The following is a 57,671-nucleotide window of genomic DNA, read 5'->3' as shown; positions in this document are numbered from 1 at the left end:
TAACAATTGAATTCCAATAGTTTCACATAACCAATTGAAATCATCATCACCTATCGGTAGAAATGTAACAATCCCCTTACTATCGACTTAATCCCAACCTTCATTTACAAAGTGCTGAATTAAATTGGGTACTGATAAAATTGCACGACTACGCTCGCTTAAACAAATACGAATCGACGCTGACGTTGACATAATCGCCCTTCTTTGTTAGCCATCCTAGTATCCACAATCTGTACCACATCACCATGACCATTGTATAAGTAATAGTAATCTTTATTGGCCGTCTTGTCCTTTTCACGAGTACTCGATCTCCGCGCACAAACGCGGATTGTTGGATGATACTGTTGCCACTCAGCTTGTCTTCAGTCAGAACCTCGGCGTTATAATTATAGTTCACCTGGGTATGGTTGCTACGAGTGCTCTTTAGATAGATCAGCCCGTCTGGACTAGTGTCCCAAGAAAATAATCGAACATTACAAAATCCCTGCTATTGCCGACATCCTAAACCTATGTATAAGTTGACATGATATCAATCTGTTTCCATTTGACTAATTCCCCTAAAAAATATAAAAAACCTCCAACCCCGTATATGCGGCTTCGGAAGTTATTCATTGACGCTGCATTTCGCAGTTACTCTAAGTACAGAATCCCAAAATCACAGCTTCTATGAAAATCTGGTTTGTTCGAATGAACTTTGCTCCATGTTCCAAAATGCGGATAGGTCGTATCGTCGCCGCACTTGTAAAAGTTACCTCTTATCCTTTTTCCCGGTACTGCCCGAAAATCCGAAAAATAAGATTGTACCCAAGCCCATGAGATCGAAAAGCTTAATTCCCAATACACTTCTCCTTTATCATTGATTTGATCCGTGGTGCATAGGACGTGGAAAAGTGTCGGATTGATAGTGATTGGGAAGCGATCATACCGATCCGTTCCTATCTGCAAGAGAATTGCGCCATTCGCATTAAATTCGAAATTCATATAGCGCTGGTCCGAATCAGGAGTAGGCTGAAAAAAGAACTCGATGCAGCTATCCTTATACACGGGATCATTCATGTTTCTATATGTTCGTATTGGATTCTTTTCGTAAACCTTAAACTGAAGCTTCAGATCCTCCTGACTGTAATTTAATCTTGCTGTAACGACCGGGTTATACCCTTTAAGCCATTGATACTGCTTGATGATCTGGACTTCTTCTGTATCTGAACCATCCGTCTGATTTGCCAGGCGGGAAATTACTAAGGTTTCTAATTTTCTTTCCATGGTTCATTCCCTTCTGTTCGGAATCCCACTGGGGCTAACACAGCAAAACAACCCCATTAATTAACTTGATTATTTAAACCCGCGATTCCCCGGTTTTCCAATACGCAGTTTCGATCCCCGAGATTTCGCACGGCCGTCTGCCGTTACATGTATTGGCGGATGAAGGAGACCGCCCGCTCTATATCCCTCTCGGGCGCATCCCCCCGTATCCGCTCTCCTGCAAGGCGGCGAAGGAGGCGTCAAAATCTACCTTCCCCTCGCCCAACGGAACCTCCTGGAATATGACTCCGGAGCTTACAAGCTCTGCTATCCGTTGATGATCCAGCGGCTGGTATCCGACAGCACCGTACACATCCCTCGGATCGACCGGCTAATGTCGGATGCTGTCCTTCACATGGATGTGGACGATATAGTCCTTCAGCAGGTGTATACCATACACCGGGTCATCCCCTGTTACCATCACCATGTTGGTCCACTCTTATTTCGCGCAAGGTAACGTAATTCCTTCATGGATTGCCCGGTCGGCCAGGAGAGCGATATCCATCGCCCGGCATGCATCCTCCATTGTCGGTATAGCGGGCAAGTTGTTCTCCAGCATGGACAGGAAATAGTCCAGTTGGGCACCCGTAGGCTTCACGGAGAAGTCCATATTGATCTGCCGAACCGTTCCTTTCCGGTGGTCTTCGACCTCAACCAGATTTCCCAGATGCTGATCCTCTCGCGGTCGATCGTTCTTGTAGATGATGCGGATCCGGCCTGCCGGTCCGATGAATTCCTTCCGGTTATCAGTCGGAAGCCCCTTACCCCACCCCGTCTCAAAGTAACCGATGGAGCCGTCCGACAGACGGAGGGTCATGAGTCCGTAATTGTAAGTGTACGGCGGGACTTCTTCATAGAGACGCTGCCCTATCCCGTTGACGCTTACCACTTCCGCCCCTGTAGCCCAACGCATCACATCGATATAATGGACGCCGCAATCCACGATCGGCGAGACGTCCCGGAGCAGGGACAATTGGGAAGCCCAATTTTTGGAGGGCTTCAATTGGGATAACCGGATGACCAAGGGGAAGCCGATAGCGCCCTCCCGGATCATCTTCATAACCGCCTGGTACGTGGTGTTATGGCGAAGGATGTGACCGATCAGGACCTTGGTTTTGGCTCCACGGGCCAGCTTCATGAATTCCTGTGTTTCCCGTGCATTACCGGCCATCGGCTTCTCGCATAGGATATGCTTCCCTGCAGCGAGACAATCTTTTGCGATCTCCAGATGGGATGACGGGTACGTGGCGATAATGACCAGATCCACATCGTCACGCTCGATCAAGACCCGGTAATCCGTGCTCCAACACTCGGCTCCGTATTGGCTTGCCACTAAGGAGGCCCTGTCCCGGTTCCAATCCGCCACGCCGATCAACCGGACCCGCTCCTGTCGTAATATCGCGTCCAAGTGGAGAGAGCCCATATAACCGCAGCCTATCACGACCGCCCCGTACCTTTTCATGATGCATCCATCCTATCCTTCTCACTCGCGGAGGTTATTTTATGTTAATCCAAGCTCCTTGTTGGGAGAATCCGAAGTCTCCCTACTGCGTCTAGTCTTCTTGGGCATTGATGACTTACCATTCTTCATGCATATCCTTCTCTTACATTTGTATTATACCGGATTACTACAGAATAACTTTTATCTAGTTATGATACCTTGTTACCTTTATTATATAAGAATGATGGAGAGTTTTATTTAGCTAAGAAAGTTACTTTTTGCACGATTCCGTTATTCCGTCTAATACTATGTAAGGGAGCTGTCCCGCTATGCCCCCCTCTCCAACACTGGTCCGCAAGCCAGTCCCCTTCCAGGAATGAACTCCCTCCATCCATTACGCGCATTTCCAGAGGGTCGCACCTCGCTTGTTCCCGAGAAGGAGGCTGTACGATTTCGAGCTGCTCTATGTATGCCATTGCGATGGAGGAGCGAACCTACACAGTGTTACCTGGGCAGCCTATCGTTCTGCTTTCCGGCGTCTACCACCGGAAGGCAAAGGAGGCTGATCCGACCACCAAACTGATCGGGATCACGGTGAATTGCAGTAGGTAGAAGCGCAGAACTTAAAATCTTGCGGTACGTGAGTACCGTACGGGTTCGCCCCCCCGCCCTCAGCAGTTACAAACTTAATTATCTGAATATGCTTTTTTTATTTTCAATTAGCCCAACTACTTAAATTAACAAAAAAGCAACTCCCTTGTTGGCAAGTCGCTTTTAAAACACTCTATAGTGAATCTTTAGTTATTATTTAAGATCCTAGCGCTTAGCCTTATAAAACTCATGATACAGCTTCATGAGTGCCCGCTTCTCTATCCGCGAAATTCCCAGCTCCTTCGCAATCTCCCTCTGTGTCCTCTCTTCCCCGCCTGTATCCAATCCAAACCGACCAACGACAACTTCTTTTTCCCTGTCATCCAATATATCGAGGTTTCGATATATCTTGCTCTTCTCGATCTTCAAATCCACTTCTTTAATAACATCATCCGCTTCCGAACCGAGGATATCAATGAGTGTAATTTCATTACCTTCTTTGTCAGTCCCAATAGGGTCGTGCAGAGATACATCTTTACGAGTTTTCTTCAAGGATCTTAGGTGCATCAGAATTTCGTTTTCGATACATCGTGCAGCAAAAGTGGCCAGCTTTGTGCCTTTGTTCGGGCGATAGCTCTCAATAGCTTTGATCAAGCCAATGGTGCCGATGGAGATCAGATCCTCCATGTCTTCTCCGGTGTTATCAAATTTCTTGAGGTTATGGACACGATACGATGTAAAAAACATACCAAATACGATCGTTCCCAATTTTCCAGGAACACAAACATCGGTGCAATTGTCTCATTCATACGTTAAGTTCCTATTCGTTTTTTCTCAATTTCATCTGTGCTATATTCTTGGACAATTTGTCCTTCAGCTTAGCAATATCCTGCGTAAGATTCATCATTTATATAAACGCTTCTTTTTATCTTATAGCTTAGTAAAGAACAGCAAAGTGCAATTTGTGTTCACTCAAGTCTGGATGCATTATTTAATATATATTTCCATAATTAACTTGTTAAATGACCAGCACAGTGTTATTTATGTTCGGTGAAAATAAAGTATTAGACTGCCGCTGTTGTCGTTCAACTAACGTTCCCCGTTAGTTGAATATATTCAATGAATTATTCATCCTTTTTTGTGAGGAAAAAGGACTTTCTAACAAAAAACGTATAAATCAATACAATTACTGACCAACTGACATTCCCTATGAATGGTTGTTGATTATGCGATGATAATAGATTATAACTTATTAAACCGAATCCAAATGAGTAAATAATCATTAACCAAAATCCCCATTTTTTTAAACCCATATAACCATAGATGAGGATAAGGGAAGCAACAGCCAATATAACCCTAAATATTTGTTCTGGAAAGTTTGGTAAACCAAACCTATAGGCTATGCCAAATCCATCTGCATCTGCATTAAAGAATATTGCTGTGAAAATTAATACTAATGCACCAATTATGTAAAAACAACTAATTAAAGTCACTCCTAAAGGTCTTTTCACTTTTTTACCTCCTCTATTCAGATTTCATTTAAGCCCTTGTTCCGCAATCCTGCCCGTTAGTTGAATAAAGGTAGCCGATCGTGTTTGAGCTAACGTTCCTCGTTAGCTTCACAATCCATCCACGTGTTCCTCAGCCGCCGAATGAATATCTCAGGTTCATTTGGGTCAAACACCTCAATCCCGTCGTCTTTTATAAGCTGTCTTTTAATCAAATCGTCAATGAGCAGATCGGTTACATCGTGATAATCGTCCAATACATTTTCCTCTTCAATAAAACTAATTTGATCGCCTATATTACTCAAAAGGTACCAGGTCGTCATAGCTGCTGTTACGGGATTTCCGGTTAATTCCTTTGCTTTACTTGCTGGGAGATGGGCAAAGCTTATTATTTCTCCTTTGCTTTTATTGACTAAAATATATCCTTGTCCCATTTAAAATATCTCCTCATTTTCTTAGTTCACTGAACTAACGTGTCCCGTTAGCTTAACCAAACGACGAACCTTAATCATCGCTTGTTTCTATACAAGAGTCCCAAACAAATAAACTGCAAACACAGTAATACTAAGAACCAACATAACTCCTCCCACCCTATAACAGAAAGTAGTTCCAAAATTAATTGGATATTTTTTCGAAATTATCACTGCTGGTAACCAAAATACGATAGCAGCCATAAATGGAATGTGATACCCCTCGGTTTCATTCGTATATATATTCCAATTGAATAACTTAAAAAGATAATGGCTCAACATGAAGTCGTTTTGAAATTTAAAATTAAATAAAAAACCTAAAATAAGAACAACTATTGCAAATGACCCAGTACCAAATGATCTTTTTATTGTCACTTCATTTCGCTCCCCTGCAAATTGTTGCCCCTTGGCTACAATTCTCATAGAGTTGGTTTTCCAATTATATCCTATACGTAGGAACAGTAAATTTGTTGCGTTATCCTGCCCGTTAGCTGAACAAAGGCAGCCGATCCACTGATCGATTGCCTTTGTTTCGTTATTGAGCTATCGTGTCCCGTTAGTTCAAGAAGAACCGTAAACATTTCACTATTCCTTTACTTCGGTTAATTTCAATAAAACGCCCTTTTAACTAACCTGCCCATTAGCTTAAAGCCATTACCGCAAAGGTACCATCGACAGCAATATTACTACTCCTGTTTAATTTTTGATAATATATAATAAAAAAGACTATCGAATGGACTTGTCGACAGTCTTTTTTGGGCTATTATTTGAATGGACGCATTGTTGCAGCTATTCCTTTAGGGCATCCACATATTGCTTCGCTTCTAATAGTGACAAACCAAGCACTTCTCTCGCTTTTTTAACAGCTGCTACTTCCTTGCCGTTACGTACGAGCTGGAGAACCTCATTTTGAACAAGATGTGGGGGCAGACCTTCAGACTTGGCAATTTGGTCAACGTTTACCTGCATTGTTTTGATACGAGCTTCCATGGCACTTACTTTGTTATATACAGTTAAACATACAACTAAGGACACAAGTGATATCGTAATTGATAGGTATTCCATTTGCGACACTCCCTTCTATCTCTTCTTTTATTCTAAATGAAGATGTCTGGTTAAACAATTTATGTCGTGTCCTATTGAACTAACCTGCCCGTTAGCTGAACAAAGGCAGCCGATCCACTGATCGATTGCCTTTGTGTCGTTATTGAGCTATCGTGTCCCGTTAGCGTGATGATGACCTAGCCTGAGAATACTTTATCAAACACATCTTGAAGGAATATCGCTTAAACGGTCTAAATGTACCTAAAAAACAGTCTAGATAAGAGAATAAACTGTTTTTTTGATGAAGAGGCATCGGCGTATGCCCATTATGTTCGCAGGAAATTGTTATCCCAACACTAACTCAAAACGAGCAAAAATATCTTCTTCATACCACATCGTGAAATTAGTTCCCCATGTTGTGTTCAATAGTGTAAACGTAAATTTATTGTTGTCTTGATGGTATTTATTGTTATAACTTAGATTGTTATTTGTTCCGATTCCCAAAAGAGGGGCATCAATAGGTTTAATATTGATTTTTTTATCGCTGCCATCGTAAATTAACTCTTCAATCATGTGTTGCAACTTATTTCCGTGACCTACCACTTCAAAAGGTGAAATAACGGTATCAATTTTACGAATCTTAGTTAAGTACGGCGAATTCAAACGTGGTGTAATGTCAAAAGAATAAATTTCTGGATAACGAATTGCATCTTTATCCTTTAATAATAGTGCAATTTCAACTTTATCTCCAAATTGATATTTAACCTTTACAACTCTTGGAGCACCATACTCCTCCACAGCTCTTTGGCTATACTTTAAAGTTGCAATAATCGAATCATTTTCCATAACTAATTTCACAACATGTGGTGTGAAATTTTCATTCAATTGAATTCGTTTTTGAATTTCCATTCCTGGCTTTAAGAAGTCAATTGCCCACCAATTATGTTGTAATTCACGCAAATAGTTGTAACGTAGGTTATCATAGTCATTTTGCCCAGCAATTGTATAGTTCAGAACCCCGAGTTTGTTGTCCTGATCAAAGTAAAGTGTTCCATCCTTTTCTAAGTGGTTAATTGAACCATCGCTAGCAAACATAACTTGATACCCGTTTACCGAAATCAATTCTTCCAAACCACATTCAATACCTTGGTTTTCAAAGATATGATATGGAACTTCGATAAGTTTTTTAATGTTATTTTGATCTTTAGGCTCCAAACAAGCTATTGCACGATCAACGTTCTTGCGTTGTTCTTTCCATGAAGACTCATAAAATTTGTACGAACGATCAGTCCACTCATTATAAGTGAATTGCATTTCGCCAACAGTTGCATCTTTAACAATTCCATAAGCGTAGGTTAAATCAAGATCCGTAATTTGGTCTAAACTACGCGCTCGTTGGAAGTCTTTCTTTTCATAATTCATATAGTCACTGAAATAGCGTTTGATATCCATTCCCCAAGTATGCTCTGGAACTAACATCGCATAGAAATTAGCATCATCATTTTCTATTTTGTTATCAAACATGTAATTAGTTAAAATCCGATAATCACGAATGATTTTCGGATCAGACATCATTCCATGAATCCATGTGTCCCCAATCTCCTCTGTAATAACTGGCAGTTGGTCACGTACTTCCCAAATTTCATTTGCAAACTGATCCATTGAAGTCAATTCAAGCTCATAGTCTGGATACTCATTCGCCATTTTTGACAAAAAGACGTTAATTTTCTCTTTTGTTCCTGGACCACTATTATCATGAGTATGCATAAACGCCAGCTTGTTATCTATGCAATCAATTCCGATTACGCCACCATAGTCGTCTGAATAAGAGACAATTATCTCACTTTCGCCATTCTTCCATAGAAATGTATCTGGAACTTCTGGAATTGAGCTCGAGCCATTTACACCAATGTGTAGGAATTTAATTCCTTGACGATATAACTCATCAACAATCCCGATAGTATGTCCTGGGACGTCAGTCATCTTTGCGCTTGTTGTTTTGTATCCATAACGAGCATCTAACTTCTTTGAGATTGAAGTCATGTAATGTAAAGTTTGAGGTGTCATAGTTTCAGATTCAAACGTACACGGGATTGCGTGCCAGCGAATGTAACCTTTCTTTATGGCGTCGTCTAGCTTTTTACAAGCTTCTTCATCCATGTTTTTGAAGTAATATTCAATAATAAAGCTACCTGTTGTCCAAACAAAGTCTTTGCCCTCTTTTCTTAAGTCTTCAGCTAAAGTGATTGCGTTTTGAATGTAATCATGGCAATACTTGTGCAAGACATTTTCTGCTAAATCGGTAAAACCAATGTCAAAATGAGTTTTGTTTACCACATAGATTTTTTTCATTTCTATAATCACGCCTTTCTTAGTCATAATACGTCGTGAAATAATTGCTTTCAGGCTTTTACTCCACTTTTGTTTCTACAAGGTTCGGCCATTCCAATTCGGACTCAGAATCATGATCTCTCATAAAAAACCTCTTAATAATCCCAGGCTGTCGAGACTTTCTCGACAGCCTGAGGACATCATTGAATGATGTCCTCTTCGACGTGGGTTATGAGCTATCAAATATGTGGATTAAAATCAAATGCGACCCAAACGTATGCAACCCTGCAATAATACCAAGGGTAAGCTTATGTTTCTTCTCGAAATGCTCTTTCTTTAATAATTCGAACAGCGTTTTCTTTAGCTTTATTCGAAAATTCAGCTATGTTCTAACATAGGCCTTGATTGTCCCCATTTCTTTTCCTACGCTATTACCATGGGGGCGTATCGAATAGCTGCCAACCATTGCAGGAATGATAAATGTTTCAGCATAATGAACTATAAATGGCTCAAAGGCATTTGTAGGGCTTTCGACTATAGCTTCCTCCCCCTCTATTAGATTGAGAACATTGACACCGCCATCAGTGTTATGGATGACTGGTCCTGAGAACCAATGTCTTCTAGTTTCAATAAACTGCCTGTCGTGTAAGCCTGTCTTTTCTTCGATCCATCCATCGCCTTCACCCATTTGTTCTAGACAATTGATTATATTTTCACTGACCCACTTCTCGTCTCTTTCCCATTGAATAGAATTGATTCCGTGTTCAAGATGGACAGGTCTTGGTATCCCATCCATCCCCAACCGTCCCCAGTCCCATAATTTAAACGTGAAGTAATTGGGTGTTGCACTTATTTCTAATACCAAGGAATCTTTACCCTGCGAATGAATAGTACCTGCTGGTATTAAAAAATGGTCATGCTTTTTAGCTGGAAATTGATTAATATACTTTTGGTCGTCAAATTTACTGCCTTCATCATATGATTGTTTTAAATCTTGAATCATTTCATTGGAATTTATATCATCCTTGACACCCAAATATACGATAGCATCTTCTTTTGCATCAACGATGTAATAGCTTTCATCTTGCGTATAATGCACCCCAAACGTTTGTTGCGCATAATCAACCAATGGATGAACCTGTAAACTAAGATTTCCGCCCCCAAAAGTATCTAAAAAGTTAAATCGAATCGGGAACTCCGCGCCAAAACGTCCATATACCTTTTCACCCAAAAGATCAACTGGATGTCTAAAAACAGCATTAATAGCTGGGACTTCAATTTTTACATCCCCGTATCTTAAAAAAAGACTATTTTCTTCTGGTACACCATTAAAGCTCCAAGCATAGTTTTCAACTGACGGATCAAGACCAAGCTTTTCTTTCATCCATTGCCCTCCCCATACTCCAGGGGCAAAGTAAGGAATCACTCTAAAAGGCTGGCTGACTGTTTGCTTTAATCCAGCTAAGTAGGTTGCCCCCTCTACCAGCTTTGGTTCATTGCTGCAGTTCGTATCTAATAGATAATCTATTTTTTCAAACAACTTCCTTTTATGTCTGTCCGCAACTGGCCATTCAAAGAAATAGCCTCTTTTAATCTTTCTAACCGCATCCTCATTATGGTTGTCTGCTCTCCAATTTGAAATTTCATTATTACTATATCTTTTTTGGATTTCCCACCTTGCCAAATCAGCATATATGAGAATATCAGGATCACATACAAGAGTAGCACCAGAACCATAAATAATGATTAAACCGCTATCAATGTTACTAATAGCACTTCTAGCCTCTTCCAAACGTTCATCATCTAAAAAATCCCCAAAATTATGAAGCGATATCTTCCCAAATACTCTATCCGTTGTTAGATGAAATTTAATCATATCCGTTACTTTATCGCTAGAATAATATAAATCATCTGCAAAAATTGTATAGGCAGGTTCCATTACTGAAACAAGATTAGTTTTTAGTTCTTCCATTCTTACGCCAGGATAACAATCGACGGTAACGATAGTCTTTTGCTTTCCTAGTTTTTTTATTGCCCGATTAAGCTCATTCTTAATGTTTCCGTAATCTTGCCAAGCATGATCATTTGAATTGGATACTAGTATCTCTGGGTACATATTAAAATTAGCCATTATTTTATTCCTTCCTTCTAATAGATTGCTTTAATAGATTTGCTACACCTTTAAATGTACTCAGTGAGGTTTCTTCAGAACATTCAATGTTTACCGTTTTGTTCTCAAGCGTTTCATAAACCCCATTCATAAACAAATCTTTACTTTTTGTAATTTGACCGCCAAGAATGATCGCATCTGGTTTAAAACTTTTTATATATGGATTTAAAGCTTTTCCTATATATTCTCCAAACATTCGGAATGCCATCTTTGCCCTCTGGTCTTCATTTTTGCCCATAGCGGCTAATGTTTCCACTTCGTTGTCTGATGTACTAAGGCCTAATTCATTCGCCAGTTTTAAGATACCTCTTTTAGAAATATAGTCATCGACTATGGATTGCTTAAATGGTTGATTATAGATCCATCCATTTTCCGGTATATCTTGTCTGTCTTTTACCAATTTTCCATTTTCCATAAATGCCGATCCTGCCCCCGTACCAATCGTTAAAAAGATGGATTTGTTGTAACCTCCAGCCTTGCCGGATACATGTTCTCCTAAAGCAAACAGGCTAGCATCATTATCAAAAACAATCTGAAACTCATTACTTGTCTTTGAATGAAAAGAACTTTCTTGTTTAAGACGATTTATTAATAGATCACGAAGGTTCACTTCGTATATCTCTTCAAATTTATCGATACCTTTGATGTAACTTATCCCGCTTTCATAATCAAATGGACCTGGAAATGCATAGCCAACTCCAGTTATTTCGAAGTCTTTATCCAAAATTCCATTTGTTTGCTGCTTAATGATGAACACCAAATGTTCAATGATACCTTCTTTAGTCTCTTTTGATTTCGAGGGGAAGATGGCATACGAGTTAGGAACTATTTCCCCATCGTCGTTTAAAACAGCTGATTTTATAAACAATCCTCCGACATCAAATGCGATCGAATATTTATTCATTACAACTCTTCACATCCCTTTTTGGCAAAATACCCTTTTTATATTGGATCATTCAATATTTAATTTTAGTATAAATCTTGTTCTCTCCTTAATCTTTTGAGAAACCAGTCATATTTTTATAAAATCGAGACATTCGTGATACACTCGTGGAGAAATATGCTACTATCAAAGCGGGAACATTAATGTGGTTCATCATTATTTTGAAAGGGGAAGACAGCCATGGAATGGACTGATTTGTTTATAGATGGTTCAATTGCTCTTAATCAGGAATCTATTCAAGTCAATGGAAGTGATGTTTCCATTCTAATTCACTATTGGGGTGCTCAACCCGATCATTACAATAACAAGCCACATCAACATTCTTATTTTGAACTGTGTTATATTGTCAACGGTGAAGGTGAGTATATGGATGATGGACATTCATTTCATATAACGAGTGGGTCCCTTTTCCTTTCCCGCCCCTTCGTTAAACACCAAATTTTAAGCGAAACTGGATTGGAAATTATTTTTGTTGGATTTGAAATTATAAAAACAAAATCAACAAAGAAATTAATAGAACTTTTCACTAATCTAGAAAAAACGAAAAAATTCATTATTAATAATGCTAGCCAATCTCCCGTTGTAAAACTATGGACTTCGATCCTCGTTATGGCCTGTGATTTTTACCTATTGTTCAACGACTGCTTTCAAGGCTTATGTTCTTCTTTCTATTCAAGTATTGTTGGTTTATTTAATGAACAACAAATTAAATACAAAAAGAATAAAGAAATTCGTATTTATTCGTCCTTAGTATATCAAGCGAAGCTATACATCCATGACAACCTATCTCAATCATTGAAAATGAGCGATGTAGCGGATTTTATTCACATTTCAGAAAGACACTTATCACGTATTTTCCAGGATGAATTAGGCCAATCGTTTTCAAATTATATTAAAAGAGAGAGAATGAGAAAAGCCAGCATCCTCCTCTCAGATACCGACCTTACCCTCAAAGAAATTTCAGAAATGTCAGGTTTTAAAACAGTTCACTATTTTACCACTGTTTTTTCAGCAGAAATGGGAATGCCACCTGGGGAGTTCAAGAGAAAGCTCAACCAACAAACGCTATCAGTACCAGAATATACTGAAACTTATTTACAGAGCGCTTCTATAAACTGATCAAGAATCTGAATAGCGTTTTTTTGTTTTCAACCAGCAAATCAAAGCACTTTGGGGATATACGTATTCGACTTGTTTTATATATTAATCTTATAAGAAAACCGACAAGTGGTAGTATGCCCTTCAAGTAGTCACTCAAAAAAAACTGATGTTATCATGAGGAACGAGTGAAACTTGGAGGGGTGTTAGGTATTGATGATTTTGCTATCCTTGAAGGTCATACCTGCAATACGGGGTTGCATGATTTGCGTGGTGACTCTTTGCTGGACATCATTCTAGGCAGGACATCGAAAGAATTACTTGCTTATTATGAGAATCATCCTGCGATGGGTCTGCTTAATCCGGTTGCCGTAGTTATGGATTTAGCGTATTTTTCCCGCAGTAGGGGCAACTTGGAAGCACGATCATGGGAGTCACCTTCAGAAATATTGAATCGTTCGCTTCATTTGGAATGAGTTTACTTACACGAAACTATGGTAGACCTAAAAATAATTTCGGAGCCAAGGATATCTATGAGCGTGATTTCGTTACCCTCTTTGTCCGTTCCAATCGGATCGTGCAGGGATACGTCTTTACGTGTTTTCTTCAAAGATCTAAGATGCATCAGAATCTCGTTTTCTATATAACGTGCTGTAGCAGTGGCTAGCTTTGTACCTTTGTTTGGACGGTATTTTCCAATCACTTTAATCAAGCCAATTGTTCCGATGGAGATATCATCTTGAGGCCCCTTAGGGAATTGTTATCTGCATTCTATCTCTCAATTCAAGCTTATCTTTCAGATGTGATTTTATTTGATTTTTCAAATGACCTATAAAGATCTGACCAGATTTAGGTTCAAATTTCTTGATAACAGCTTTATGAATTAAATCGACTTCTTTAGCAAAATAGTAAGCATTAGGCCCAAAACCCCAGCTCCTCTTTAATGGTCTATAGTATATGATTAGAATTTTCGTAGCCTCATCTTCCTCATATCCCAGAAGTTTAAGTTCACGAATAACATCTTTAATGTAGGGTTTATCCATCATATGTCTACTTGTTGAATTGTTCATACATTTACCTCCAAGATCCCATCTATTAGCTTGTGACTCAAAAATATGTTTTCATTATTTCCGTATTATTTTCACAACATTTCAACTCTTGTAGATATAAGTCTAGCGACAATTATAACTACTCCTTTTTATTGCTATCGATCATTTTTGAGTTACCTATCTAGAAGCTTATTCCTACATACAAAACTATATTAAATCTAGGCATCATTTAAAGTATTCTTCTGAACACCAATTTATCTTTATTTCTCTACTTTTTTCATGAATTTTTATTAACTGATTTAGAACAAAAATTCGTTGAACTATATCTTCAGCTATAAAAAACTGCCTCTTAAAATAATTAAGTTGCTTCTAATATGGACCTTGGTACTTTTCATTATTTCCATATACATGTAACAATTGAATATGGAGATCATATATTTCTTTGTATGTCATAATAACACCCCTCAGCAGTTAAAAAGTTAATTTTATGAATATGTTTTTATATGTTCATTTAGCCCAACTACTTGAATTAACAAAAAAGCAACTCCCTTGTTGGCAAGTCGCTTTTAAAACACTCTATAGTGAATCTTTAGCTATTATCAAAGATCCTAGCGCTTCGCCTTATAAAACTCATGATACAGCTTCATGAGCGCACGCTTCTCAATCCGTGACACATAGCTGCGACTGATACCAAGCTCCTTGGCAATCTCCCGCTGCGTCCGCTCTTCCCCACCTGTGTCCAGTCTAAACCGACCCACTACAACTTCTTTTTCTCGGTCATCCAAAATATCGAGATTCCGATAAATCTTGCTCTTCTCAATCTTCAGATCGACCTCTTTAATGACATCATCAGCCTCGGAGCCAAGGATATCGATCAGCGTGATTTCATTACCTTCCTTGTCTGTCCCAATCGGATCGTGAAGGGATACATCTTTACGAGTCTTCTTCAAGGATCTTAGGTGCATCAGAATTTCGTTTTCAATACAACGGGCAGCAAAAGCGGCTAGCTTTGTGCCTTTGTTAGGACGATAGCTCTCAATGGCTTTGATCAGGCCAATGGTTCAGATGGAGATTAAATCCTCCATGTCTTCTCCAGTATTATCGAATTTTTTGAGGTTGTGGACACGACACGATGTAACAAAATAAACCAATTACAATCGATCCCGATTTGAATTGGTTTACTTTTGATATTTCAACTGTAGTTCTCGATCGATTTTTTGTACCCATTCAGGCAATTCATTTGAATAATATTTCATCCCGCTTATATCCGCTCCAAGAATAATCTCACCATCTGCTTTACTATTATCAACAACTAACAACTGATCTATTAGGTCTAAGTGCGACAACAGATTATTCATACTTGTTAAATTGCGTCTAATAATATCCTCTGTTTCAATATGATGACCACCGTTCTTTACTCGCATAGCAACACGCTCAATATTAAGCCGAACATCCCCTAGCCCCACATAAAACATAATGATTTCGAAGCCTTGTTCTTTTGCAGATCTCATCTGCCTGATAACATTACCACCAGCTAGAGTGGTTTCTACAGTGAAGTCCCACTTATTTCGGATACATTCTCTGGTTATTCTTATGGCTTCTTTGCCAGCAGATACTTTACTTTTTTCTGGATATTGAGTATTAATTTTGCGAGCTAGTGCATCCGGATCAATATTCACACTTACCCCAAGCCGGTCAACAATCAAGTTGCGGATTGTGCTCTTACCACTTCCATTATTACCAGCAAACACAAACATGGTTGCAACTGTCTCATTCATGATTAAGTTCCTGTTCACTCATTTCCTTGATCTCACCGGTACTATATTCTTTAACAATTTGCCCACCAGCTGTTTTATATACGATATATGTCCCATTTGCTTTTGCATCCAATTTGGCACGATCACCTGTTAATCGAATCAATTTAGCAAGGTCCTGCGTAAGATTCATCATTTATACAAACACCTCATTTTATCTGATAGCTCGAGTATACCACAGCAAAGTACATTTTATATTAGCTTAAGTCTGTATGCATCATACAACCAATTAGCCCGTAAGAATAATCAATGGAGATCTCACTCTAACAGGCTAATTCATTTACCCACATGGTCATATACGTTGCAAATTCAACCCCATCACTTTACTCCGTGGTACAGTAGGATCATGTTGCACAATGTACGCTTTCGAGAATCGATCCAGATATGAGTTCTCATGTGACTTTGGTGACAGGATAATCAATTTACGTTGTAATTCACCAGCATAAAGATCAAATACTTTTAATTTCCTCTGCTCATCTAACGCGCTATCAAATTCATCCATAACTATAAATCCAGGTGCTGTTTGTAGATTCTGCAATAAAGCCAGAGCAAACAGTAGTGAACTGAGCGATTCTTCGCCTCCAGAAACACCCTTGCCAACTCTTCCTCCACGAGCCTTCACACTAACATCCTCTAATGATCCTCGATGCCCTTCCTTTCGAGCCTTAATGAATAAATGGAAAAGCACTCGACCTCGACGATCCTCTTGCTGACTCCAATCGATCTGTCCCTCGAATTGAAAAATGCTCATGTAGTTCTTAAATCGTTGTTGAATTTCAAGGACTCGCATATTGATTGTCGTCTCTAGCTGATCTTTCAAATTCTCAGCTCGTTCTTGGTTCTCTTCAAACAATAAGCTTGTCCGTTTAAATTCATCCTGCAATCGATGAACCTCTTCTTTTATCACTTTATAATTCTCAGATGCTGCGGGATCAATACCCGACTCATTTCTAGCGCTGTTAAATGTTACTTTTCCAGACTCATGCTCTTGGCGGAGCTTTGAAAGCGATTGTTGTCTCTTGGTATTATTAGGCTCATGTTCAAACTCATTTGTCACCTCATCATAAATAAACCGTGCAATCCCTTTGAGATTTTCAATTTCTTCGGTTATTGTAAGTAGATTTATTTTAGATGTATCAAGTGACTCTTTTGTATCTTTGATTTGATTATTAATTTGACTAAGAGTACGCGTAGCTTGTTGAATTTCGTCTTCATTATTCGAAAGATTGCGTTTTTGTCGACGTTCATCTCCATCTATTTGTTCAGCCAGCTCTTCCAATGTATCATTTTGCTGCTTCAATGCGTCCTGCTGTAAGGATAAGTGGTTGTGCTGATGAGTCTTCCGTTGTAACATTTCAAACTGTTCCTTCTGCTGACCTAATCTCACATAAAAATCTGCTTCACGTTGTAGTATAACTTGTATATGCTCCAGCCTGATCCGTTTCTCAATGAACTTTGTGTGCGTATTCTTAAGTTCCTGACTATGCTCCTTCTGTTCCTGAAGGTGCTGTATCTCTACTTCATACTTCAGGATCCGGCCTTCACGTTCATGTCTCATTGTAAGAAAGGCTTCCGATTCACGCACAGATTGGATAATGGCATGTAGTTCTTGCATAGTTAACGTATTACTCTTAATCGAGTCATCGAGATTCGCAAGTAAAGTACTCAATTCGCTAATTTTCTTTTGAATCTCCTCTTTACGTTTCTGCATAGCTTTCTGGCTTAATATATAACTCTTCTTCTCTTGTGCACCTCGAATCCCCTTTGAGTCGATGAGCATATCATTCTCTATTCTTGTCTCACCTGCTAGAAAAAATTGCTCAACCCACCATAAAGCCTTGACCGCATGTGGGAATACATCATCTTCTATCCCATTCTTCACACGAATTTGGAGTGTCTGAATTTCAGTAACAGAACGATCCGGTATTATACTTCGTAAAGGTACATGATACAAATCATTAGGAGCTTGTACATGCGTGCCATCAAAAAATATCGCATACTTTATCGTCTCAAACTGCTCCTCCGCTGTAAGTCGAGCTGACTCATTTAATTCAAGTAATTCATTTAATGCATATGCACGCACACCCCTCACTTTGAACAAAGATAGTGATTCCCTTTGACGAGCTGACCATAATTGATTGTGCTTAAGCATCTGTTCCTCATCGGATAACTCCTCAAGTAGTTTAGTCTTATCTTTTTGTTCCTGCATGGAATGTTGAATGGTATGATCTAAGCGGTCAATTTCCATCTGTACATCATGACTGCTGCGATAATGCTGTAACCGTTCTTGGTGCATATGATCCAAGCTTTTATCCTGTTGAATCAGCGCCTTCAAGTAAGAACTTGAATCTATTAATTGGGCTATAACATCATCAGTTTCTTGAAGACTAGCTTCCGCCTTCTCAATCTCGATATTCAATTCGTTGAGCTGCTTAGTTATTGCTGATAATTGTTGATGTACCTCTTTTTCAGTATGTGTAATTCTAGATTTTTCTTGACTAATTTCCTTTAGCTGAACATCTAATTCTCCAATTATAATTGAAGTTTCTTCAATTTCCTTTTTCACAGTAGCTAATTGCTCCTGCAATAAAGTGATTCTCGTATCAAACTGTTCTTTTTCTTCTTGTATTTGCTTCATTTCAATATTCAATCGATCGCCTTGCTTCTGCAATGTCACCAGTCTATCACTTGCGATATCATGATCCACGAGCAATTGTTCTTCCTTGGCTAATAGATGTATTTGTTCTTGTTTGTAATAAATCTCTAATTTCAGCAAAGCTCCAGCATACAGCTTCCCGCCCTCTATAAGACGTTTACGATTATCTTCATACCGGTCTAGCGCTGATCGTGCCATCCCGAGATATTGCTTTTTATTTTCTACATTTACTTCAGCCGTTCTTAAACTCTCCTGCACATCCTTTAATTGCTCCATACTTTCTTCCCAGTTACGTTGTACCTGATCTATACCATGCATTTCGGCAAAAATACGAAAACGCTCCTGCGGATCCATAACAGCGAATTGATTTACCTCCTGCTGGTACCAAATTAGGTAGAATAAATCCGGATCAATTTTATATTTGAACTGGAGATCCTTCTTGTAAGTCGTGAAATTGTACTGCCGATCACCAGAAGTATACTTAATTGTTTCATCCCACTGTTCTGGATCATCCCCCGAATGTATAACAAATTCCTTCTTAGTCGGCTGTCCTGGTTCCTGTAGGATATAAATTGCAAATTCAACATAATTAGCTGCATCAATACGCATACGTCCCTCATTCTTAAACTGAAGTCGAATATGCGCCTTCCACGTCTCATTCGGAAGGAGATTACGAGATTTCAGACCTTCTAAATCAACCTTGGAAGAATATAGAACACTTCCCATACAGTATGTTACAGTAGATTTTCCTGCTCCATTAGGACCAGTTATCAGTATATGCGATTCTTTTCCTGACAAATCCATCATAGTAGGCTGATAATCTCTGATTCCCGTAAACCACATTTTCCAAGGTATCATTCTATTTTTTCAGTTCCTTCCTGATACAGATTATATCGTTTGAAAAATTTCAGTACTTCTTCTTTATTTAATTGATTGGATTGACTAAATTCAACAGTACGCCTTAAAAAAGAATCCGAGAACATATTCGCACCAATTGCCGTGATTACATATGCCTTCTCATTTGAATTTGTATCATATTCTTCAAGTGCACCAATCTTCTTCAACTGATCTATATTCAGATTCAAACGGTGATTTGCCTTTGTAGTCTCATGTCCAAGGGCATTTAACAACTGATCAAATAATGTATACTCATGCTGTAAAACTTCTTGCTGGTAAAACATAAACAGAAGGATTGCTAAACTTTCTTTAGACAATGTACTACGTGCAGATTTAGCAGAAACTCTCATCATGACGATGACTTGATCCTTTTTCTCATCAAAAATCACTTTAAAGTACCGGCTTACCGCTTGATTAACACGCTTCAGAAATGAATCAAACTTCTCATCATCACCGGAGATCTTTAATTGCTTCTCCACCTCACGCCTGGATAATCCGAAATTCCCCGCACGTATTGTTGCAGAGGATGAGAATAAGAGATTCATAAACACGATCTCTTCGTCCTCGGTTAGCATTCCTTTGATAGCTTGCATGGCATTAAGAGGATTTACATTCATTTCATCCGTCAAGTTCATCATCACTCCTCTCATGCATACTTTCAATGTCCTTATTTATAGTGCGATAATTTTTATGTTTGACCACTTGGTTGATATCATCACGATTCATCCAATCCCATTCCTTCTCATATAGAGAGGCTTGAACTTTTGAATCATCCGTTGCTTCCTCCAACGTTAACTTCTTACTCCCTACCAATGCAGATACCGCAGTAAGCGCGTTAATTGCATCCCCCCACGCCGTAGACGTCGCTTCAATCATTACAGTCTCTATAGGAGCAGCCTCCACTTCCTTCATGAATACTTCAATCGCTTCCGTTTCAATCATGGATTTAGTAAGCAACCACTCTGAATCTCCCATCATATCTTCTAATAAAGCAATATCCATTTCCTCATTTATATATTGTATTTCCTGGTCGTCTTCTTGCATCAATTCAACAATCGGCTCATAGTTTTCTAGATATTCTATGCCTTCATATACTGCTTCTCCTGAAAGCGGTGCAGCGAATTTAATCGGAATCCATAAACCATCCATGGACTCACCTTCGTATTCATTTTGCTCCATAAAGCTCATAATTTGATGAGCGTTTGGTATGTCTGATTCTTGAGGTGGATCATACATTTGTGTAATAAACAGCCTTACTTTTTCTGGGTTTATCGAGGATAATAGCATCGTTTGCTTCATCATTGTAAATTTTAGATACTTATTGATCATCCCCATGCTCAAATTCGTGCCATCTGCAAGTGCAGAAGTGCCTAATTGCATTAAATTACTGAGTACCAGACTATCCTCTAACGTATAAAATTGGCGGAATCGTTCCGATAGTTTAATTTCCAATTCCTGCATTAACTGATGTATGATCTCTAATTGAGGTAATGCATTACGGTCTGCTAACAGCTCCAACTCACGTTCTTTCATCAATTGAATCGCATGCTCAACATTACGAATCATACTAGCAATTTTATTACCACCAGAAATGCCATGATCATCATAAGCTTCGCTAAGCTCGGCATCCCGTCTAGCTTGGAATAGAGATCTACCAATATCATCATGCATATAGTAAGCTAATGAATCATTAGCAAGACGTATGAGTGTATCCATCATCCGCTTACCTACATCTCGCATTTTAAGTTGCCTTGTTTGTTTGGATATCCAATTATACTTCACTAGGACATTTACAATTTGTTCGACCTTTTTCTTACTTGGTGGTTCAAGATCATCAAAACGATTTCGATAACGAAAGTATAGCGTATCTGCATTTTCAATCGGTTCATCGAGTCCCAAAGCTTCTTCATTAATCAATTGAATAATACGTAGGAATCGTAAAATTTCGATAGGTGTTTGCAGAAAGTTTTGTGAGTTGAGATCATTAAGAACCCCAGATAATAATGCAACATCCCTTAATGCCTGATGCATTTCCGGTTTGGATTCGTTTGTTTGAAAAATTGAAATTAGTGGTTGATCCATCTTCTCCAATCATTTGCCTCCCCTAAAACGATCTCTTGCTCCGATTTCGAATATTGTAGTAAACTCTCCATGTTATATTGATACTCTGACCAATTGGTTATTATCGAGTGATCTGGACAGATCCATTTATGCCGCACAGCGTGTCCCATAAGCGATTGAAACATCTCTCCTGCAATTTGCAATCCAGCTTCATCATAGTCGCTCCATAAGATGGTTTGCTGGATACGACTATTCAACAACAATTGTCTAATGAAATGTTTATGCGCACTTCGAAGATGACCATCCACACATATTATCAAAGAATTTGTCTCCTGCAAGAAATGAGGTTCTGCAGATATCCGTGTCAAAACGGCTCGATTCTCAACTAACCAGAGTGTTGTTGCTCTAGTTGAATAATGGTCTTGTGAAACCGAAATATTTGTTAAAGAATGCACAGGACCTGCTTGATAACTCGACCAGGTTCCTTCAAGATCTCCAGCAAAATAGATTGACGTAATTTGACCACCACTAATCATCCCTAACGTTTCCAGCGAATGACCAATTAGCGTCTCCAAAAAGTTAAGAAACTCAACTTTATACGCATCAAATGCCTTAGACCCTCCAATACTCGGGTAATAATGAGCACCAATTTCTTTCCAATCAAATATCTCTTTGTTGCTAGAAATCATGAGAAAAGCTAATAAAAAATTCAAACTGTTGATTCGTTTAGATAAGCTCCAATTTGTAGGAAAAATATACTGTTCTTCTAAATCATTAAGGCCCCACTGTAAACTATCTAATAAGAATAATGCCAAATCCTTCAACTGAAGTAATCGTTCGTCATGTAAATACGTGATTTGTTCCATTTTCGGAGTAGCATTCGTCTGGAATTGCGTAAATTGATTTAAACTATCCCGATGCTCATCCGTTTGCTTATTAGTTAAATATACATATAATAAATAGCCCATACGGTAATGAATTCGTTCTACAGATTTCCCGTCATTTTTAAAACGTACTTCTTTCAAAATCCATCCTTTATGTAGCCAATCAAATGTTTGTTGATTATCGTCTAATGCGGCACGTTTTCCTACTGTCCAACTTAAAAGCTGTTGATCCGGAGGATCTTCAACAATCGAAGGATACTCTCGTGCAATCATAATGATCCCTACTCTTCGTATTGTACGTGCAGTTCTTTTTACAATATCTATATCAATAAGTGAAGCTTCACCTATTGTCCTTTGCATCTCTAGCTGCTCATCTTTTTTCAAAAAAGATTGACTAATAAACAAAAGCACATCATCGAATTTTTGCATAGAAGCCTCCTATACTAATACATTTATATTTTCGGGCTACTCGTACAAGTATACTAGAAAGGAAGAATCCCTACGATGATTCCCTATATTTTCATATGATACAGAAACACAAATAGCCTGTAGGATTGAGATATTAATATCTCAGCCCTACAGGTTATTATCCTAAATTTTCAAATCAACGCTTCGCCTTATAAAACTCATAATACAACTTCATGAGCGCTCTCTTCTCTATCCGCGAAACATAACTCCGTGAGATCCCCAGCTCCTTCGCAATCTCCCTCTGCGTCCTCTCTTCCCCACCTGTATCCAATCCAAACCGCCCAACCACAACTTCCTTTTCCCGATCATCCAGAATATCAAGATTGCGGTAGATTTTACTCTTTTCGATCTTCAGATCTACTTCTTTAATGACATCATCAGCTTCGGAGCCAAGGATATCGATGAGTGTAATTTCGTTACCTTCCTTGTCTGTCCCAATCGGATCATGCAGAGATACGTCTTTCCGTGTTTTCTACAACGATCTAAGGTGCATCAGGATTTCGTTTTCGATACAACGGGCAGCAAAAGTAGCTAGCTTTGTCCCTTTGTTCGGACGGTAGCTTTCAATGGCTTTAATTAAGCCAATTGTTCCGATGGAGATGAGATCCTCCATGTCTTCTCCGGTGTTATCGAATTTCTTGAGGTTATGGACATGATATGATGTCATTAACAGAGTACCTATATAGAGTGATTTGATACAAACACATTTCCGCCATCCGGGAAAATGTGGATGTACTCCCGGGGGACTGCCTAGCAGTCTACTTCAACCTGGATATTGTGCACAATGGAGTGAGGAATCTCCAAATAAGAGGATAGATCTTAGATAGAAACAAGCCTGATGCGGTTTCGCATCAGGCTTGTTTGGTTTTTGGCGGCAGGAGCGGAGTCATTTGTCCGGCTTGGACCTTCTGAAAGGTTGTAAGATCATAAATCCCATGTTTCGCCAATTCCGTATAGTTCACTACATCCACAGCATATGCCAGAAGGATCTTTAGTTACTGAGCTCAGGATAAACCTCTGGTAGCTCCATTTTCATTGTTAGAAATTACAGACATATTTTTGATTAATGAATCTCCACAGGAAAGACTAAGAGATGATATATCAATTTTTCAACACGTGTAGAAAAAACAGAACAATATATCTATAAGAGGGCAAAAAAGAAACAAACAAAAAAATTCTTAATATCGTATGACATAAATTAAAAAGTTTCCTACAATTGTAAGCTTTTAATTTGTCTGTGGACTATTACTCTTCACACCCAATCATAATCAAATGCTTGATTATGATTGGGTGTGAAGAGGTTATGGGCAAGAAATGATCTAAAAAACAAACCACCCTACGATTGTTAGTCACAAGGTGGTTGCAAGTATATTTCTTTTTTTGAATTTGTTCTATGACTTTAAAAGAAGCGAGTTTAACTGTACCGCCTCTTCCTTTTTTCATGTTTATTAATGAATCTAAAGCTTGAATAACATAGCCATGACCTAATTCTTACGTTCTAATAACGTATAGGTGAAACTAATTTCTTTGTTGTTTTTTTTCATAACTATCGTGCATATTATCTAGAATATTTTCAAGATGCAAGAGTATCATCTATTGATAAAACAATAAACATGCCTTGCATATTGAAATATAGGAAATCACTCCTCAGTATACTTCATGTTTGATATAGAAGTGACAAAATATCTGCTGCCTCTTCGTCGACTAATTCTTGTTTTTCACGTTCAGTTGGGTTAAAGGCTAATCTTTTAAGATCAGCTTCCATCTCCGATAATACAGATTTCGGTAGATTTATAACCAACTTTACAAGTATTGAATATTTCCAACAGTCATCATCAGAAGCGAAAATTTTCCTGAGATGAGGAACTAATTCCCTGCCTAACGGAAGCAGCAACTTCCCAATTTCTTTTGTAGTAGGCCAATTTGCATCTGCAGTCCACTCTAATAAATCAGGAATAATCGGTTTAAATAAATTTATATCCAATGCTTTTAATTTATTTACTGACTCGATGTCCATTTTATCTTTCGGGATTAATCTTTTGATCTCCATCTTTATCCTCCTACAGCGAATATGAAGAAAAGTCTATTGAAATAACTAGCCGTGGTTCCATCCTTAAGCCTGAATTTTTTTTAACACTTCCTTAGCAGCCATATCAACTTCTAATTCCCTATCTAATGTAGTTGGGGTTTCAACAAGCTTGATTAAACTGACTTCTAGTTCAATAAGAACTCCAATAGGATACTGAGGCAATAAATATTCTAAAACATTTAATTTCCAATCACTTTCCTCCCCTTCGAATATCCTATTGATGAAAGGAATAAGTTCCTTATTAAAATTAAGTAATAACTCCACAACATCTTCAAATATAGGAAAATTCCTATCCTTTAAATATATCGATAACCCTTCAATCAGATCTAAAAGATCATTTTTATTTAATTGCTTTAATTTTTTAATACTCTCATAATCCATTTTACTTAGAGGTAAATTCCCCATAATTGATTCCCCTCCCTTTTTGGTAAAAAATTCATTTTTTCAATCAAATCTAAAACTATTTTTGAACTTGGACTGGAACTGATATTTTCATTAGTATTCCTGTTAAATAGTATGGATCATTATTAGCATTTGTTTTTGAATTCATCCAAAGTTGGTGTTCATATGGATCTTTTGTGGAAATAAGGTGGTGTTTAGGATTATTGGGATATTTTTCTATTAAAAACACTCCCTCTTTCTTCACTGCCTCTACCGTTGTCATAACCGCTTTATTATTGTTGTCCATAATATAAGTAAAAAAGGAGAGCCCGTTTTCATCAGTTACTGGCCTTGGAGTTAACTGATACTGAAGATCTGTAAATAATTGTTCCTTCTTTAACTCGATTTTTATTGGCTGAGTCAACCACTAAACTTGTTGCCACAATGGTCCCCGCTATTTGGGTTAACCCCTTAATTATCGATCCAGAAGAACTTCCTGGAAAAGGTAGAGCAACTTCATTTCTTAATATGACTGCTCCAGCCAAAGCTACTTTTGTTTCTTTTTCTTAGTTATAAATATTTACAAGTTGAGAAGTTGATTTATTAGGATGTTTATCTTTGATTCTATCTGGTACATAAATACTATCAAGATTAGTACATCCTTTAGGATGTGAAAAACTTCCCAACGGCTGATTCACAATAATTCCCCGTCGGGTCAGTATATATCAACGGGTTATTATGCACATAAATATAAAGGTTCTGACTCAGCGGATTATCAATCTCCCCTTCATACGTATCCTCATTTAAAAATCGCCCCATACTCGGATTATAATACCTAGCCCGTGTATTTTTAGAAAAGTGCCTTGACATCCGGTTCGGACATTGCATAATACTCTCAGCAGGTCGATTTGTGTCTGATATGGACCTTGGTGCTTTTCATTGTTCTCATATACATGTAACAATTGAATATGTAGATCATAAATTTCTTTGTATGTCATAATAACACCCCTCAGCAGTTAAAAAGTTAATTTTCTAAATATGCTTTTTTTATGTTCATTTATCCCAACTACTTGATTAACAAAAAAGCAACTCCCCTGTTGGCAAGTCGCTTTTAAAACACTGTATAGTGAATCTTTAGTTATTATCTAAGACCCTACCGCTTCGCCTTATAAAACTCATGATACAGCTTCATGAGTGCCCGCTTCTCAATCCGCGACACATAACTCCGCGAAATCCCCAGCTCCTTCGCAATCTCCCGCTGCGTCCTCTCTTCCCCGCCTGTATCCAATCCAAATCGACCAACGACAACTTCCTTTTCCCGGTCATCCAGAATATCAAGGTTGCGGTAAATCTTGCTCTTCTCGATCTTGAGATCGACCTCTTTAATGACATCATCAGCCTCGGAGCCAAGAATATCGATAAGTGTAATTTCATTACCTTCCTTGTCTGTCCCAATTGGATCGTGCAGAGATACATCTTTACGAGTCTTTTTTAGTGATCTAAGGTGCATCAGGATTTCATTTTCAATACAACGGGCAGCAAAAGTGGCCAGCTTTGTCCCTTTGTTCGGACGGTAGCTCTCAATGGCTTTGATCAGGCCGATCGTGCCGATGGAGATTAAATCCTCCATGTCTTCTCCGGTGTTGTCGAATTTTTTTACTATATGGGCGACAAGTCTCAAATTGTGCTCGATAAGCAAATTTCGGGCTTTAGCATCCCCTTCAGCCATCATGCCTAAGTATTTGCTTTCCTCCTGCTCCGAGAGCGGCTGTGGAAATGCGTTGTTCCTTACGTAGGATACCAGCAACGTCAGTTCTTTGATTAGCAACGCGATCGTACTTAAGAATCCAGGCAACTTGGCGACACCTCCCGCACTTGTACAATGAAACCGATCTGTTAGCCTTACGGGTTCATGGTCATCTTATTGTATGTGGGTAGATGCCTAGAAGTGCATGTACGGGGGAAATTGTACAAACCCATTGTTAGTCTCTCCGCTTTAGCTTCATTAATGTCCTCATCCATCTGCTCCCAGTTCTGCTCAACGGAGTGACGCTAATTTGTCATGATAAAAAAGATGCAGTAAGATCCATCACAAAAAACAACACAGCTGCCTTAGCAAACCGCTCCAACCTGCGTATTTTCGTGATATTAACACTTTAATAGAGCGTTTACTAGACCAATTTCCAACTAGTTAGGATGCACTTTTCATGTTGACTTTTCAACATATAGTGATTAAAATAAACAACGCACACTAAATATAGTATGCATATGATTTTCCAGTATTTATAGCTTATCTATTCAATCTTTACAGTAATATATACAGGGGGAGAGACTCCATGCTAGTCGCATACGATTCAAAAACCGGAAACGTCAAACGCTTCATTGGTAAGCTTAAGCTGCCAGCTGTGCAGATTGAAGAGCATATGACCATTGACGAGCCCTATGTGCTTATTACATATACCACCGGCTTTGGACAGATTCCAGAGAAGGTGTCTGCTTTCTTGAAGAACAATTATTCCAATTTGAAAGGCATCGCCGCCAGCGGCAACAAGAACTGGGGCGAGCTGTTCGCGCATAGCGCAGACTTGATTGCAGATCGGTACAATGTACCAGTTATCGGTAAATTTGAGCTATCGGGCACATTTGGTGATGTGGAACGAATTAAACAGGAGGTGAGCCGAGTTGCGGCATATTGAACTAAACAACATGTTGATGAAGAGAGACGAAAGTGGTTTCTTTCAATTGGATAAAGACCTTGAGGCAGTAGCCGAATTTATGCGGGATGTAGAACGGCGGAGCCTGGTTTTTGCGAATACAAAAGCCAAGGTTGATTATATGATTGAACAGGATTTCTACGAAAATTTTTACGAACAGTACAGCTTGGCTGAGATTGAAGATGTCTACCAAATTACCCATTCTTACAACTTCAGCTTTCCATCCTATATGGCAGCTTCGAAGTTCTATACGGATTACGCTGTAAAAAGCAATGACCGCAAGCAATATCTGGAGCATTATCCGGACCGTGTGGCGGCAGTCTCCCTTCATCTTGGACGCGGCAACGCCGCTACTGCCGGCATGCTTGCCCGTTCGATGATGGAGCAGCGTCTGCAGCCAGCGACCCCAACCTTCTTAAATGCCGGCAAGAGCCGTCGCGGTGAGCTTGTCTCCTGCTTCCTTATCGAAATGGACGACTCGCTTAATTCGATCAACTATGTGCTCAATACCTGCATGCAGCTGTCGAAGATCGGCGGTGGTGTGGCTGTCAACCTGTCCAAGCTCCGTTCCCGCGGAGAGACAATCAAGGGTGTCGAGGATGCGGCGAAGGGCATTATACCTGTGCTCAAGCTGATGGAAGACGGCTTCTCCTATGCTGACCAGATGGGTCAACGTAAAGGTTCTGGAGCCGCCTACTACAACATTTTTGGATGGGATGTTCTTGAATTTCTCGACAGTAAGAAGATCAACGCCGACGAAAAAACAAGACTCAAAACCCTGTCCATCGGCCTGATCATTCCGAATCGCTTCTATAAGCTGGCGAAGGACAATGAACCGCTCCATGTATTTGCCCCTTACAGTGTGTACAAGGCTTATGGCACGCATCTTGATGACATGGATTTGGATGAAATGTACGATAAGCTGCTAGCCGATCCACGTGTCAAAAAGAGAAAGGCCATGAGCGCACGGGATATGCTGACCAAAATCGCCATGATCCAGCTGGAATCTGGCTATCCATATATTATGAACAAGAGCAACGCCAATGAGGCTCATGCCCTGAAAAACGTTGGACAGATCAAAATGTCCAACCTCTGCACGGAAATCTTCCAGCTGCAGGAGACCTCAGAAATTGCTGACTACGGACAGGAAGATACCATCCGCCGTGATGTAAGCTGCAATCTGGCTTCCTTAAACATTGTCAACGTGATGGAGCATGGCAAAATCCGTGAATCGGTACATGAAGGTATGATCGCCTTGACTGCAGTCAGCGATATGACCAGCATCTCTAATGCCCCAGGCGTAGCCAAAGCTAACAAAGAGATGCACTCCGTCGGTCTCGGTGTCATGAATCTGCACGGCTATCTGGCCAAGAACAAGATCGCTTATGAGAGCGAACAGGCTCGCGATTTTGTCCGGACCTTCTTCATGACCATGAACTACCATTCACTGGAGAAAAGCATGGAGATCGCTGCTGCAACCGGCCGGTCTTTCCATGGATTTGAGGCTTCTGATTATGCTACAGGAGCTTATTTCGAGCGTTACCTGACTACGGATTACCGCCCTGTAACGCCAAGAGTACAAGAGTTGTTCGGAGATATTTTCATCCCATCCCCTGCGGACTGGGAACAACTGCAGGATGCAGTAAAAGCAAATGGGCTGTACCATGCTTACCGTTTGGCAATTGCACCGACAGCCAGCATTTCCTATATTCAAAATGCTACTTCAAGCGTTATGCCTATTGTAGAGCAGATTGAGACACGGACTTATGCTAATTCGACGACTTACTATCCAATGCCGTACCTGCGTCCAGACAATGTATTTTTCTATAAATCGGCTTACCAAATGGATCAGTTCAAGGTGATCGATTTGATCGCGGAAATTCAGCCCCATATCGACCAGGGCATCTCGACCGTTCTGCATGTGAACAGTGATGTCTCAACCAGAGAACTGGCCCGTTCCTATCTGTACGCGGCGCATAAAGGCCTGAAGTCGCTGTATTACACCCGGACCAAAAAGCTGTCTGTTGAGGAATGCCTCACCTGCTCGATCTAACTGGAAGGCTATAGCCGCAGAAAAGGAGATTGCCATATTATGACCGCTATCCAAGCCGTTAACTGGAACCGTCCTGACGACGATTTCTCATTGATGTTCTGGAATCAGAACATTATGCAATTCTGGACGGACGATGAAATTCCATTATCCGATGATAAAATGTCCTGGCTCACGCTCAGTGAGCAAGAAAAGGACTCCTATATGAAGGTACTCGGCGGACTCACACTGCTGGATACGATTCAAGGCGGAGTAGGTATGCCGCAGATTATGGAGCATGTCGAAGGTCTTCAGCGCAAGGCTGTGCTTGGCTTTATGGGCATGATGGAACAGATTCACGCCAAATCGTACAGTAGCATTTTCACCACTTTGTCCTCCACAGAGGAGATTGACAGTGTGTTCCGCTGGGTTGAAGAGAACCCTTATCTGCAGTTCAAGGCAGAGACCATATCACAATATTACAAAAAAATAGATTCACCCAAAGATCTGTACCTTGCCATGGCAGCCTCAGTGCTGCTCGAGAGCTACTTGTTCTACAGTGGCTTCTTCTACCCGCTTTATCTAGCTGGCCAAGGCAAAATGACATGCAGCGGTGAGATCATCGACCTTATTCTGCGGGATGAGAGCATCCATGGCGTATATGTCGGTGTGCTGGCGCAGGAGATCTTTGACGGGCTACCAGATGACGAGCAGCGTGAGCTACACCAGAAGCTGGTAGACCTCCTTAGACTGCTACATGAGAATGAAGAACGTTATACCGAGCAGATCTACGCTCCCATCGGACTGGTGGACGAGGTCAAGACCTTCCTTAGATACAATGCTAACAAAGCCATGATGAATCTGGGGCATGATCCGCTATTCGACGAGGAAGAGATCAACCCGATTGTTCAGAATGGCATCAGTACCCACACCAAGCAGCATGATTTCTTCTCGAAAAAAGGTAACGGATACGTCCGGGCGCTTAACGTGGAACCGCTGAAAGATGAAGATTTTCAATTTTAAATATAGATAAAGCAAAAAAGTGCGGAGAAAATTCTCCGCACTTTTTGCTAACTGTAAGATTAGATTATTGCAAGCTTTTCAGGTATGTTCTAGCTTCTTCGTAGGTATCGTAAGCATCTGCAAAATCTCTACCAAAAATACGTTTCAATTGCATCTTCCAAATTGGGTTTTTAGTTACATAAGCCCATCCTGCTTGACCAGCTTCACTCGCCATCGCACCAGTAGGGGCTAGCATAGCTGCAACCTCAGGAGTAAGTACACTTTTAGAATCAGTTACATCAGTTGTTCCTGTAAATTTAGGTTTAACAAGCTTCATGATATTTTCAAAATCTTTCAGGTATCCTGGAACATCTTCAGCTGAAAAATCAATAGATACTACATCGATATGGTTCTCATTTTGGTTGTACTTAATTGTGTATGACATAATTATTTTTCCTCCAAGTTTTAACGTTATTTTTTAATAATAGAGATGAAATGTATGTAACTTCACAGACAAAAAATACCCGCCCCAGGCTTTTTCAGGGCGACGACATCTACTTCCTGTATCGTTTTTATAACAACACCCTTTCTAGAATATTAACTAATACATATTACCTATATTATTATCGACAAATTTCTTTTTTTATTTATATTAAAATACAAATTTCTACAAATTCCAACATATCCATGGTCATATTTTCCTTAATTCATTCATTTTTGTGTATCTGCTGTCTCTTGCAACCATTCAATTTGCCAACATACGAAGAATCTGTTTTTTTAGACAACTAAAAAAGGCTCTGCGTGCGACTTCCGATTCCAATCCAGTCATCCTTCAGGTTTTTGGAATCAGAATACGCCGCAAAGCCTTTAATACTATATATTAGTTGTTATATAAGTAAATCAATCCGTGATTACTTTGTTGCGGAATAGCCCCCGTCAATCACATGTGCTGTACCTGTAATAAACGAAGCCTCATCACTTAGTAGGAAGCATGCAAACGCAGCTACTTCCTCAGGCGTACCGTATCTACCCAGAGCCGTTCCAGAAGCGATAAGAGATTGAAGCATCTCTACATCATCAGACAACAGCTTTTCATATCTGTTCATGGTTGGTGTAGGGATAGGTCCTGGGCAAAGGGCATTTACTCTAATGTTACGGTGACCCACTTCTTTGGCAACTGATTTAGTCATCCCCACAATAGCATGTTTACTTGCTGAATAAGCTGCATCATTGGCCATCCCGATAAAAATACCATGCAAAGAGGAGCAGTTTAGAACGGAAGCTCCAGATTTCATATGAGGTAATGTATAATGCAACATGTAGAATTGGCTAGTGAGATTTGTCTGAATCACTTTTTGAAACAACAACGGATCATAGTCTATAACATCCGTATTGTCTCCTGTAATTGCTGAGTTATTATATAGGCAATCAATTTTTCCATAAGCTGCTAATGTTTGATCTACGATATTTTTGCAGTCTGCTTCGAGAGAAACATCTGACCGAACAAACATCGCTTCCCCACCTAGAGCCTTAATTTCCTCAACTGTGTTAGCGCCAGCATCTGATCGATTGGCAACTACTACAGTACCGCCCTCTCTCGCTACTCTTAAGGCTGTAGCTTTTCCGATTCCGGTACCTGCACCTGTAATAATAACTACTTTGTTCTCAAATCTGTTGCTACTCATATGCGCACCACTTTCTTATGTCTTTTTCAGGAGGAGGATTCGAACCTCATAGACCCTAATATCGCCTGATGCAATATGGATTGGAACATTTTTGCAGAAAAATCGACAAAATTATCCTCTATATGACAACTTTATTGTATTTAATTGTATATAGCAATGAATATTTTAATCTACTTTTACAACAATTGAGAATTTGGTTTTGATAGTCATAAAAAAACACCCCTTAGAATTTCATCAGATAAACCAGAAGTTTTATCCGATGCTTATTCTAAGGGGTTTGATAATTTGTAAATCCGTCGTTGTTAATGAAACCATACTCCAAATAAATTATTTATTGGCTTATAGATAAGAATAATCAGAAACAAAGGACTCGGGATGTTCAATTTTAACAACGCACATACGGTCGCGCCAAGTCCCAAAATCCAAAATATAAAATATACGCTAAGATCACGTACTCGGCGCTTTCGCACTAATTTAGGCAAATCAAGTGCCATACAACCTACAGCAAGCACCAAAAAAAACAATAACACCATTCGACTCACTCCTTGATTTTTTCAAGAAAAGAATTATCTGTGAGACCTACGCGATTAATAACTACTGAGGCACTATAATGGATGGGCAATGATTTGAGGTAATCGTCGCCTTTTTTTTGCTGTAGCTTTGTCCAGGCTTTAGGACTGGCATGGTAGATCGATTGTCCAAATCCCATAATATCAACATTGAAGCGATTAGTTACTTGCTCCACAGTGTTTTGCATCCGCTCTATAATCCGCTCCTCTGTTTCCTTTTCCAAACGTTTTATGGTGCTTTCCGATTCCAAATTTTCTGTACTTTGCACTTCTTCAATGTTGCAAAGCGTCTTAACGTCAAGGTAAATATGCGGCTCCCCATCAATAATTTTCACTTTGCGTTTGGTTGAAGCCTGGATCGCTTCGATAACAATAGGCTTTCCGTCTTCCCCTGCTATCGAGCCAGAATGTGAGGTTACCTTATCGTTGATATAATTGTAACCAATCGTTTCACCCTCGTTTAGCCAACCGATCAGTTTGTCTTTTCTGAACACAGCTACAGTATGGTATTCCAATCTCGCCTTAGGCATTGTTCGCTCTACATTGCTTTTATCTCCCCCCTCTTTGGGATCTCCCATAACTTCCACTCCGGTCAGTACAGGATGTTCACCTTCAGCCAATAAATTTTCAATAAAATCATCCAGCGTGACAGCGACTGTTTTTGCTGAATCTTTATAAGAATTATCTAGGGAACTAAATAATTTGTTCGCTGGTAATTTATCCATAGGTGTAAGGACATTCAAGACATCGCTGGCGGTTGTATCTCTGGCAACCATAACGTAGAAATCCATTCGAGCTTCCCTACTTCTTTTAAATACGTCCAGTATCTCGCCCACTCCGGAGCGGGCAAGTTCCTCCCCAATAACCAACACCCGGATATGACCAAGATAACTCGTCCTGGAACTATCCAGATTCAACTTACGTTGTGCATCATAAAACGTAGGTACCGTAAATTTATAAACAACCACTGGAACTCCAGTGCCTCCCCCTCCTCCAGACGATTGTGAGGAAATCGCAGATGGAATAACGACCTGCATCGAAACTGTATAACCCGTTTCAGCCTTGTCGATCCCTAACCCCAGGACAAAGGCTACCTCATTCAGCTCCTTTCTCTCCCAACAGCCACTTAGCACTAACGTAAATTGGAGAGCTATCATCAATTGGAGAACGCCTCTAACTAATTTTTTATTCATTGCGTTGATTCCTCATCACTAGAAGTACTTTGACGAAATAGGTTCTGCGTCTTGTTCTCAGCAGGCCTTGTCTTTAAAAAAGGCCACGGAAAGCGAAAGATAGAGTCTTTTAAGTCTTTTGAATTATAAGGTCCGAGCGGACTCATATAAGGCATTCCGAAAGAACGCAAACTCGACAAATGCAGTACGATGATAAAAATACCGAATAGAATTCCATATAATCCGATAAATCCGGCCAAAGCTATAAGCACAAAACGGATCATCCGCGCAGCTATAGACATTCCTGTCTCCGGAATAACAAAGCTAGAAATGGCTGTAAGCGATACAATAATGACCATTGCAGATGAAATAAAACCCGCTGCAACTGCTGCTTGCCCTATCACCAACGTTCCGACAATGGAAATCGCCTGTCCAATATTTTTGGGTATCCGCACCCCGGCCTCCCGCAAAATCTCATAAGTCATTTCCATGATCAGCGCCTCGACAAAAGCAGGAAAAGGAACACTCTCCCGCTGGGCAGCTAAACTAATTACAAGATTGGTCGGTATCATCTCCTGATGATACGTAGTTATCGCAACATACAATGAAGGTGCAAGCAAAGTAATAAAAAATGAAATAAAACGAACTAATCTCAGCAATGTACCAATATCAGCCCTTTGGTAATAATCCTCAGCAGACTGAAAAAATGCCACAAAAAATGTGGGTACCAAAAGTACAAAAGGAGTTCCATCAACAATAATGGCCACTTTTCCTTCCAAAATGCCTGCTGCAATCGTATCTGGACGATCACTGTTGTATACGGTAGGAAATGGTGTAAATACCGTCTCTTGAATAAATTCTTCAATATATCCACTCTCGAGAATACTGTCCGTATCAATTTTATTCAGACGGCGTTTTACTTCTTGCACCAACTCCTTATTCGCGATGTTGCTTAGATACATAATGGATACGCTGGTTTGAGTTACCCTTCCGATCTGAACGGTTTCCAGCCATAAATGGCTATCTTTTATTTTCCGCCGAACCAGTGCCGTATTCGTCCGTAAATTCTCAGTGAATCCTTCCATTGGACCTCGAACAACCGATTGGGAACTGGGCTCACCTACATTGCGATCTTCCCAGCCTGGTAAGCCGATCCGGAGAGCGGTGGATGTCCCATCGAGCAGCAGCATTACACTACCGGACAGCAATTCGTGTACAAATTGGCTGTAATCAACGATAACGGTTAGATCACCGGCTATTAATATCTGTTTCTTAATAATCTCAATCTTCTGCTCGGGCTCAAGCTTTCCCAGCTGTTCATAAGGAATATGTTCCTGCAAAGAATACAAAATTGAATTATGCAGTACCTGAGTATCCACAAGACCATCTATGTAAATCAAAGAAATATTAGTATTTTCTTCTATCTGCAACTCTTTTATCACTACATCAGAACTTCCGCCCAGCAATCCGTTCAACTGATCAATATTGGTTTTCAATCGGTTTGATAGTGTACCCGTCTCCGAACTTTTCACGATGTAGCCTCCACTTCACTTAGATTAATGAGTATAGTTTGATGTTAATTTTGATAATTATTCCTTTCTGATTAAAATTCGTGAATGGCATAATTCTGGTAACTACAACCATACTAAAACTAGTCCAATAAATTTGAGGGGGTATATGAGTTTGGAGAAAGATCGAATTAGTACCAATCAAATGATTATACTCGGGCTATTCACATTTATTGGGGATATGGCGCTTGTGTATCCAGCGTTAATGATATCAGGAGCGAAACAAGATGCATGGATTGCTGCTTTGATTAGTATCCCCTTGGGCCTAGCGACCATAAAACTGTTGCTCTGCTTAGCAGACATTGAACCAAACAAGAATATTATCGAGCTTAGCCTACAAATCCTAGGAAAATGGGCCGGAACGGCTGTAGCCTTGTTCTATTTAGTGTTCTTCCTGATTGCCGCTTCCACTTACATAAGAGAAATTGAAGATTTCATGTGTACACAGATTTACGAGAAGACACCCGGTGGGGTTATCCGTTTTATGGCCATTTTCCTGCTGGTATATGGTGTACGACTGGGTCTGGAAACATTGGGACGGGCAGCTCAGCTTTTTTTCCCTCTGTTTGCAGTTTTTTTGATCGGTCTGCTGCTTCTGCTGACTCCCGATGTCAAAATGGAACGTTTATACCCCATTATGAACACACCAGTACCGGACATGCTCCATACTTTGATGTATGGTGTTTTTTATCCTTTTGGTGAATTATGCGTGTTTCTTATGGTATATCCATATGCTCAGAAGAATAGCAAAACAAGCCGGGATATTTTCATAGCCTTGATCATCGGAGCTCTCGGACTTAACCTCATCTTATTTTTTTCCCTTACCGTTCTTGGTGTTTACGCTTCTGAACATCAATTTTATGCCGCTTATATTCTTGCTCAAAAAATTAATATTGCTAATTCTCTGCAACGTATTGAAGCGCTTATGGCTACTGCATGGATTATCAGCACATACTTCAAAACAGCCATTTATTATTATGCTTTAACATTAGGTACAGCCCAATTATTTAAACTCAAAAGCCACCGTCCTCTGATCCTACCCACTGGATTTTTGTTATTTGGTATGTCACAACTGATTGCCAAAGACATCATTTTTTATGTAAAGGAAATCCCCACCTACTGGGTAGATTGGGATTTCACCTGTGCATTTGTTCTGCCGCTTATGTTGCTAATTGTGTATTATTTAAAAAAACGTTTTGCTGCCAAGGTTTAAACGACTTCTCTCCTAAAAATAAAAAAAGGACAGCTATTAAGCTGTCCTTTTGTTCATGAATTTCTTACATGCAGTAGCTTTATTCCTTCTTATCCAAAGTAATCGACGATGGTGTTACATCACGAATTGGCTCTTGAGCCACTTCAAAAGTTGATCCGCAACTCGGACAAAAGCGAGCCTCGATTGCCACATTGCCACCGCATGCTTTACACTGCTTCACATCGGACAACCCCGCAATTTGCTGCAGATTGACCTCAATCTCCGATTTCAGTTCAAGAATACGGGAAATATTCTTCTCGATCTGCTCACTCGGCAATGGTCCTGCTCCTTGTGTTACAGCTTCAAACAACAGTTTACCCATTACCTGATACTGCTGGTCAATGTCATTCTGCTTGCTGTTGTTCTGTAATTTCAAACGGTTGATCTCCACCACTGTCTTTGCTTTATTGCCAGCCTCGCTCACGCCTGCCTTTACCTTGTTAAAAAAGCTCATATTCAGCCCCCTATTCCGTAGTAGTCATATATAAGCATATTTCGACACCACCACAAGTATTCCTCTCTTTATTGTACCTAACTTCAACCGGGATTTGTAGTTCATCCACAATCATGAACTTATTTCCCCCGCCTTCCTGCGGGAACGAACCTCGACTCAGGTCTGGTATATAAAACCGCCTTCAGGCCGTTTTGCCGCATTTAAAAAGGCTATACAATGAGTACATAAGCAAGCGGGTTGCAAGATTTAAACACAATCCCCCCCATTAGAGAGGATGACAATAATAAATGAAAAAATTATATCGTTCCAGAAGTGACCAGAAGATTAGTGGTGTATGCGGAGGTCTTGCCAGTTGGTCAGGCATCGATGCCACAATTCTCCGTCTCGTAACTGTTGCCGCAGCACTTTTCAGCTTCGGTACCGTACTTATCTTTTACTTTATCGCCAGCATCATCGTCCCTAAAGAACCTTTTGGCAGCTTTTCGGATGGACATGATTTCTATTAACAGATCGTCATTTAGTACCAATCAAACATACTAAGGAGAGATATAACATGAGTTTATTCAAAAGAATTTCCACCCTTACTAAAGCTGCCCTACACGAAGGTCTGAACAAATTAGAAAACCCAGTGCTACTGACGGGTCAGTATCTACGCGATCTTGAGAACGAAATAGCTACGGCAGAACGCAATGAACGTGATTTAAAAGTTACAGCGAGTGTATTGGAACGCCGTAAGCAAGAATATACTCAGCTGATAGATCAAAGCGAAGCTGAAGCTGTTCAGGCGGTTGAGCAAGGAAATGAAGAAAGAGCACGCCTTGCACTCATGGCCAAGCTGCGGTATACAGAACAGCTGGATGAGAGTATCAATAGTCAGGCACAAACTCAGCAATCCCTGGCAGAGCTGGAGATCAACATCGCTAGAGCTAAAGAAGAGCGCGAACACCTTAAAGCGAAAAGAACTGAACTTATCGCTCGTGCTCAGCAAGCTACAGAAACACTAAGCTCAGCTCCTCATAGTAACAGTGTAAAAGGACCGAATGTGGGTACCGCTTCACGTGGCTTCGAACGAATGGAAGAGAAAATTTTCGAGTGGGAAGCTCTGGCGGAAAACTCCAAGTATAAATCCAACTCAGGTGCAGGCGTAGCTTCGTCCATTGATCCCACCCTTCGTAGTGCTGTTGATGATGAAATTGAACGTATCCGCAACCGGAAAATCAATACCGACAAAAAATAAATATAAAAACAGGTCCCTTATTTCTCAGCTACTGAGCTATATAAGGGGCTTGTTTTTTCTATTCCTCTTCATCCCGCGAATCATTTTTTTCGATTCCGGATCTACTCGGTAAGACTCTGTGATTTTCTGCAAAGCCTTGTTATAGGTGAAATCATCTAAAGTGTTAGTTCTCAAATAATCTATCGTAGCCGCAGGCAGCTTCACATAACACATCGATAGCGCCCAAGAAACCGCCATTTTCACATAATACCCCTCATGTCTAACCTTATCGAGTAGTTGTAGAATCCGACTGATGTACGCTTCTTCAATAAAGAAATTAAGCATCATTACAACCGCAAATCGAATCTCATATTCTTTGTCAGATAACAGATACGGCACTATAAAGTCCCACATCTGCTCTTTATTCTTCAAGGTAAACTTCAGCCCTGTGCAAAAGCTATCACATACCGACCAGTTATCGATTTTAGGAATAAAGTCCGCAATATAATGCAGAATTTCTTCAGGATCTGCCTTCACATAACCAAGTACCATACCTTGCAGCATTACCTCTTCAAAAAAATCAGAGTCGGCGTGCTCCAAATAGGCTCTCCAGTCACCCTTTGCAATGGTTTTGGCCAGTTTACGCAGCTCCGGTAGCCTGACTCCTATCACATTATCGATCGTCGGAAGTAAAGCCGCAGAAAACTTCTGGTAATCCGCATCTGCCAACTCCACTAGCTGTTCCTTTATTGTTTTGTCCACTATAGTGCTCCCTACGTATTAATTATTGAAATGAAATCTCCCATAAATATATGGAAGCTACCGAACCGTGTGGTGAGTACTTGAGACGGTATTGTTCGAATTGCTTTTTGGTAAGCGTATCAAGCCCATACAGCTTCATCATGCCGCGACGAATGGCGATATCCCCCCAACTAACTACATCTGGGCGCTCCATACAATTGATTAGCATCATCTCTGCTGTCCACATACCGATGCCTTTTAACTTCATGAGTCTTTGAATAACCTCTTGATCGGACAATCCATATAATTCCTCCAGCTTAAACTCCCCATCAGCAATCAGCTTGGAAATGTCATGAATGCAAACTGCCTTTTTCATCGTCATGCCGCAACCCTGAATCTCATCCGCTGTGTGTATAGCTAGCTGCTGCGGAGTTATTTCTTCGAACTGAGCCTGCATTCTTGTCCAGATAGTTCGAACTGCTTTGACTGATATTAGCTGACCTACTATGGCATAGATAAGCGCGGTGAAAAGATCCGGAATAATCACACGTTCCACTTTCCCCATTCGCGCCATCGCCGCACCTAGCACTGGGTCCACACTTCCGAGGTAATCGATTTCTGCTTGCCCATATTCAAAAATTTTAGTGATTACAGCTCCCAAAGTATTTCCTCCCGTATCTGAGCTTAACAATAATATACAACATCTATTTTGCAGTGTACGGATTCTTGAATAGGATAGCAAGATAACGAAACTTGAAAAAGCCACAACATTTCTACTCGGGTAGATGGTTATGGCGGGAATTCATATTTTTACTCAACTACTATATGTAACTTGTACTAGATTGTATTTATCATTTTACTACTTTAATATGAATGTATATATGATAGATGAGGAGCTTTACGAATGGACTTTATAGCAATTGACTTTGAAACGGCGAATTCCAGTCGATCCAGCGCCTGTGCTTTGGGACTTGTGGAAGTTAAAGATGGCGTAATCACAGCAGAACATTCTTGGCTGATCGATCCGCAACAGCGGTTTGACGGCATGAACATTTCGATACATGGCATCACCCCCTCCATGGTAATCGGTCAGCCTACTTTCCACGAATTATGGCCCACCGTTGAACCTTTGCTGCACGGACGAATTGTTGTAGCGCACAATGCCGCTTTTGATATGAGTGTACTGCGGTATTGCCTCGATGGGATGTCCATAAGCTATCCGAGCTTTCAATACTTATGTACTTATTTATTAGGCAAAAAAATGCTGCCCGAGCTTCCCTCTCATAAGCTTAATGTAGTATCCGAGCATTTCGGCATTGAGCTGAAGCACCATGACGCTCTCGATGACGCGCGCGCAGCTGCCTTGGTTCTATTAATGCTTATGGAGCGAGAATCACATCTTGACCCGCTTTTGCTCTCCAGCAGCCAAGGATATACTAGCGGAACAATGTTTGCTGGTGGGTACACTCCTTTTTCTGCTCGAAAGAGTAAACCTGCTAAGAAACCTGTGAACAATCAAAGAACGAAAAACTTCTATTTGTAAGAAACTATTAAGTTATTTAGCAAAAAACACCCAACAGGCTCATTACAGCTGGTTGGGTGTTTTGCATAGATGGGGGAATATAGCATACAAGTCGATTCATTCACTACGAAGAAATCTAACCTTGCTGGTCATTATAGGGAATAGCTCCCTGTAATTCTAAATTTACGCCCTATACGACAGAGTTATAGGGAATTTATCCCTATAATTCATAAGGTTCGGGTGTAAATGAAGCATTTCATAAAAATTTTAAGGAGAAATTCCGTATAATGACTTCGAATAGACCCTTATCGTGCTAATTATAGGGAAGAATTCCGTATATTTTATCAGCGATCAGTGAACATCCTATCGGTTCATCCAGATCACCAACCAAGATCAACACAACACACTAGATCTTCATCCGATAAACTGCTTTATTCTCCAGTCCTCTGATGAATGGCGTCCATTCTTCCGTTTCTGGTGTGGTATCCAGCGCATCCTCGACCATCTGCAGCTTCGCATCCATCGCGTCAATATGATGCAGCGCTACGGCCTCAGCCGTTTGCGGCTGAACAGGACTGCCCCATTCGCCCAGGTTATGGTGTGATAATACGAGATGCTGTAACGCCAGAACCTTCTCCGAATTCAAATCAATGTCTAAGCGGATGGCCGCTTCTGTAATCCAGTTAGATGCCATCGAGATATGACCAATCAACTTACCCTGAACGCTATATTCTGAGACAATTCCGAGCTGAGAGATCATCTCCTCCGGCTTCGCGATATCATGCAGAATAATTCCAGCCTTCATTAAATCTGGATTCAAGAACGGACGCTGCTTGCACAGAAAATCCCCGATCTCCAGCATGCGAACCATATGATAAGCAAGTCCGGCAAAATAAGCATGGTGATGCGTTTTGGCAGCCGGATAATGCATCAATTTCTCTTCCACTTTGCTTACACAAAAGGAGACAATCGAGGCAATCTCCGGATCTGTGATGCTTGCCATAACCCCTTTAATCGTATGAATAAGGTCTACTGGACGAATAGGAGCGGAGCGAATAAAATCCGTTAGCGCAACGCCATCCTCATCGTTCACCAATCTGATTTTGGTTACTTTGATTTGCAATTTCTCACGATAAGTGTGCGCAATCCCGCGAACCTTCACCAGTGCCATAGGAAAAAAAGTTTCTTTATCGGTTGTGCTGGCATCCCAATATTTCGCGGACAATTGTCCACTGGAATCCCCCAAGACTAGGTCGAAATAATCCTTTGGAGGAGTACCGTTCGTTTGTTTGATCGCCAGCTCTCTTAAGAGATAAAAGCCAACAAATTCATCCTGTGGAGCGAGCTGTTTAATTTGTGTCATGTTGAAGCCTCCTATTAATAACAGGCTTTGTACCTGCTCTCTATATTAAACTTTAGACACTCACGTCCAAAATCCCTTTAAATCACTATACGATCTATTTTCATTTTTATGTACAGGTAGATAAAGGAGGTTACTCCACAGGCCATAATATGGCTCTAGAATAACCCCCTTTATAGATTAACTATTGATTGAAAATTGCTTATTTACCAGCGGATTCAAGTGCTGATTTAATAGCTTCTACCACTTTAGCAGATACTTCTTTCTCAGCATCATTATTTCCGAAGGCTGCTGCACGATATCCATACTTGTGTAAACTATAGCCCGTTGAAGTCGACTCAATCTCGCTCTTCACAGCCAGCTCAGCGTCAGTCAACTGGTTGACCGTTCTTGTACTTCCGTTTTTATCTAAATAGTAAACGAGCATTTTAACAGGAACGCCATGTTCTACATACGTCATCACATTTACAAGCTTATCCGTACTTACACCAATGAAGATTCCATCGAAGTAAGCCGCTTTGTTAGCTTCAACAATTTCAGCTTTCCCGTATGCTCTATCCACCGCAGTCTTGAGAGCTACACTACTACTAGTTGCACCGGAAACAGCGTCTACATCTTGCACAGCTTCTCTAGTACCTGCTGCAAGGAAGCTAGAAGTCAATTGCGGAATTGCTTTTACCACCTCTGGGTAAGCAGCTTTGCCTCTATCCACAAGATTCATTCCTACACGATACAAAGCAACATTTACGATCTTACCGTTACGCAGTGTAACGTCTGCTCTGTTTGTTCCTTTATCATAGGCATCACCAAATGCAGTGAAGGTTCCGTCTTTATAGGTTCCTTGAACTTTGGATGCGTTAGTCAAAGCATCAGTCAGAGCAGCTTTGGCAGCTGCGGATAGCTCTTCTTGACCTGTGATATCGGACATTTGCACACCTTTTTCAAGTAATCCTGAAGTAAGTGTACCCACCAGCGATTTTTGTTCTGCACTTAGTTTGTCATCAGCGATCAGCTTGCCGTCAGCTCCGAACAAGCTTAATTTAATGTTTGTAACTGCATCTGAAGCAACATCAACAAGCAGTAATACTTTAGATTGGTTATCTACACCTGCGAATTTTCCGTCAAAATATTTAACTTCACCAGGAACTTTCAGTGCTTTCTCGAAAGCTCTTTCTACGGCTTGGTTCCAACCGTGACTGCTTTCTGTAGCGCCAGAAATTCCATCTACTTTCTCATCATAGTTAGCGAAGTAAGATCCATTAGCAAGCAACTTAGCTGTCATCGGAGCATTAGCTTTTACAACTTCTGCATAAGCCGTTGCACCTCTGTCAATGAGGTTGTTCCCAAGTCTGAACAGCTTCACATCCACTAGCTTACCGTTGCGGATCACGATGTCAGCTCTTTCAACACCAACACTTCTTGCAGTCCCATAAGAGGAATAGAATCCGTCTACATAAGCAGAAGTATTGTTAATCTTTGCATTCTGCTCAGCATCCCAGAAAGCATTAATCGCAGCCTTAAAGTCGGCTTCGAGTCCTGCAACAGGCTCTGCAGCTGTTCCTTTAGCCAGCAATGCTGGTGTTATAGCTGCAACTGCTGCGGATTGCTCAGCTGTGTAGGCCTTCTCATCCACGAAATCACCAGCACTGTTCAGCGGGTACACTTTAACAGCTGTGAGCTTATTGGATTCGTAGGTTGCAAATACTGCATATTTACCTGTAGGATCTATGCCCATATGAACACCATCAAAGTAAACTGCATCTGTATCTTTCACTGTTAGAGCTCTTTCAAACGCTCTGTCTACAGACAATTTCCATCCATTACTAGAGCGTGTTGCTCCCGAAACAGCATCTACTGCAGCTGCTCCATCTCTTGTCTTGCCAATCAATTTATTCGTCATCAATCCATAAGCTTGCCATAAAGCGCTATAATTGTTACGAGCATCTCTGTCGATCAGCTTAGGGCTGGTTCTCAGGAGATCAATGCTAGTAATTTTTCCATCTTTAATTTCGATCTTAGCGCCTTCGGTACCTTTGGAGTAAGCATCGCCATACGCTACGTAAACCCCATCTTGATATACATTTTCCTTAACTGTAACCGGCAATGCTGTAGGTACAGGCTTAACAGTCGCTGCTGGAACTACTGTAGCCGCAGGAGCAGCGGTTGCTTTTGGCGTTGTAGCTGGTTTTGTCGTTGCTGCTGGTGCCGCTGTTGCCTTTGGTGTTGCTACTGGTTTTACCGTTGCTTTCGGTGTTTCTACTGGTTTTGCTGTTGGCTTTGGTGTTACTACTGGTTTTGCTGTTGGCTTTGGTGTTGCTACTGGTTTTGCTGTTGCTGCTGGTTTTGCTGTTGGTTTAGCTGCTGGTGCATCCGCTTCTTCAGAAGCTGCGGATACTGCATCCACCTTCAAGTTCAAAGCAGGCACATTAAGTGTGTAAGCAAATGGCGCTAACAATATTGCCGCGCTAATCGTTAAAGAAATTAGTTTTTTCAATAAAATTCTCCTTTACCAAGTCCCCAGTGATATATAGCTTTTCTTAACCAAACTTACCTTTCACGGCGCCCCTTCTCTTCTTATGAAGCATTACATCTCTCTTCATAAGAACCCATCCCCCCTCTCATGCCTATGCGCGAACCATCACTTTCCAAAAAAATAATGCCTTAAATCTATTCATTCCTTTTTACAATAAACCGCATCAAAGGTGAAATAATTCACATATAATATCAGAAAAAAATGAAGGCGCTTTTTCAATCAATTTCTGGTTTGATACTACCAAACTTTTCCGCAATTCCTCTGTATCTAAAATCACATACCCTATAAGAAACATCACTATTTGCTCATAAATGTGATTTTTCATTATTTTCTCCAAACAAATACACCCACTTCCTATTCCCAAAGTAGATAACGTGATCTCGATTATTGTGTATCCAAGAATAGATATGTTATTTTAGAACGATCTCTAACATGGGAAAGGAGTTCAAAGCTTTGAACAAACAGCCACCTATTGGAGTTATTCTCGCCCAAATTGGCACACCTACTGCACCTACTGCAAAGGCGGTACGTCCTTATCTGAAACGTTTTTTATCCGACCGCCGAATCATAGATTATTCACCACTGCTCTGGCAACCTCTGCTGCGAGGCGTTATTCTGCGTACACGTCCTCGGCGGTCGGCTGAGCTGTACAGACAAATCTGGACAACAGAAGGATCACCTTTACTCTTCCACTCATTAGCTCAGCGATCTGGTTTGCAAGCGCTTCTAGGTTCACGGTATCAAGTAGAGCTTGGCTTAGCATATAGCGAACCAAGTATGGAACAAGCGATGAACACATTGGAAGCTAACGGAGTCACACGCATCATCATTGTGCCGCTATTCCCGCAATATTCGTCCACTACGACGGCATCTGTCTTCGATCAAGCTAGTTTCGCTGCACTAGGACGCCAAAGCTCCACTGGACCGGTAACAAAGCGCCTTATTCCTGCTCTCAGATTTATGGATGCCTATTATAATGAACCCGGTTATATTTCAGCCATGAAGTCGCATTTACTGCAGCAAATGGAACTTCTGAGCTCTAATCCTGATTTTTTTGTACTGACCTTTCACGGGATTCCAAAACGATATGCAGATACAGGCGATCCCTATCCAGAGCAATGTATGGAAACTGCGCGTCTTCTCGCTTCAGCTATGAATTGGGAGCCTGAACGCTGGCAGCTTACTTTTCAATCACGCTTCGGACGCGAAGAATGGGTAGGTCCCTCTACAGCAGATGTTTTGGGAAAGCTAGCGGAACGCGGAATTCATAAACCTTTGATTTTCTCACCGGGACTTGTAACGGATTGTCTGGAAACGCTGCACGAGCTAGCCATAGAAGGGCGCGAGCAATTTGTGGCTGGAGGAGGACATGCTGAAGACTTCACTGCACTCCCCTGCTTGAATAATCATGAGGACTGGCTTCATTTTTTAGCTCAGCATGTTGAACGAAATGCCATGGGCTGGTAATACAAAAAAACCGTCTTGTCCGCAAATATTCTTTGCTGCAGAAAAGACGGTTTGCTATGTCAATTCATAAGATCTAAGGGTCACTAAGATGCTTATGCTGTAAGCTGCTTATATTTAGTAGTCAGTTCATGGAACCATTGCTTGTCCTGTAAGGTCAATGCAAAATCGATCAGCTCGGCAATCTCACTTGGCTGCAAATCAGCTGAATCATTAAAAGATACTTCAGCGGTTGCAGTGGCTTCTCCATTCCCATCCTCTGCATAATCATAAGAGAAGCATATCTTGATATCACTTTCCAGAAATTCGTTACGCAGGAAATATAACACCTCACACATTAGCACAGGTCTAACATGATCATCAAAGACACATTCCATAACCTTCGCCCAGTACTGCTGATTGCTGAGGTGTAGCTTATCATTAGTTAAGAGATATTTCTCACCCTGAAAATCAGTGACAAATCTCAGCTCAAGTGGCTTCATTTTAAAAATAGTAGCAATTTGCTTCATGCTAATATTCAGAATGTCTTGCGTTTCTAGTCTGATCATCTCTCATGCACCTCGTCCCTCTTAGTTGGGTTACCTGAAACCTGATGATATCTATAATTTCGTTAAATGCCAATAATGTAAAATTAGCTCTATCCAATCACTTTAATTTTTATCTAATTTAACATTATTATCGTCAACTGACTACGCTTTGTTAATATTTTTTCATTAATTCCACAGAAAAATGTTTCAATCTTTGTCCATCTGTTTAATATTTATATTTAAAAACTTAGTCTTTCTTATTTTCACAACAAAAAACTGTTCTGAATGGTCATCATCGACCTCAAAACAGTCTTTTGCCTAGTTATTAATCAGTTAACTTTACTTAAACAAACAATGGCACTAACTGTATTCCTTCAGGCGAGATCCGAACAAGTCCTTTATCCGTGATGCGTAACGTCGGGATAACCGCCAATGCAAGCAGCGATAAAGTCATAAATGCGTAGTTCAAAGTACAGCCAGCATCATATAGCGCTTTGCTGATCGCAGCTGATTTTGCAGCAGCAATTTCGAAGGGTTCCGTGGACATTAGACCTGCAATAGCCAACGGGAATAATGTTTCCCCACTGGATGTGATCATGCAAACTCCACCCTGGGCATCAGCAACCGCATTTGCAGCTTTAGCCATTAACTCATCATCGTTGCCGATGACTAGTACATTGTGGCTATCATGGGCAACTGTCATCGCAATGGCAGCTGGCTCTTTAAACCCAATGCCTTCTACAACGGCCACGGATTTATTGCCTGTACCTTTATGCCGTTCGAGCACAGCGATTTTGCACAGACCTTCTACAGCATTTACATCCAGTTGCCCCGCAACTACAGGTATCGAAACCATACGCTCAATGGTCTCCACATGATTTTCTCTTACTTTAATTACTCTTGTAGTAAGTTCACCTGCTTCAATTGGAGCAGCGATGATAAAATCTTCTGCGGTAGGACGCTGTGGCAAATGAACCGAAGCCAACACTTCCTCCGGATAGGCGAATTTAGCAAGCTCTGCCGTCATTACTCCGTTCTCCGCAACTACTACACCTGCGGCAATTGTCAGCACTACATTAATATCCGCCAAATTCCCGTCTAAAAGGATGATATCTGCAAAAGAACCCGGAGTAATAGATCCGATATCCCGCGCTAAACCAAAGCGTTCAGCAGTATTAATGGTAGCCATTTGGATAGCCGTTATAGGCTTAACACCTTGAGCAATAGCATCACGCAGGACGAAATTCATATGCCCTTCATCTCGTAAGGATTCCGAACTACGATCATCCGTTACCAGCATCATTCGGCGTGTATCTATGCCGTGTTCTGTATGGGCCGTAATTGTTTTAGCCACATCATGCCAAGCGGAACCCCGACGCATTTTGGCATACATCCCCAGTCGAACGCGCTCAATCACATCGTCTGCTGTCACACACTCATGATCGCCAGTCACACCTGCCGCAGCATACACGGGCAGTCTCCAGTCGCTGGAAGGCCATGTGAAATGACCATCTACAAATCTGCCTGCCCGCAGCGTAGCTTGAATTTCCCCAAGCATTTTCTCATCGCCATAAACAACGCCAGGAAAATTCATCACTTCACCCAGCGCAATCACATCGGGTCCCCAAGTAAAGGCTTCTGCCACTTCTTCTGGTCCAATAGAAGCTCCCGTTGTCTCGAATTCCGCACCTGCCGCAGGCACACAAGAAGCCACCTGCATGTAAGCCGCTAACGGTGTTCCCCGCATCTCATCGAGCATCAATTGAATCCCCTTCAGCCCAAATACATTAGCAATCTCATGAGCATCAAAGAAACCACCTGTTGTACCCAGCGGCAGAACCGCACGGGAGAATTCAGTAACGGTCAGCTGTGTGCTCTCAATATGACAATGGCCATCGAGTAGTCCCGGAGCTATATACTTACCGTTCGCCTCAATGACCTGCGTTCCTTCACCAATCATATGTGTCACATCTTTACCAACATAAGCGATACGTCCACCTTGTATACCAACAGACATTCCTTCTAAAATTTCACCAGAGCATACATTAACCAGCTTTCCACCTGTAATTACTAGTGTTGCCGGTTTATCTCCTCTTGCCGTAGCCACAAGCTCAGGTACACAATCTGCTAAAGGCTTTCTTGTAAAAGTTGTCATTTTCATCTCTCCCCCGTTAGTATCCAAGTGCGTTCTTGATGTAGTGAATAGATTCATAATAATAGAGGATTGCTTAACCATCGGCTGTGTTGATATCATAGTTGGCAAATCTGATATTGTACGAAAAAACGGCTCCGTCATCCCTGTAGATGATAGCCGTTTTCTTAATCCAAAGATTGTCCAACACTCCGGACATGCCCCTGGTATGAACTCACCCGCCAGCATCTATTCCAACGATTATCTTACGTTTTCCTCATATACGTCAAGTGCCGCTTGAACACCAAGTCCGTAAAAAACTTCAAATCCGTGTCGCAGCAACGCTGCTTCCAAAGCTCCAAGCAAACGCAGCACATTATTCGTACGGCAGCTAAAGCCCATCGTGCCAATGCGCCAAATCTTTCCTTTCAGAGGTCCAAAGGAGCTGGCAATTTCAATGCCGAACCGCTCCAGCAGCAGCGTGCGTACAGATTCCCCGTCTATGCCCTCAGGAATCAGCACACAGGTAACAACGGTAAGTTTGCAGGAGGGCTCCCCGTAAAGTTCAAGCCCCATCGCTGTTAATCCAGCTATAAGTGCCTTTTCATGGAGCTGATGTCTGGCGAATCTGGCATCCATTCCTTCTTCAAGCGCAAGTCGCAAGCCCTCCCGAAGTGCATAGAGCATGGAGGTCATCTCTGTATGATGATTGAGACGTTGCGGGCTCCAATAATCCTGAAGCATGCCAAGATCGAAATAGTTGCTGCGGACAAAAGACAACTCACCAGGCTGAACATCGGTGATTCTAATCCCACGTTCTACTCGTTTACGGGACATAAGCTTAGCCTCAGCGCGGTCATTATATGTTATTGGTGCCATACCGGAGGGGACGGACAGGCATTTCTGTGTACCTCCTACGACCGCATCCAGCATCCAAGCATCCGTTTCGACAGGAATGCCCCCAAGAGTTGCAACTGCGTCAACTATGAAAAGAGCATCCATTCGGCGGCAGGCTCTGCCAATTTCCGCGAGTGGCTGCACCCGTCCTGTAGAGGTCTCACCATGCACCATCGCTACCACATTTGGCTTAAAAGTCTCCATAGCCGCTATCACTTCCTCCGGTTCAAACACGCTTCCCCATGGCTTTTCCAGAACGAATACCTCAGCGCCACAACGTTCGGCAATCTCATGAAGCAGGTGTCCGAAGCGGCCAAAGATCGGAATCAGCACACGTTCCCCCGGCAGGATTAAGCTGACCATCACCGCCTCAATACCAGCGCGAGAGGTCCCATCTATAGGGTAAGCCCATGCATTTCGGGTAGCGAACAGCTCACGCAGCATTTCCATCGTTTCATTCATAATAGAGGTGAACTCTGGATCAAACTGACCCAGCACCGGAAAAGACATCGCCCGCAGGACACGCGGATCTACCTCGACCGGACCCGGAGTCATAATACAGCGCAGGGATGGCGACAAATCTTCGTAACGCTTCATGATGATCCTCCCTTCAAGTAGAAACGGCTATGCCGTCCTTTAAGGGACGGGCTCCGTTTCAGCGAGAAATATAAGGATAAAGTATAGAGTAAAAGATATACTTCCATATATTTTAAAGTTCGTCGAACTCTTTTAATAAGCTAACTCGTATAACATCGCAGTCAGCACCTCAAGCCCAGCCGCAAGCTGCTCGGGGAAAGTATACTCTTCCGGAGAATGGCTGATCCCAGCTCGGCTTGGCACAAATATCATCGCAGTAGGGCAACGCGGCGCAAACAGCTGGGCGTCATGTCCCGCTCCACTTACCATCATGCGGTACGTCTTCCCTTGTTGGAGGCAGATATTTTCCAGCATTGCAGATAGCTTCGTATCCATAGCCGCAGGGACTGTGTGGAGCACGGATGTAACCTCAAGAATCACCCCACGTTTAACAGCAATTTCATTACATTCCGCAAGAAGCTTCTCACAGAAACGTTCTAGTTCGTCCTCTTCACTATGGCGGATATCTAATGTAAAAAGAACCTCACCCGGGATCACATTTGGCGTATTCGGATACACCTCAAGCTTACCCGAGGTTGCTACAAGAGGTTCACCAGCCGTTTTAGCAGAACTTTCAAGCACGTACAGCATTTCAACCGCACTAGCCAGTGCATCCTGCCGCATAAACATCGGTGTCGTGCCCGCATGATTAGCAATACCACTGACCTTGACCACATATCGTCTCTGGCCAACAATCCCCTGAACTACGCCTATCTGAGTGTCCGTCTTCTCCAGAATAATCCCCTGCTCGATGTGCAGTTCTACAAAAGCACCAATATCATTTCTGACTCCAGTCCGCTTAGAAGCTTTCTCCTCCGTTATGTCCTGTAAGAAGCTGGATTGTGCCATTGCTGCTTTTAACGTCACGCCCTCTGCATCCATACAGGTCTCGGCCTCGCTTCCGTCATACCTTTCCGTGACATGGCCCGAACCCCAATAAGCAAGCGGAAATCGGCTCCCCTCTTCTTCACAAAAAGATACGACCTCAAGCGTCCGCTGCGGCTGGCCAAAGTTCCTCTGCAAATCTTGAAGCGCAATCATAGCCGCAGCGATCCCATAGGCACCATCATATTTTCCGCCATTGACTACAGTATCGATATGCGATCCGGTTAAAATAACCTTTTGCTGCGGATTGCATCCACTCAATTGTCCATATACATTGCCAACCTTGTCTATGGAAACTTCTAAGCCGAGCCCAGCCATTTTTTCCTGCAAAAAAATCTGCGCCTGGCTCCATTCCTCCGTATATAGCAGTCTAGTAACTCCTGGCCCAGGTGTGCTGAATGCCGCCAGCTCCTCCAGCAGCTCCATCAGTTTCTGAGTCGACGCTTGAACTCTGGAATCATTCATAGGCTGTACTGCTCCTTCCTAATTCGCAGCCACTGTCCACCTCCCTCACTGATCACTCCTTCTTCAGAGGTATAGATCACATTCCCGCGACAGATCGTAGCAACTACCTTGCAGGATAAAGTTCTTCCGATGTAGGGGCTGTGCTTGTGGCGATACAATAAATCCTCCGCAGTCAGCGTATAGGTTGTGCTTGGATTCAGCAGAACTAGATCGGCATCTAGACCTAGAGCTATAGCGCCTTTGCGATGCTCTATTCCAAAACGTTTTGCGGGTTGCCCTGCAAGCAGACTGGAAATTAATGTAACAGTCAACCCCCGCACATTCACGCCTTCATGGAACATAAGCTCCAGACTGCTCTGCGCACCCGAGATCCCACCCCAAGCTGCAAAAAAAGACAAGTCCGGCTTCACCTTCAATTCCGTTGGACAGGGGGAATGATCCGAAGCAATCAGATCGATTTTGCCTTGGGCCAGCATCTCCCATAACTTCTCCTGCTCCACCGCACTTCGCAACGGAGGCGCACACTTCGCCACAGGGCCTAAAGCCTTCATATCATTTTCAGTGAGGACCAGATAATGTGGACAGGTTTCTGCCGAAACGTCCAGACCTCGAAGCTTAGCTTCATAGATTTTCTCAATGGCGGCGGCCGTGCTGATATGAACAAAATGTAACCGGCAGCCCGTACGTTCACTATACAGCAGCGCCCTGGACACTGCCTCCAGCTCTGCTTCAGCAGGGCGGCAAGCCGCAAACTCACTTGCGCTGGTTCTGCCATTTCGCACTGCATCTGCGGTCAACACCGCCGTGATATCCTCACTTTCTGCATGCAGCGCCAGAATCCCGCCCAGAGAAGCGATTCGCTGCATCCCTTGATAGAGGGTATCCTCATCCACTTCACGGAATCTGCCTTCGCCCTCCCCTCCAGGATTGGAGAGAAAGGCTTTAAACCCAGTGACGCCAGCAGCTGCCAATGCTTCCAAATCATCCAGATTTCCCGGAACGAGACCACCCCACAGCACATAATCAACGGCAGAGTTTCCAGCCGCAGCATCTACCTTTTGACAAAGCGCAGCCTCGTTCACAGTAGGTGGATTGCCGTTAAGCGGCATATCTGCATAGGTTGTGCAGCCGCCAGCTGCCAGCGCCGCAGAACCGCTGCGAAAGCCTTCCCAATGTCCAAACGTTGGTTCATTAAAGTGGACATGCATATCAATCATACCGGGGAGGACATAGAACCCATCTGCGTCGATGACTTTGGTCAGCGGCGCAAGCGAAAGTTCCTCTCCAAGTGCGACAATCTTACCCTCTGATACTGCAATATCCAGCTTGAGTACCTGATCGGGCAGCACTACATTCCCGTTCTTAATCACAAGTTCATAGGATTCCTTCATGAGCTGCCACCTCCTCCGGTCGTCAACTTTCTCCTAACTTCCCCGATACGTACTATATCCACCAGGAGCTACTAGCAAAGGTACATGGTAGTGTTGCATGGAGTTCTCTATATGAAAGCGAATAGGTATCTGTTCTAGAAAAAAAGACAGCTCACGTTGAGTGTCTACTGAGCTTTCTGTTACTCCTATGCCAGCTGCTGACGCTTCGGCATCAGCTCTACGATAGTAATCGCCGACCATAAACAGCAGCTCGTAACATCCAGCCTCCATCTCGTTTCCCTCGAGCAGAGGGGCATCCAGCCTCCCGTCACTGTTCGTGACCTCTTCACACAGGAGCTTGCTCACCCCATCCGTAAGCTTCCAGAGCTGAAGCGTCAGACCTGTAGCAGGAATCCCCCGCGACAGATCCAGCACATGGGTGGTAAGACGCCCGCTCATTACGCTGTCTCTCCGACCAGATCTGCACGGCTAACAGAAAAGCCCTGAAAACCATAGGGTGGACGAGGTTCGGTGAAGACTCCACCTTTAGTTTCTTCAGGCTCAACAATGGTTTCCCAAGTCCGGTTATTGGACTCAAATGAAACGGTAGCCAGCTGTGGAAAACGGGACAATACGCGCAGCCCAATTTGATAAATCAACGATTGGATTGATGGACTGTTCAGCTCATGAAAAGCGCTATGGGCGATATCGCGAACCTGCTCCGCAGCCACATATTGGCCTAGATCTCCATCCAGAGCATGCTCAACATCACTGTAGGTCCAGTTAATATTCAGAAAAATATAAAGCGGACGGTCAAAGCTCTCCGGCAATGTTGTGTACTCATCACGGACGAATCCATAAAACGAGCTTCCACTCACTTTTATCAGCTGTAAATCCTTCAATCGGCATTCATGAGCGACAATCTCCGTTCCATTCTCCCCACGTTTTACTGTCAGCGAAGCGGAATAAGATTCATTATTGGAGTGACGCAGCACTAAATGACTCTGTTTAAGCCCCTCAACCCCGGGCACCATCACCTGTTCAAAAGGTAACCGGTCTGCGGAAACTGAAACTGCGGTGACATGATCGTATTTATCGAGAAAACGGCTGCTTAGAAGCTGCAGTAGCCCCTCCGTTGTGCTTCCAGTGTAGTCCGCGGTATTGCGCAGAATGAAATTTTTCATAGAATCGGTAGCAACGACCATGGAATTATCCCCCTCTGAAAAAGAAGGAAGAAACGCTTCGCCCGTGACCGCGAATGTAATATTATGTGCGAATATAATGTTGTCGCAGCCCGTGAAGGAAGATTCGGGAACGGGGGTAACGGCCAGCGGTTTAGCATAGGTACGATAAGTTAACACATCACTTTTTCCATAAAACATTGTACGTCCGTTAATTGGTTCCAGCATGGCTGACACCCTCCCCGTTTATGATGAGTGAATGAATAATTAAATAATTAAATCACTTAAGCGAAATCTCGTAATTGTACCGACTTCAGAAAAGGCTTGAACCCATTCCTCCTGAGGGGAACGCTCTACTCGCACTCCAATGGCGCTGATAATGTCATCTTTGTTTTTGCCACGAACCGCTAGAATAAAAGGGAAATGAAATTTGTCCGTATACTTTCGATTCAGATCATTTAATAGATTGAACTCTTCCGTTGTTAGCCGATCCAGTCCAGCTCCCTGCTGCTCTGAGGCAGACAAAGCCGTAACTTGAAGCCTAGTCGCCAAATCTGGGTGAGCTTTTAATAGTCCCTCCATTCGGCTCCGGTCAGCACTCAGTACGGTCTGCATCATTGTGCTATGCAAATGCTCTAAAGAATGGAACGGAATCTGCTTATACGCTTCCTCTGCTACCCACGGTGAATGTTCAAAAATGCCGCCTAGATGCTTCACAAAATCCGTTATACTCATGGCATTTATCTCTTCCAACGTAAACCTGCCTTCAGAAACGACCATCCACTCAACCTCCAATAGCTTTGTTAACAGCTCGTAAAATGCCACCGTACCCCGTACAGCGACAAATGTTACCCGATAAAGCTTCTTCCACTTCAGCCTGAGTAGGATGCGGGTTCTCTTCCAGCAGAGCAACCACCGAGATGACCATCCCTGGTGTACAATAACCGCATTGGAACCCCCCCTCTTCTAAAAAAGCCCGCTGAACGGGATGCAGGCCTACTTCACTAAGACCCTCAATCGTTGTAATTTCCGCACCTGAGCATTGATAGGCCATGACCAGACATGAATTCACTGGACGTCCATCCACCAGCACCATACATGCCCCGCAGCGGCCAATCTCACAAGAACGTTTTGTGCCGGTCAGCTCCAAATCTTCACGAATGACCTTTAAAAGCCGGCGGGAGGGTGGAAGCTCCGTGGATATCGCTTTACCATTGAGATTGCAATTAAAGGTGAACCTTTCTTCTGCAAAAGCTTCCTCAGACGATAAGGGGTCAAGGTTATCTTCATCTAGATTGTGATCTGAATTATGGCTCGGCATGGATGTTCACCACCTTTTGTGGAATAAACGGTGTAGACTGCAGCCATTCGGGATCAATGGGCAGCTTGGTTACCCGCTTCCCTACAGCCTGAAATATGGCTGACACGACTGCCGGAGCTAAATTGACGGAACCCACCTCTCCAATGCCGCGAGGACCGTACGTGTCATGATCCGGCAAATCCTCTATCGGCTGCACCTGAATGCTGCCATTCATGTCGGCAATGGTCGGCACCAAATAGGTGTCTAAATTTTTGGTGACATAGCTGCCGCCTGACATCACAGCATCCTCTGACAAAGTGAAGCCTACCGCCATACTGCTGCCACCTTCGATCTGTCCAAGATAACCTTGCGGATTAGCCACCGGTCCCGCCGCTACCGCATGATATTGGTCCAGTACACGAACACGTCCTGTAAGCAGATTAACTTCCACACGGACCGCGATTGCGGAATAGGTGTATAGGAAATGTGCCCCCACTCTTTTAAAGGGTGTGGTTGGATAAGTAAACTTTGTATTACAGACAATGGGTTCTGAAATATGCTGTGCCAAGTCCTTGTAAGTCAGAAGCAGACCGCCGTCTTTTAGCCAAATGCCGCCAGGGCCGAGCTTCATTTCATAGTTATCCAGCTCTGGCTTTATCATCGTAGCTGCCTGCAGCACTCGAGCGGTGAAGTCTGGACGCAGCCGTTTTAAGGCCATCCACATCATGCTGGTTGATCGGGAAGCCGTACTAGATCCGCTATCGGGCACAACATCCGTATCGCCAATGACGATGCTTAGATCCTCTGCCGCCAAGCCAAACTGTTCAATCAGCATTTGTTCCATTGTTGCGATTAACCCCTGACCAAACTCCTCGTAACCAAACACCGCCTCAATCTTGCCCTCTAGCGTCAAAGAGAGCCTGCCACCCGCCGGATCGGGAATACCATAACCAAGTCCTGCACCATGCATAGCTATAGCAGCACCCGTTCCAGTTACGATCCAAGGTTCCACAACACCTGAATCACTGTCTGTAGATGCGGCCTCAGTCATAAGAGGCGAACCCGCCAGCGCTTCCCACACCTGAAAGGCACCATCGGTCTGAGCAATTTCCTGACCCAGCGGCCCCAGATCTCCATATTTACGCAAATTGCGGCGGCGCATTTCCCACGGATCGATCTGCAATCGCTCAGCCAACCGATCGATTTGTCCCTCCAAAGCGAAAATCGCCTGATTGCCGCCAAAACCGCGAAATTCACCAGATACACCGTTATTGGTATATACAGCAAAACCCTTCACATCCACATGATCGATGATATAGGGGCCCATCACATGTTCTGTCGCAAAGTTGAGCACCTCCGCCCCCAGTGTTGCGTAAGCTCCCGTATCCGAAATAATTCTGACCTGATGTGCCCTGATGATTCCTTCGGGGTCGCAGCCAGTTTTCATGGTGATTTTCATGGGATGGCGTTTTAGTCCTGCACGTACCGATTCAGCTCTCGAATTATGCAGTCTTACCGGACGGAGTGTCCGCAAGGCGAGCAGCGCTCCATATGGCTGTACATTCAGCTCGTCTTTTCCTCCAAAGGACCCGCCGATAGGACTCGAGATGACGCGAATATCTTCTTGAGGAATAGCCAGAATTCTGGATAGCTGCAGGCGATCCATCAACCCATGTTGTGTAGCTGAATATACGGTAAGCCGTCCGTTATCCTCTGGGATAAACAGTCCACCTTCAGTCTCCATATAAGTGTGCATTTGGCGTGGTGTATAATAAGTCTCCTCTACCACATGACAGCAATC

The 57,671-nt window shown here is 41.9% G+C and carries 52 protein-coding genes and 4 pseudogenes (1 of these 56 only partly in view); 10 read left to right on the top strand and 46 right to left on the bottom strand.

From position 1 onward, the window contains the following. Positions 1-630: 630 nt before the first annotated feature. The 11 genes and pseudogenes from MHI27_RS07155 to MHI27_RS07105 form a co-directional block, all read right to left on the bottom strand. Positions 631-1,263 carry a carbohydrate-binding family 9-like protein gene (locus tag MHI27_RS07155; RefSeq protein ID WP_405175917.1) on the bottom strand — a complete coding sequence of 211 codons (633 nt, stop codon included), beginning with the start codon at positions 1,261-1,263 and terminating at the stop codon, positions 631-633. Between the two features lie 143 nt (positions 1,264-1,406). Next, positions 1,407-1,732 (bottom strand): annotated as a pseudogene (locus MHI27_RS07150) (sugar phosphate isomerase/epimerase); the annotation flags it as partial. A gap of 9 nt (positions 1,733-1,741) precedes the next feature. After that, entirely contained in the window at positions 1,742-2,725 is a 984-nt protein-coding gene (locus tag MHI27_RS07145) for a Gfo/Idh/MocA family protein (RefSeq protein WP_256721635.1), read from the bottom strand. An 834-nt stretch (positions 2,726-3,559) separates the two neighbouring features. Beyond that, positions 3,560-4,081, bottom strand: coding sequence for an RNA polymerase sporulation sigma factor SigK (gene sigK, locus MHI27_RS07140; RefSeq protein ID WP_076284431.1), 522 nt, complete (start codon positions 4,079-4,081; stop codon positions 3,560-3,562). Positions 4,082-4,458: 377 nt separating this feature from the next. Continuing rightward, positions 4,459-4,845, bottom strand: a complete 387-nt coding sequence (locus tag MHI27_RS07135) for a hypothetical protein (RefSeq protein WP_076284374.1) — start codon at positions 4,843-4,845, stop codon at positions 4,459-4,461. 89 nt (positions 4,846-4,934) lie between these two features. Beyond that, a complete protein-coding gene (locus tag MHI27_RS07130; protein WP_076284375.1) occupies positions 4,935-5,276 on the bottom strand; it encodes a hypothetical protein in 342 nt (113 codons plus the stop codon). 87 nt (positions 5,277-5,363) lie between these two features. After that, a complete protein-coding gene (locus tag MHI27_RS07125) occupies positions 5,364-5,735 on the bottom strand; it encodes a hypothetical protein (RefSeq protein ID WP_076284376.1) in 372 nt (123 codons plus the stop codon). A 366-nt stretch (positions 5,736-6,101) separates the two neighbouring features. Continuing rightward, a complete protein-coding gene (locus tag MHI27_RS07120) occupies positions 6,102-6,377 on the bottom strand; it encodes a hypothetical protein (RefSeq protein WP_042189381.1) in 276 nt (91 codons plus the stop codon). 324 nt (positions 6,378-6,701) lie between these two features. Then, a complete protein-coding gene (locus MHI27_RS07115) occupies positions 6,702-8,708 on the bottom strand; it encodes a DUF5054 domain-containing protein (protein WP_179086634.1) in 2,007 nt (668 codons plus the stop codon). A gap of 361 nt (positions 8,709-9,069) precedes the next feature. Further along, positions 9,070-10,818: a class I mannose-6-phosphate isomerase gene (locus MHI27_RS07110; RefSeq protein WP_076298190.1), complete on the bottom strand. Its 1,749-nt coding sequence runs from the start codon at positions 10,816-10,818 to the stop codon at positions 9,070-9,072. 4 nt (positions 10,819-10,822) lie between these two features. Further along, entirely contained in the window at positions 10,823-11,761 is a 939-nt protein-coding gene (locus MHI27_RS07105; RefSeq protein ID WP_149647812.1) for an ROK family protein, read from the bottom strand. 219 nt (positions 11,762-11,980) lie between these two features. Between MHI27_RS07105 and MHI27_RS07100 the strand changes: the two genes are divergently transcribed. After that, the gene (locus MHI27_RS07100; RefSeq protein ID WP_405175916.1) at positions 11,981-12,919 is read left to right on the top strand and encodes an AraC family transcriptional regulator; all 939 of its coding nucleotides are present in this window, start codon (positions 11,981-11,983) and stop codon (positions 12,917-12,919) included. 167 nt (positions 12,920-13,086) lie between these two features. Next, positions 13,087-13,374 (top strand): transposase, encoded by a 288-nt coding sequence (locus MHI27_RS07095; RefSeq protein ID WP_405175915.1) that lies wholly within the window; start codon positions 13,087-13,089, stop codon positions 13,372-13,374. Between the two features lie 38 nt (positions 13,375-13,412). Here the strand turns inward: MHI27_RS07095 and MHI27_RS07090 are convergent. From MHI27_RS07090 to sigK (MHI27_RS07020), 15 genes and pseudogenes are all read right to left on the bottom strand, one after another. Further along, a pseudogene (locus tag MHI27_RS07090) lies at positions 13,413-13,640 on the bottom strand (RNA polymerase subunit sigma-70); the annotation flags it as partial. A 7-nt stretch (positions 13,641-13,647) separates the two neighbouring features. Continuing rightward, entirely contained in the window at positions 13,648-13,968 is a 321-nt protein-coding gene (locus tag MHI27_RS07085; RefSeq protein ID WP_405175914.1) for a hypothetical protein, read from the bottom strand. Positions 13,969-14,555: 587 nt separating this feature from the next. Continuing rightward, a pseudogene (sigK, locus tag MHI27_RS07080) lies at positions 14,556-15,068 on the bottom strand (RNA polymerase sporulation sigma factor SigK); the annotation flags it as partial. Between the two features lie 57 nt (positions 15,069-15,125). Continuing rightward, positions 15,126-15,725 (bottom strand): zeta toxin family protein, encoded by a 600-nt coding sequence (locus tag MHI27_RS07075; protein WP_405175913.1) that lies wholly within the window; start codon positions 15,723-15,725, stop codon positions 15,126-15,128. After that, the gene (locus MHI27_RS07070; RefSeq protein ID WP_405176827.1) at positions 15,718-15,897 is read right to left on the bottom strand and encodes a hypothetical protein; all 180 of its coding nucleotides are present in this window, start codon (positions 15,895-15,897) and stop codon (positions 15,718-15,720) included. Before MHI27_RS07070 ends, MHI27_RS07075 begins: the two co-directional genes overlap by 8 nt. 156 nt (positions 15,898-16,053) lie before the next feature. Continuing rightward, the gene (locus MHI27_RS07065) at positions 16,054-19,275 is read right to left on the bottom strand and encodes a chromosome segregation protein SMC (RefSeq protein WP_405175912.1); all 3,222 of its coding nucleotides are present in this window, start codon (positions 19,273-19,275) and stop codon (positions 16,054-16,056) included. Next, a complete protein-coding gene (locus MHI27_RS07060; protein ID WP_405175911.1) occupies positions 19,272-19,952 on the bottom strand; it encodes a hypothetical protein in 681 nt (226 codons plus the stop codon). The genes MHI27_RS07065 and MHI27_RS07060 overlap by 4 nt, the downstream gene beginning before the upstream one ends. Then, a complete protein-coding gene (locus tag MHI27_RS07055) occupies positions 19,933-21,405 on the bottom strand; it encodes a hypothetical protein (protein WP_405175910.1) in 1,473 nt (490 codons plus the stop codon). Before MHI27_RS07055 ends, MHI27_RS07060 begins: the two co-directional genes overlap by 20 nt. Then, the gene (locus MHI27_RS07050) at positions 21,381-22,688 is read right to left on the bottom strand and encodes a DUF2399 domain-containing protein (protein ID WP_405175909.1); all 1,308 of its coding nucleotides are present in this window, start codon (positions 22,686-22,688) and stop codon (positions 21,381-21,383) included. Before MHI27_RS07050 ends, MHI27_RS07055 begins: the two co-directional genes overlap by 25 nt. Before the next feature lie 175 nt (positions 22,689-22,863). Continuing rightward, positions 22,864-23,376: pseudogene (sigK, locus tag MHI27_RS07045) on the bottom strand (RNA polymerase sporulation sigma factor SigK); the annotation flags it as partial. Between the two features lie 1,008 nt (positions 23,377-24,384). Then, a complete protein-coding gene (locus MHI27_RS07040; protein ID WP_405175908.1) occupies positions 24,385-24,777 on the bottom strand; it encodes a DUF5071 domain-containing protein in 393 nt (130 codons plus the stop codon). Positions 24,778-24,840: 63 nt separating this feature from the next. Next, the gene (locus MHI27_RS07035) at positions 24,841-25,221 is read right to left on the bottom strand and encodes a DUF5071 domain-containing protein (protein WP_405175907.1); all 381 of its coding nucleotides are present in this window, start codon (positions 25,219-25,221) and stop codon (positions 24,841-24,843) included. A gap of 55 nt (positions 25,222-25,276) precedes the next feature. Beyond that, a complete protein-coding gene (locus MHI27_RS07030) occupies positions 25,277-25,621 on the bottom strand; it encodes a hypothetical protein (RefSeq protein WP_405175906.1) in 345 nt (114 codons plus the stop codon). Between the two features lie 239 nt (positions 25,622-25,860). After that, complete coding sequence (locus MHI27_RS07025) at positions 25,861-26,016, bottom strand: hypothetical protein (RefSeq protein WP_405175905.1); 156 nt, start codon at positions 26,014-26,016, stop codon at positions 25,861-25,863. Between the two features lie 334 nt (positions 26,017-26,350). Next, on the bottom strand, positions 26,351-27,052 hold the full coding sequence (gene sigK, locus MHI27_RS07020) for an RNA polymerase sporulation sigma factor SigK (protein WP_042125228.1): 702 nt from the start codon (positions 27,050-27,052) through the stop codon (positions 26,351-26,353). 481 nt (positions 27,053-27,533) lie between these two features. On the opposite strand from sigK (MHI27_RS07020), the gene nrdI reads away from it, so the two are divergent. Genes nrdI through nrdF form a run of 3 tightly spaced genes read left to right on the top strand, consistent with a single transcriptional unit; the run spans position 27,534 to position 30,963 of the window. Beyond that, a complete protein-coding gene (nrdI, locus tag MHI27_RS07015) occupies positions 27,534-27,893 on the top strand; it encodes a class Ib ribonucleoside-diphosphate reductase assembly flavoprotein NrdI (RefSeq protein WP_405175904.1) in 360 nt (119 codons plus the stop codon). After that, positions 27,880-29,964 carry a class 1b ribonucleoside-diphosphate reductase subunit alpha gene (nrdE, locus tag MHI27_RS07010; RefSeq protein ID WP_405175903.1) on the top strand — a complete coding sequence of 695 codons (2,085 nt, stop codon included), beginning with the start codon at positions 27,880-27,882 and terminating at the stop codon, positions 29,962-29,964. The genes nrdI and nrdE overlap by 14 nt, the downstream gene beginning before the upstream one ends. A gap of 39 nt (positions 29,965-30,003) precedes the next feature. Continuing rightward, entirely contained in the window at positions 30,004-30,963 is a 960-nt protein-coding gene (nrdF, locus tag MHI27_RS07005; RefSeq protein WP_042185822.1) for a class 1b ribonucleoside-diphosphate reductase subunit beta, read from the top strand. 64 nt (positions 30,964-31,027) lie between these two features. On the opposite strand, the gene MHI27_RS07000 is transcribed toward nrdF, so the two are convergent. The 5 genes from MHI27_RS07000 to MHI27_RS06980 all read right to left on the bottom strand — a co-directional run bounded on the left by MHI27_RS07000 (position 31,028) and on the right by MHI27_RS06980 (position 35,900). After that, positions 31,028-31,387: a hypothetical protein gene (locus tag MHI27_RS07000; protein ID WP_042185820.1), complete on the bottom strand. Its 360-nt coding sequence runs from the start codon at positions 31,385-31,387 to the stop codon at positions 31,028-31,030. A 466-nt stretch (positions 31,388-31,853) separates the two neighbouring features. Further along, complete coding sequence (locus MHI27_RS06995) at positions 31,854-32,627, bottom strand: SDR family NAD(P)-dependent oxidoreductase (RefSeq protein ID WP_283910738.1); 774 nt, start codon at positions 32,625-32,627, stop codon at positions 31,854-31,856. Between the two features lie 302 nt (positions 32,628-32,929). Then, on the bottom strand, positions 32,930-33,160 hold the full coding sequence (locus MHI27_RS06990) for a hypothetical protein (RefSeq protein ID WP_042185817.1): 231 nt from the start codon (positions 33,158-33,160) through the stop codon (positions 32,930-32,932). Positions 33,161-33,165: 5 nt separating this feature from the next. Further along, complete coding sequence (locus tag MHI27_RS06985; protein ID WP_076286295.1) at positions 33,166-34,389, bottom strand: Ger(x)C family spore germination protein; 1,224 nt, start codon at positions 34,387-34,389, stop codon at positions 33,166-33,168. Then, positions 34,386-35,900, bottom strand: a complete 1,515-nt coding sequence (locus MHI27_RS06980; RefSeq protein WP_042185813.1) for a spore germination protein — start codon at positions 35,898-35,900, stop codon at positions 34,386-34,388. The genes MHI27_RS06985 and MHI27_RS06980 overlap by 4 nt, the downstream gene beginning before the upstream one ends. Before the next feature lie 145 nt (positions 35,901-36,045). On the opposite strand from MHI27_RS06980, the gene MHI27_RS06975 reads away from it, so the two are divergent. Beyond that, positions 36,046-37,149 carry an endospore germination permease gene (locus MHI27_RS06975; protein ID WP_341127442.1) on the top strand — a complete coding sequence of 368 codons (1,104 nt, stop codon included), beginning with the start codon at positions 36,046-36,048 and terminating at the stop codon, positions 37,147-37,149. 79 nt (positions 37,150-37,228) lie between these two features. Here the strand turns inward: MHI27_RS06975 and MHI27_RS06970 are convergent, their stop codons facing one another. Next, positions 37,229-37,642: a zinc ribbon domain-containing protein gene (locus tag MHI27_RS06970; protein ID WP_076286297.1), complete on the bottom strand. Its 414-nt coding sequence runs from the start codon at positions 37,640-37,642 to the stop codon at positions 37,229-37,231. Positions 37,643-37,929: 287 nt separating this feature from the next. On the opposite strand from MHI27_RS06970, the gene MHI27_RS06965 reads away from it, so the two are divergent. Both MHI27_RS06965 and MHI27_RS06960 read left to right on the top strand, forming a co-directional pair. Further along, a complete protein-coding gene (locus tag MHI27_RS06965) occupies positions 37,930-38,148 on the top strand; it encodes a PspC domain-containing protein (protein WP_042185808.1) in 219 nt (72 codons plus the stop codon). A gap of 47 nt (positions 38,149-38,195) precedes the next feature. Then, positions 38,196-38,879, top strand: coding sequence for a PspA/IM30 family protein (locus tag MHI27_RS06960; RefSeq protein WP_341127441.1), 684 nt, complete (start codon positions 38,196-38,198; stop codon positions 38,877-38,879). Between the two features lie 36 nt (positions 38,880-38,915). Here the strand turns inward: MHI27_RS06960 and MHI27_RS06955 are convergent, their stop codons facing one another. Next, positions 38,916-39,620, bottom strand: coding sequence for a DNA alkylation repair protein (locus MHI27_RS06955; protein WP_076286299.1), 705 nt, complete (start codon positions 39,618-39,620; stop codon positions 38,916-38,918). A gap of 22 nt (positions 39,621-39,642) precedes the next feature. After that, positions 39,643-40,260: a DNA-3-methyladenine glycosylase family protein gene (locus MHI27_RS06950; RefSeq protein ID WP_405175902.1), complete on the bottom strand. Its 618-nt coding sequence runs from the start codon at positions 40,258-40,260 to the stop codon at positions 39,643-39,645. Positions 40,261-40,503: 243 nt separating this feature from the next. Here MHI27_RS06950 and MHI27_RS06945 point away from each other — a divergent pair, with 243 nt between their 5' ends. Then, positions 40,504-41,142, top strand: coding sequence for a 3'-5' exonuclease (locus MHI27_RS06945; protein ID WP_076286301.1), 639 nt, complete (start codon positions 40,504-40,506; stop codon positions 41,140-41,142). A gap of 385 nt (positions 41,143-41,527) precedes the next feature. Here MHI27_RS06945 and MHI27_RS06940 read toward each other — a convergent pair whose 3' ends face one another. Next, the gene (locus tag MHI27_RS06940; protein WP_042185798.1) at positions 41,528-42,484 is read right to left on the bottom strand and encodes a 3'-5' exoribonuclease YhaM family protein; all 957 of its coding nucleotides are present in this window, start codon (positions 42,482-42,484) and stop codon (positions 41,528-41,530) included. A gap of 199 nt (positions 42,485-42,683) precedes the next feature. Continuing rightward, the gene (locus MHI27_RS06935; protein WP_405175901.1) at positions 42,684-44,975 is read right to left on the bottom strand and encodes an FMN-binding protein; all 2,292 of its coding nucleotides are present in this window, start codon (positions 44,973-44,975) and stop codon (positions 42,684-42,686) included. Between the two features lie 492 nt (positions 44,976-45,467). On the opposite strand from MHI27_RS06935, the gene hemH reads away from it, so the two are divergent. Next, the gene (gene hemH / locus MHI27_RS06930) at positions 45,468-46,481 is read left to right on the top strand and encodes a ferrochelatase (protein WP_405175900.1); all 1,014 of its coding nucleotides are present in this window, start codon (positions 45,468-45,470) and stop codon (positions 46,479-46,481) included. Between the two features lie 92 nt (positions 46,482-46,573). Here the strand turns inward: hemH and MHI27_RS06925 are convergent, their stop codons facing one another. The 10 genes from MHI27_RS06925 to pucD all read right to left on the bottom strand — a co-directional run. Next, positions 46,574-47,026 (bottom strand): IDEAL domain-containing protein, encoded by a 453-nt coding sequence (locus MHI27_RS06925; RefSeq protein ID WP_042185792.1) that lies wholly within the window; start codon positions 47,024-47,026, stop codon positions 46,574-46,576. Between the two features lie 322 nt (positions 47,027-47,348). Next, a complete protein-coding gene (locus MHI27_RS06920) occupies positions 47,349-49,160 on the bottom strand; it encodes an adenine deaminase (protein ID WP_405175899.1) in 1,812 nt (603 codons plus the stop codon). 237 nt (positions 49,161-49,397) lie between these two features. Next, a complete protein-coding gene (locus MHI27_RS06915; protein WP_405175898.1) occupies positions 49,398-50,630 on the bottom strand; it encodes a pyridoxal-phosphate-dependent aminotransferase family protein in 1,233 nt (410 codons plus the stop codon). 132 nt (positions 50,631-50,762) lie between these two features. Continuing rightward, positions 50,763-52,019 (bottom strand): Zn-dependent hydrolase, encoded by a 1,257-nt coding sequence (locus MHI27_RS06910; RefSeq protein ID WP_405175897.1) that lies wholly within the window; start codon positions 52,017-52,019, stop codon positions 50,763-50,765. Beyond that, positions 52,016-53,410, bottom strand: a complete 1,395-nt coding sequence (locus MHI27_RS06905) for an allantoinase (RefSeq protein WP_405175896.1) — start codon at positions 53,408-53,410, stop codon at positions 52,016-52,018. Before MHI27_RS06905 ends, MHI27_RS06910 begins: the two co-directional genes overlap by 4 nt. Before the next feature lie 33 nt (positions 53,411-53,443). After that, positions 53,444-53,848: a hydroxyisourate hydrolase gene (gene uraH, locus MHI27_RS06900; protein ID WP_405175895.1), complete on the bottom strand. Its 405-nt coding sequence runs from the start codon at positions 53,846-53,848 to the stop codon at positions 53,444-53,446. Next, positions 53,848-54,798, bottom strand: a complete 951-nt coding sequence (pucL, locus tag MHI27_RS06895; protein WP_405175894.1) for a factor-independent urate hydroxylase — start codon at positions 54,796-54,798, stop codon at positions 53,848-53,850. The genes uraH and pucL overlap by 1 nt, the downstream gene beginning before the upstream one ends. A gap of 39 nt (positions 54,799-54,837) precedes the next feature. Continuing rightward, positions 54,838-55,350 (bottom strand): 2-oxo-4-hydroxy-4-carboxy-5-ureidoimidazoline decarboxylase, encoded by a 513-nt coding sequence (gene uraD, locus MHI27_RS06890; protein ID WP_036680026.1) that lies wholly within the window; start codon positions 55,348-55,350, stop codon positions 54,838-54,840. 4 nt (positions 55,351-55,354) lie between these two features. After that, on the bottom strand, positions 55,355-55,891 hold the full coding sequence (locus MHI27_RS06885; protein WP_339281800.1) for a (2Fe-2S)-binding protein: 537 nt from the start codon (positions 55,889-55,891) through the stop codon (positions 55,355-55,357). Then, on the bottom strand, positions 55,878-57,671 hold the 3' portion of the coding sequence (gene pucD, locus MHI27_RS06880) for a xanthine dehydrogenase subunit D (protein ID WP_405175893.1). 501 nt of this gene lie beyond the right edge of the window; 1,794 of the gene's 2,295 nt are visible here — the last part of the coding sequence; its start codon lies off the right edge, out of view; the stop codon is at positions 55,878-55,880. Before pucD ends, MHI27_RS06885 begins: the two co-directional genes overlap by 14 nt.

This window comes from Paenibacillus sp. FSL H8-0261, from assembly GCF_045040645.1.
Classification (GTDB): domain Bacteria; phylum Bacillota; class Bacilli; order Paenibacillales; family Paenibacillaceae; genus Paenibacillus_AQ.
The sequence above is the reverse complement of the archived record's forward strand: the minus strand, read 5'-3'. Positions and strand labels throughout refer to the sequence as shown.

What these genes read in the sequence shown, in the direction of transcription:
- MHI27_RS07155 (WP_405175917.1), bottom strand. Translation starts at nt 1,263, where the DNA reads ATGGAAAGAAAATTAGAAACCTTAGTAATTTCCCGCCTGGCAAATCAG.
- MHI27_RS07145 (WP_256721635.1), bottom strand. Translation starts at nt 2,725, where the DNA reads ATGGGCTCTCTCCACTTGGACGCGATATTACGACAGGAGCGGGTCCGG.
- sigK (WP_076284431.1), bottom strand. Translation starts at nt 4,081, where the DNA reads ATGTTTTTTACATCGTATCGTGTCCATAACCTCAAGAAATTTGATAAC.
- MHI27_RS07130 (WP_076284375.1), bottom strand. Translation starts at nt 5,276, where the DNA reads ATGGGACAAGGATATATTTTAGTCAATAAAAGCAAAGGAGAAATAATA.
- MHI27_RS07125 (WP_076284376.1), bottom strand. Translation starts at nt 5,735, where the DNA reads ATGAGAATTGTAGCCAAGGGGCAACAATTTGCAGGGGAGCGAAATGAA.
- MHI27_RS07120 (WP_042189381.1), bottom strand. Translation starts at nt 6,377, where the DNA reads ATGGAATACCTATCAATTACGATATCACTTGTGTCCTTAGTTGTATGT.
- MHI27_RS07115 (WP_179086634.1), bottom strand. Translation starts at nt 8,708, where the DNA reads ATGAAAAAAATCTATGTGGTAAACAAAACTCATTTTGACATTGGTTTT.
- MHI27_RS07110 (WP_076298190.1), bottom strand. Translation starts at nt 10,818, where the DNA reads ATGGCTAATTTTAATATGTACCCAGAGATACTAGTATCCAATTCAAAT.
- MHI27_RS07105 (WP_149647812.1), bottom strand. Translation starts at nt 11,761, where the DNA reads ATGAATAAATATTCGATCGCATTTGATGTCGGAGGATTGTTTATAAAA.
- MHI27_RS07100 (WP_405175916.1), top strand. Translation starts at nt 11,981, where the DNA reads ATGGAATGGACTGATTTGTTTATAGATGGTTCAATTGCTCTTAATCAG.
- MHI27_RS07085 (WP_405175914.1), bottom strand. Translation starts at nt 13,968, where the DNA reads ATGAACAATTCAACAAGTAGACATATGATGGATAAACCCTACATTAAA.
- MHI27_RS07075 (WP_405175913.1), bottom strand. Translation starts at nt 15,725, where the DNA reads ATGAATGAGACAGTTGCAACCATGTTTGTGTTTGCTGGTAATAATGGA.
- MHI27_RS07070 (WP_405176827.1), bottom strand. Translation starts at nt 15,897, where the DNA reads ATGATGAATCTTACGCAGGACCTTGCTAAATTGATTCGATTAACAGGT.
- MHI27_RS07065 (WP_405175912.1), bottom strand. Translation starts at nt 19,275, where the DNA reads ATGATACCTTGGAAAATGTGGTTTACGGGAATCAGAGATTATCAGCCT.
- MHI27_RS07060 (WP_405175911.1), bottom strand. Translation starts at nt 19,952, where the DNA reads ATGATGAACTTGACGGATGAAATGAATGTAAATCCTCTTAATGCCATG.
- MHI27_RS07050 (WP_405175909.1), bottom strand. Translation starts at nt 22,688, where the DNA reads ATGCAAAAATTCGATGATGTGCTTTTGTTTATTAGTCAATCTTTTTTG.
- MHI27_RS07040 (WP_405175908.1), bottom strand. Translation starts at nt 24,777, where the DNA reads ATGGAGATCAAAAGATTAATCCCGAAAGATAAAATGGACATCGAGTCA.
- MHI27_RS07035 (WP_405175907.1), bottom strand. Translation starts at nt 25,221, where the DNA reads ATGGGGAATTTACCTCTAAGTAAAATGGATTATGAGAGTATTAAAAAA.
- MHI27_RS07025 (WP_405175905.1), bottom strand. Translation starts at nt 26,016, where the DNA reads ATGGGGCGATTTTTAAATGAGGATACGTATGAAGGGGAGATTGATAAT.
- nrdI (WP_405175904.1), top strand. Translation starts at nt 27,534, where the DNA reads ATGCTAGTCGCATACGATTCAAAAACCGGAAACGTCAAACGCTTCATT.
- nrdF (WP_042185822.1), top strand. Translation starts at nt 30,004, where the DNA reads ATGACCGCTATCCAAGCCGTTAACTGGAACCGTCCTGACGACGATTTC.
- MHI27_RS07000 (WP_042185820.1), bottom strand. Translation starts at nt 31,387, where the DNA reads ATGTCATACACAATTAAGTACAACCAAAATGAGAACCATATCGATGTA.
- MHI27_RS06995 (WP_283910738.1), bottom strand. Translation starts at nt 32,627, where the DNA reads ATGAGTAGCAACAGATTTGAGAACAAAGTAGTTATTATTACAGGTGCA.
- MHI27_RS06990 (WP_042185817.1), bottom strand. Translation starts at nt 33,160, where the DNA reads ATGGTGTTATTGTTTTTTTTGGTGCTTGCTGTAGGTTGTATGGCACTT.
- MHI27_RS06985 (WP_076286295.1), bottom strand. Translation starts at nt 34,389, where the DNA reads ATGAATAAAAAATTAGTTAGAGGCGTTCTCCAATTGATGATAGCTCTC.
- MHI27_RS06975 (WP_341127442.1), top strand. Translation starts at nt 36,046, where the DNA reads ATGAGTTTGGAGAAAGATCGAATTAGTACCAATCAAATGATTATACTC.
- MHI27_RS06970 (WP_076286297.1), bottom strand. Translation starts at nt 37,642, where the DNA reads ATGAGCTTTTTTAACAAGGTAAAGGCAGGCGTGAGCGAGGCTGGCAAT.
- MHI27_RS06965 (WP_042185808.1), top strand. Translation starts at nt 37,930, where the DNA reads ATGAAAAAATTATATCGTTCCAGAAGTGACCAGAAGATTAGTGGTGTA.
- MHI27_RS06960 (WP_341127441.1), top strand. Translation starts at nt 38,196, where the DNA reads ATGAGTTTATTCAAAAGAATTTCCACCCTTACTAAAGCTGCCCTACAC.
- MHI27_RS06945 (WP_076286301.1), top strand. Translation starts at nt 40,504, where the DNA reads ATGGACTTTATAGCAATTGACTTTGAAACGGCGAATTCCAGTCGATCC.
- MHI27_RS06940 (WP_042185798.1), bottom strand. Translation starts at nt 42,484, where the DNA reads ATGACACAAATTAAACAGCTCGCTCCACAGGATGAATTTGTTGGCTTT.
- MHI27_RS06925 (WP_042185792.1), bottom strand. Translation starts at nt 47,026, where the DNA reads ATGATCAGACTAGAAACGCAAGACATTCTGAATATTAGCATGAAGCAA.
- MHI27_RS06920 (WP_405175899.1), bottom strand. Translation starts at nt 49,160, where the DNA reads ATGACAACTTTTACAAGAAAGCCTTTAGCAGATTGTGTACCTGAGCTT.
- MHI27_RS06915 (WP_405175898.1), bottom strand. Translation starts at nt 50,630, where the DNA reads ATGAAGCGTTACGAAGATTTGTCGCCATCCCTGCGCTGTATTATGACT.
- MHI27_RS06910 (WP_405175897.1), bottom strand. Translation starts at nt 52,019, where the DNA reads ATGAATGATTCCAGAGTTCAAGCGTCGACTCAGAAACTGATGGAGCTG.
- MHI27_RS06905 (WP_405175896.1), bottom strand. Translation starts at nt 53,410, where the DNA reads ATGAAGGAATCCTATGAACTTGTGATTAAGAACGGGAATGTAGTGCTG.
- uraH (WP_405175895.1), bottom strand. Translation starts at nt 53,848, where the DNA reads ATGAGCGGGCGTCTTACCACCCATGTGCTGGATCTGTCGCGGGGGATT.
- pucL (WP_405175894.1), bottom strand. Translation starts at nt 54,798, where the DNA reads ATGCTGGAACCAATTAACGGACGTACAATGTTTTATGGAAAAAGTGAT.
- uraD (WP_036680026.1), bottom strand. Translation starts at nt 55,350, where the DNA reads ATGGTCGTTTCTGAAGGCAGGTTTACGTTGGAAGAGATAAATGCCATG.
- MHI27_RS06885 (WP_339281800.1), bottom strand. Translation starts at nt 55,891, where the DNA reads ATGCCGAGCCATAATTCAGATCACAATCTAGATGAAGATAACCTTGAC.